The organism is Kitasatospora sp. NPDC089509 (assembly GCF_044749365.1).
GTDB lineage: Bacteria > Actinomycetota > Actinomycetes > Streptomycetales > Streptomycetaceae > Kitasatospora.
The window spans coordinates 1-57,671 of the sequence record NZ_JBIVHS010000038.1 but is presented as its reverse complement, the minus strand read 5'-3'; the positions used below and the strand labels follow the sequence as shown (position 1 = coordinate 57,671).

The 57,671-nt window shown below is 74.4% G+C and carries 37 protein-coding genes and 1 pseudogene (1 of these 38 running past the window's edge); 15 read left to right on the top strand and 23 right to left on the bottom strand.

Translation table 11 applies throughout. The annotated features are described in order from the left end of the window. A protein-coding gene (locus ACIP4P_RS42270; RefSeq protein ID WP_400928934.1) for a beta-ketoacyl synthase N-terminal-like domain-containing protein crosses the window boundary here: on the bottom strand, positions 1-2,450 show its beginning. 3,340 nt of this gene lie to the left of the window's left edge; the window shows 2,450 of its 5,790 coding nt (coding positions 1-2,450); it begins with the start codon at positions 2,448-2,450; its stop codon lies beyond the left edge, outside the window. A 650-nt stretch (positions 2,451-3,100) separates the two neighbouring features. Between ACIP4P_RS42270 and ACIP4P_RS42265 the strand changes: the two genes are divergently transcribed. Genes ACIP4P_RS42265 through ACIP4P_RS42255 form a run of 3 tightly spaced genes read left to right on the top strand, consistent with a single transcriptional unit; the run spans position 3,101 to position 6,098 of the window. Beyond that, entirely contained in the window at positions 3,101-4,039 is a 939-nt protein-coding gene (locus tag ACIP4P_RS42265; protein ID WP_400928932.1) for a 2-hydroxyacid dehydrogenase, read from the top strand. A 46-nt stretch (positions 4,040-4,085) separates the two neighbouring features. Next, the gene (locus ACIP4P_RS42260) at positions 4,086-5,273 is read left to right on the top strand and encodes an acyl-CoA dehydrogenase family protein (protein WP_400928929.1); all 1,188 of its coding nucleotides are present in this window, start codon (positions 4,086-4,088) and stop codon (positions 5,271-5,273) included. Positions 5,274-5,300: 27 nt separating this feature from the next. Further along, a complete protein-coding gene (locus ACIP4P_RS42255) occupies positions 5,301-6,098 on the top strand; it encodes an SDR family oxidoreductase (protein WP_400928926.1) in 798 nt (265 codons plus the stop codon). 30 nt (positions 6,099-6,128) lie between these two features. Here the strand turns inward: ACIP4P_RS42255 and ACIP4P_RS42250 are convergent, their stop codons facing one another. Both ACIP4P_RS42250 and ACIP4P_RS42245 read right to left on the bottom strand, forming a co-directional pair. Further along, positions 6,129-6,758 carry a hypothetical protein gene (locus ACIP4P_RS42250; RefSeq protein WP_400928923.1) on the bottom strand — a complete coding sequence of 210 codons (630 nt, stop codon included), beginning with the start codon at positions 6,756-6,758 and terminating at the stop codon, positions 6,129-6,131. 35 nt (positions 6,759-6,793) lie between these two features. Then, positions 6,794-7,711: an inorganic phosphate transporter gene (locus tag ACIP4P_RS42245; RefSeq protein WP_400928920.1), complete on the bottom strand. Its 918-nt coding sequence runs from the start codon at positions 7,709-7,711 to the stop codon at positions 6,794-6,796. Positions 7,712-7,897: 186 nt separating this feature from the next. Here ACIP4P_RS42245 and ACIP4P_RS42240 point away from each other — a divergent pair, with 186 nt between their 5' ends. The 5 genes from ACIP4P_RS42240 (at position 7,898) to ACIP4P_RS42220 (ending at position 12,822) form a co-directional block, all read left to right on the top strand. Further along, positions 7,898-8,737 carry a LytR/AlgR family response regulator transcription factor gene (locus tag ACIP4P_RS42240; RefSeq protein WP_400928917.1) on the top strand — a complete coding sequence of 280 codons (840 nt, stop codon included), beginning with the start codon at positions 7,898-7,900 and terminating at the stop codon, positions 8,735-8,737. Positions 8,738-8,929: 192 nt separating this feature from the next. Further along, a complete protein-coding gene (locus ACIP4P_RS42235; RefSeq protein ID WP_400928914.1) occupies positions 8,930-9,229 on the top strand; it encodes a hypothetical protein in 300 nt (99 codons plus the stop codon). Positions 9,230-9,415: 186 nt separating this feature from the next. Beyond that, positions 9,416-9,700, top strand: coding sequence for a hypothetical protein (locus ACIP4P_RS42230; protein ID WP_400928912.1), 285 nt, complete (start codon positions 9,416-9,418; stop codon positions 9,698-9,700). A gap of 150 nt (positions 9,701-9,850) precedes the next feature. After that, complete coding sequence (locus tag ACIP4P_RS42225) at positions 9,851-11,614, top strand: cation acetate symporter (protein WP_400928909.1); 1,764 nt, start codon at positions 9,851-9,853, stop codon at positions 11,612-11,614. After that, positions 11,611-12,822 carry a sensor histidine kinase gene (locus tag ACIP4P_RS42220; protein WP_400928906.1) on the top strand — a complete coding sequence of 404 codons (1,212 nt, stop codon included), beginning with the start codon at positions 11,611-11,613 and terminating at the stop codon, positions 12,820-12,822. Before ACIP4P_RS42225 ends, ACIP4P_RS42220 begins: the two co-directional genes overlap by 4 nt. A gap of 11 nt (positions 12,823-12,833) precedes the next feature. On the opposite strand, the gene ACIP4P_RS42215 is transcribed toward ACIP4P_RS42220, so the two are convergent. From ACIP4P_RS42215 to ACIP4P_RS42195, 5 genes are all read right to left on the bottom strand, one after another. Beyond that, entirely contained in the window at positions 12,834-13,586 is a 753-nt protein-coding gene (locus ACIP4P_RS42215; RefSeq protein WP_400928903.1) for an aldolase/citrate lyase family protein, read from the bottom strand. 55 nt (positions 13,587-13,641) lie between these two features. Further along, positions 13,642-14,829, bottom strand: a complete 1,188-nt coding sequence (locus tag ACIP4P_RS42210; RefSeq protein WP_400928900.1) for a cytochrome P450 — start codon at positions 14,827-14,829, stop codon at positions 13,642-13,644. Positions 14,830-14,966: 137 nt separating this feature from the next. Further along, positions 14,967-15,893 carry an adhesin gene (locus ACIP4P_RS42205; RefSeq protein ID WP_400928897.1) on the bottom strand — a complete coding sequence of 309 codons (927 nt, stop codon included), beginning with the start codon at positions 15,891-15,893 and terminating at the stop codon, positions 14,967-14,969. A gap of 10 nt (positions 15,894-15,903) precedes the next feature. After that, a complete protein-coding gene (locus tag ACIP4P_RS42200; protein WP_400928894.1) occupies positions 15,904-18,609 on the bottom strand; it encodes a right-handed parallel beta-helix repeat-containing protein in 2,706 nt (901 codons plus the stop codon). Then, positions 18,606-26,606: a putative T7SS-secreted protein gene (locus ACIP4P_RS42195; RefSeq protein WP_400928890.1), complete on the bottom strand. Its 8,001-nt coding sequence runs from the start codon at positions 26,604-26,606 to the stop codon at positions 18,606-18,608. Before ACIP4P_RS42195 ends, ACIP4P_RS42200 begins: the two co-directional genes overlap by 4 nt. A 132-nt stretch (positions 26,607-26,738) precedes the next feature. Here ACIP4P_RS42195 and ACIP4P_RS42190 point away from each other — a divergent pair, with 132 nt between their 5' ends. Together ACIP4P_RS42190 and ACIP4P_RS42185 are read left to right on the top strand one after the other, a co-directional pair. Then, on the top strand, positions 26,739-27,596 hold the full coding sequence (locus ACIP4P_RS42190; RefSeq protein ID WP_400928887.1) for a hypothetical protein: 858 nt from the start codon (positions 26,739-26,741) through the stop codon (positions 27,594-27,596). 49 nt (positions 27,597-27,645) lie between these two features. Beyond that, positions 27,646-27,954, top strand: coding sequence for a WXG100 family type VII secretion target (locus ACIP4P_RS42185; RefSeq protein ID WP_400928884.1), 309 nt, complete (start codon positions 27,646-27,648; stop codon positions 27,952-27,954). Between the two features lie 139 nt (positions 27,955-28,093). Here the strand turns inward: ACIP4P_RS42185 and ACIP4P_RS42180 are convergent, their stop codons facing one another. The 4 genes from ACIP4P_RS42180 to ACIP4P_RS42165 form a co-directional block, all read right to left on the bottom strand. Further along, the gene (locus ACIP4P_RS42180) at positions 28,094-32,647 is read right to left on the bottom strand and encodes an FtsK/SpoIIIE domain-containing protein (protein WP_400928881.1); all 4,554 of its coding nucleotides are present in this window, start codon (positions 32,645-32,647) and stop codon (positions 28,094-28,096) included. A gap of 17 nt (positions 32,648-32,664) precedes the next feature. Then, positions 32,665-33,831, bottom strand: coding sequence for a hypothetical protein (locus tag ACIP4P_RS42175; RefSeq protein WP_400928878.1), 1,167 nt, complete (start codon positions 33,829-33,831; stop codon positions 32,665-32,667). A 104-nt stretch (positions 33,832-33,935) separates the two neighbouring features. Further along, positions 33,936-34,163: a zf-HC2 domain-containing protein gene (locus ACIP4P_RS42170; RefSeq protein ID WP_400928875.1), complete on the bottom strand. Its 228-nt coding sequence runs from the start codon at positions 34,161-34,163 to the stop codon at positions 33,936-33,938. A gap of 65 nt (positions 34,164-34,228) precedes the next feature. After that, positions 34,229-36,763, bottom strand: coding sequence for an AAA family ATPase (locus ACIP4P_RS42165; RefSeq protein WP_400928872.1), 2,535 nt, complete (start codon positions 36,761-36,763; stop codon positions 34,229-34,231). Between the two features lie 358 nt (positions 36,764-37,121). Here ACIP4P_RS42165 and ACIP4P_RS42160 point away from each other — a divergent pair, with 358 nt between their 5' ends. Further along, positions 37,122-37,691, top strand: coding sequence for a sigma-70 family RNA polymerase sigma factor (locus ACIP4P_RS42160; protein ID WP_400928869.1), 570 nt, complete (start codon positions 37,122-37,124; stop codon positions 37,689-37,691). A 23-nt stretch (positions 37,692-37,714) separates the two neighbouring features. Here the strand turns inward: ACIP4P_RS42160 and ACIP4P_RS42155 are convergent, their stop codons facing one another. From ACIP4P_RS42155 to ACIP4P_RS42140, 4 genes are all read right to left on the bottom strand, one after another. Beyond that, complete coding sequence (locus ACIP4P_RS42155) at positions 37,715-40,399, bottom strand: LuxR C-terminal-related transcriptional regulator (RefSeq protein WP_400928866.1); 2,685 nt, start codon at positions 40,397-40,399, stop codon at positions 37,715-37,717. A gap of 25 nt (positions 40,400-40,424) precedes the next feature. Then, a complete protein-coding gene (locus tag ACIP4P_RS42150) occupies positions 40,425-41,036 on the bottom strand; it encodes a WhiB family transcriptional regulator (protein WP_400928863.1) in 612 nt (203 codons plus the stop codon). A 113-nt stretch (positions 41,037-41,149) separates the two neighbouring features. Then, positions 41,150-41,911 (bottom strand): class I SAM-dependent methyltransferase, encoded by a 762-nt coding sequence (locus ACIP4P_RS42145; RefSeq protein WP_400928860.1) that lies wholly within the window; start codon positions 41,909-41,911, stop codon positions 41,150-41,152. Positions 41,912-42,001: 90 nt separating this feature from the next. Next, complete coding sequence (locus tag ACIP4P_RS42140; protein ID WP_400928857.1) at positions 42,002-43,294, bottom strand: hypothetical protein; 1,293 nt, start codon at positions 43,292-43,294, stop codon at positions 42,002-42,004. A gap of 458 nt (positions 43,295-43,752) precedes the next feature. Here ACIP4P_RS42140 and ACIP4P_RS42135 point away from each other — a divergent pair, with 458 nt between their 5' ends. After that, positions 43,753-46,296: a collagenase gene (locus ACIP4P_RS42135; protein WP_400928854.1), complete on the top strand. Its 2,544-nt coding sequence runs from the start codon at positions 43,753-43,755 to the stop codon at positions 46,294-46,296. Positions 46,297-46,351: 55 nt separating this feature from the next. Here the strand turns inward: ACIP4P_RS42135 and ACIP4P_RS42130 are convergent, their stop codons facing one another. Further along, complete coding sequence (locus tag ACIP4P_RS42130) at positions 46,352-48,088, bottom strand: amidase (RefSeq protein WP_400928851.1); 1,737 nt, start codon at positions 48,086-48,088, stop codon at positions 46,352-46,354. A 170-nt stretch (positions 48,089-48,258) separates the two neighbouring features. Here ACIP4P_RS42130 and ACIP4P_RS42125 point away from each other — a divergent pair, with 170 nt between their 5' ends. Continuing rightward, the gene (locus ACIP4P_RS42125; RefSeq protein WP_400928848.1) at positions 48,259-49,260 is read left to right on the top strand and encodes a LacI family DNA-binding transcriptional regulator; all 1,002 of its coding nucleotides are present in this window, start codon (positions 48,259-48,261) and stop codon (positions 49,258-49,260) included. A 21-nt stretch (positions 49,261-49,281) separates the two neighbouring features. Here ACIP4P_RS42125 and tsaD read toward each other — a convergent pair whose 3' ends face one another. The 4 genes from tsaD to ACIP4P_RS42105 all read right to left on the bottom strand — a co-directional run bounded on the left by tsaD (position 49,282) and on the right by ACIP4P_RS42105 (position 53,689). Continuing rightward, complete coding sequence (tsaD, locus tag ACIP4P_RS42120; RefSeq protein WP_400928845.1) at positions 49,282-50,349, bottom strand: tRNA (adenosine(37)-N6)-threonylcarbamoyltransferase complex transferase subunit TsaD; 1,068 nt, start codon at positions 50,347-50,349, stop codon at positions 49,282-49,284. Positions 50,350-50,428: 79 nt separating this feature from the next. Then, complete coding sequence (locus ACIP4P_RS42115) at positions 50,429-51,916, bottom strand: CoA transferase (RefSeq protein ID WP_400928842.1); 1,488 nt, start codon at positions 51,914-51,916, stop codon at positions 50,429-50,431. A gap of 37 nt (positions 51,917-51,953) precedes the next feature. Beyond that, positions 51,954-52,937 (bottom strand): 3-hydroxyacyl-CoA dehydrogenase family protein, encoded by a 984-nt coding sequence (locus ACIP4P_RS42110; protein WP_400928839.1) that lies wholly within the window; start codon positions 52,935-52,937, stop codon positions 51,954-51,956. A gap of 14 nt (positions 52,938-52,951) precedes the next feature. Then, a complete protein-coding gene (locus ACIP4P_RS42105) occupies positions 52,952-53,689 on the bottom strand; it encodes an acetoacetate decarboxylase (RefSeq protein WP_400928836.1) in 738 nt (245 codons plus the stop codon). A gap of 117 nt (positions 53,690-53,806) precedes the next feature. On the opposite strand from ACIP4P_RS42105, the gene ACIP4P_RS42100 reads away from it, so the two are divergent. Next, the gene (locus tag ACIP4P_RS42100) at positions 53,807-54,724 is read left to right on the top strand and encodes a LysR family transcriptional regulator (protein ID WP_400928833.1); all 918 of its coding nucleotides are present in this window, start codon (positions 53,807-53,809) and stop codon (positions 54,722-54,724) included. 63 nt (positions 54,725-54,787) lie between these two features. Here the strand turns inward: ACIP4P_RS42100 and ACIP4P_RS42095 are convergent, their stop codons facing one another. Then, positions 54,788-55,951: a serine hydrolase domain-containing protein gene (locus tag ACIP4P_RS42095; RefSeq protein ID WP_400928830.1), complete on the bottom strand. Its 1,164-nt coding sequence runs from the start codon at positions 55,949-55,951 to the stop codon at positions 54,788-54,790. A gap of 86 nt (positions 55,952-56,037) precedes the next feature. Next, the gene (locus ACIP4P_RS42090) at positions 56,038-57,147 is read right to left on the bottom strand and encodes a serine hydrolase domain-containing protein (protein ID WP_400928959.1); all 1,110 of its coding nucleotides are present in this window, start codon (positions 57,145-57,147) and stop codon (positions 56,038-56,040) included. Between the two features lie 291 nt (positions 57,148-57,438). Here ACIP4P_RS42090 and ACIP4P_RS42085 point away from each other — a divergent pair. After that, positions 57,439-57,671, top strand: a pseudogene (locus ACIP4P_RS42085) (N-acetylglucosamine-6-phosphate deacetylase); the annotation flags it as partial.

The window sequence follows — 57,671 nt, the reverse complement described above, 5'->3', positions numbered from 1 at the left end:
AGGTGGATCGCCACCAGGGAGGAGGAGCAGGCGGTGTCGATGCTGAGCGCGGGCCCGGTCAGGCCGAGCTGGTAGGCCAGCCGGCCGGAGGCCACGCTCGACGCCGTCCCGGTCAGCAGCTGCCCGTCGTACAGCTCCGGGGCCTCGCCCACGCGCGGCGCGTAGTCACCGGCCATCACCCCGAGGTAGACGCCCGCGGCCGCGCCGTGCAGCGAGGTCGGGTCGATGCCCGCGCGCTCCAGGGCCTCCCAGCCGGTCTCCAGCAGCAGGCGCTGCTGGGGGTCCATCCGCAGGGCCTCGCGCGGCGGGATGCCGAAGAAGGCCGCGTCGAAGGCGGCGGCCTCGGCGAGGAAGCTGCCGGCCCGTACGTAGCTGCGCCCGGGGCGCCCCGGCTCGGGGTGGTACAGGTTGTCGAGGTCCCAACCCCGGTCCTGCGGAAGGTCGGTGAGGGTGTCGCGGCCCGTGTCGAGCAGCTGCCACAGGGCCTCGGGGGAGTCCACCCCGCCGGGGAAGCGGCAGCCGATGCCGGTGATCACCACGGGGTCGTCGTCGATCCGCGCGGACCGGGCGGCCACCGGCCTCGGGGTGGTCACCGGCCTGGGGGCGGACGGGCCGGTGAGGGCGCGGGCCAGTTCCCGGGGTGACGGATGGTCGAACGCGGCCGTGCCCGCCACCGGCCGGCCGAGCAGCTCGGCGAGGCGCACGGTCAGGCGCACGGCCCCGGCGGAGTCCAGCCCCAGGGCACGGAATCCGGTCCGGCCGTCCGTCGGCTCCTCGGCCGGCGGGCGGCCGAGGGCGGCCAGCTCGGTCTCGATCAGCGCGAGCACCTCGTCGAAGGTCCGGGCGGTGCCCGGGTCCGACGGTTCGGCCGCCGGAGCCGCGGCCGGAGCCGCCGCCGGAGCCGTGGCCGGGCCCGCCAGCAGGTCGGTCAGCCGCGCCCGGGCGACCTTCCCGCTGGGGGTCGACGGGATCCGGTCGACCACGACCAAATCCAGCGGCCACTTGTAGCGGGCCACGCCGCGCTCGGCCAGCAGGGCGTGCACCTGGTCCAGGCCGAGCGCCGTCCCGTCCCGCAGGGCGACCAGCAGCACGGGGTACTCGCCGAGCCGGGCGTCGGTCCGCGCGGCGACGGCCAGGGCCGACGGCTGCGGCAGGGCGGAGAGTTCCGTCTCGACCTCGGAGGCGGTGAACTTCAGGCCCCCGACGTTGATGAGTTCGGCGTCCCGGCCCCGGTAGACGAGGTTGCCGTCCGGCCGGCGCAGGGCGCGGTCCCCGGTGCGCAGCCAGCCGTCCGGGGTGAGGGCCGCCCCGGTCGCGGCCGGGTCGTCCAGATAGCCGCGGAACAGGTGCGGCCCGCGGAACTGCAGCTCGCCCGTGGTGCCGTCGGCGCACGGGGTGCCGTCCGCCGCGACGACCCGGGCCTGCGCGCCGGGCACCGGGCGGCCGATGGTCGCGGCCACCGCCTCGGCCGGATCCCCGGGCCGGGTGAAGGTCCCGGCCCCGAGTTCGGACATGCCCCACTGGATGACGGTCCGGGCGCCGAGCACCTCGCGCACCCGGGCGACGAGTTCGCCCGGGACGGCGGTGCCGCCGGTGCGGACCTCCCGCAGGGCGAGCGTGCCGGGCTCGGCCCGCCGGACCAGGTCGCGCAGGTGCGCGGGGACGGCGAACAGCACGGTGGCGCGGCTCGCCCGGGCGAGCCGCGTGCAGGCGTCGGGGTCCCAGTGCTCCAGCAGTGCCTGGCGGCCGCCGGTGAGCAGGCCCAGGTGGACGGCGAGCAGTCCGAACAGGTGGGTGAACGGGGCGGCGCTGACCAGTACGTCGTCCGCCGCCGCCCGGCCCTCCCCGGCCACCGCCGCGGCGTTGGCGAGCAGCCCGCCGTGGCTGTGCACGCAGATCTTGGGCCGCCGCGAGGTGGTGCCGGAGGAGGGCATCAGGACGAGCGGGTGCTCCGGGGTGACCTCGACCGGCTCGGGCACCCGTCCGGCGAAACGTTTCATCAGCTCGGCGAACGTCCCCGGCGCGGGGTCCGGTCCGACGGTGAGCACGCGCCGCGCGGCGGTCGGCCCGTGCTCGGGCGGGGCCAACAGCAGCCCCGCGTCCGTCCGTTCGAGGAGGGCGCCGACCTCCCCGGGGCCGAGGGCGGCGTGCAGCGGCAGCAGGACGGCGCCGATCTCGGCGAGGGCGGCGTGGGCGACCAGGAACTCCCAGCAGTTGGGCAGCCGTACCGCCACCACCTCGCCCGGGCTGACGCCGAGGTCCTGGAGCCCGGCGGCCAGGGCCGAGGCCTCCGCCCGCCAGGTCGCCCAACTGCGCTCCTGACGAGCGTCGGTCACCGCTACCGCGTCGCCGAGCTCGGCGGCCCGGCGCGCCAGCACGGCGGGCAGGGTGTGCGGGTGCGCCGCGTCCGTCCAGGGGCCGGCCAGGTAGCCGGCGGGGGTGACGGTCATGGCCGCACCGACCCTGCGCGGTGCACGGCGGGCGCCCAGGGCCCCGGGCCCGACTCGTTGGTCACGCTGTCCTCCATGGGATGACCGGGCGCGATGCGCGCCTGGTTCGACGGGGTGCTTCCTTCCCAGCGGCCGCGCCGGAACACGCCAAGATCAAGACAGCTGCGCCAGCCCGGGCCGGTCCCGGCCGCCAGGGGCTTCCTTCGTGTACGAGACGGAGCGGGCCCGGGGATGGAGGCCGTCGAAGGGCGGCAACTGTCGGTGCGCCGCCGGTCACGGACGGCCAGCGAGTGGCCTGAGTCGGTCTTGACCGGCACCGCTTTCCCGTGATCGACCGTCCCGGGGATGCGCCGGCGACTTCACGACGGCTCGTCCTGGCAGGAGTTCGGGACGCGAACCGATAGTGTGCGGGGAAGCGTCGTCCCGGGGCCATGGCGAAGACCTTCGGCAGATCTCAACGTCCTTGCACGGGAGGCGGGTTCGTCACTCCATGCAGGATCCGGACGCGTTGCGGCGGGTGGAATGCGGATGTCACTGGCAGAGAGCCTTTCCTCCGGTCGTGCAGGGCCGGCCGGTCGGCGGCCGCTGACCGGCGACCTCGGCGCCCTCCTGGCGGACCCGCGCCGGGCCCGGGAACGGCGTATTCCGACGTGACCCCGGCGCCCCGACAGGTGTGGCTGCCCGTCCAGTTCGCCGACCTGGCCGGACTGCCCGCGGGCCTGCGCTATGGCCGCTGGGACGGCGGGCCGGTCTACCCGTCGGACCCGGCAGAGGTGGAGTTCTACGTCCCGCCGCTGGTCCAGGACGTCGGCACGGTCACCAGGCCGTTGCGGCTGATGACCCGCCTCGACGTCGTCCAGGCGCTGAGCTCGGGGACCGACGGGCTGCGGGAGGCGCTGCGGCGGCTGCCGCGCCGGGTGGTCCTGTGCAACGCGAAGGGGGTGCACTCCCGCAGCACGGCGGAGCTCGCCCTCTCCCTGGTGCTCTGCTCGCTCCGGGGGATGCCGGATTTCACGCGCGCTCAGGACCTGCGGCTGTGGAAGCCCGAGATGCACCCCTCCCTGTACGGGCGGTCGGTGCTCATCGTGGGCTACGGCTCGGTGGGGTCCGCCGTGGAGGACCTCCTGGTGCCGTTCGGGTGCGCGGTGACCAGGGTCGCGCGCACCGACCGGGCCTCGCCGCGGGGGCCCGTGCACGGCGTGTCCCGGCTCCCGGAACTGGCCGCGGGTGCCGAGGTGGTGCTGCTGACGACCGAACTGAACCGGGGGACACGGCACTTGGTCGACGCGGACCTGCTGGCCCGGCTGCCGGACGGCGCATTGCTGGTGAACGTCTCCCGGGGACCGGTCGTCGACACCGCGGCCCTGGTGGAGGCGGTGCGCGGCGGCCGGATCCGGGCGGCGCTGGACGTGACCGATCCGGAGCCGCTGCCGGCCGGGCACCCGCTCTGGGAGACGCCCGGCGTGCTGATCACCCCGCACATCGGCGGGGTCACGACGACGCTGTGGCCCCGGCTGGAGGAGCTGATCCGCCGACAGCTCGAACGGTTCGCGGCCGGCCGGGAACTCGACAACGTGGTGGCCTACTGATGCGGGCGGGCGCCGCCGGCCCGTCCCCGAGAGAAGAGAGACCAGCGTGGCCGTGGAGATCCCCGTTCCTGACCCCGCCTCCGGGCCCGTGGCAGCGGCGCGGTCACTGATCCCGCTGCTCACGGAGGAGGCCCCGGGCACCGAGAACCTCCGCAGGCTCACGGAGGCGAGCGTGGGCGCGCTGCGGGAGTCCGGCCTGCTGCGCTTGGGCACGCCCCGGGCCTGTGGGGGCCTCGGCGCGGACGTCCGTACCGCGGTCGACGTGTGCGAGGAGCTGGCGCGCGGCTGCGCGGCCGCCTCGTGGACCGTCGGCATCGCCTACGGGGGCGCCCTGTTCACCTCCCAGCTGGCGGCGGAGGAGCGCGCCGCGGTCTGGGCGGAGAGTCCGGACGCCGTCGTCTGCGGTTCCTCCAACCCGTCCGGAACGGCGCGGCGGGTGGACGGCGGCTGGGTACTGAACGGCCGGTGGGCGTGGTTGTCCGGGATCCACCACGCCCGGTGGGTGCTGCTCGGCATCTCCTGGACCGACCACGAGGGCGGGACGGAGCGGGGTATGGCGCTGGTCCCGCTGTCCGCGCTGACCGTCGAGGACGTCTGGCACGTGGCGGGCATGCGGGGCACCGGGAGCAACACGGCGGTGGCGGAGGACGTGCACGTGCCGGACTCCCGGACGATCTCCCTCTCCGCGATGGCGGACGGCGACTACCGGCGCCGCCACCCCGGCGAGCCGCGGATCACCTTCCACCTCTCCATCAACCTGCCGCTGGTGGCGACGGCGGTGGGGATCGCCGCCGATGCCCTACAGCGGGTCGTGGCGGCGGTGGCCGGGGGGAGGCGGGCGGTTTCGCCGCTGCACCGGCTGGTCGCCGAATCCCCCGCCCACCAGCTGAACGTGGCGGAGGCCGCGACGCTGATCGACACCGCCCGGCTCCATCTCGGCCGCGCCGCAGACGAGGTGGACGCGGCGGCCCGCGCCGGGAACCGCCCCGAACTCCTCGACCGGGCCCGGTCGAGGATGGACGCGGCCCACGCCATGCGGTGCGCGCGCGAGGCCGTGGCCCTGCTGCTCGACACCGCCGGGGCCGGCAGCTTCGCGGACGGCTCGGCGCTGCAACGGGCCTGGCGCGACATCGAGACGGCCTCGCGGCACGCGGCCTTCAGCGTCCAGACCAACCAGGAGATCTACGGCCGCGCCCTGCTGGGCGCCGAGCTACCGGCGAACCCGGTCATCTGAACCCAACCGTTCGAGAGGGAGCCGATCATGTCCGACCCGGCAAGCGGCGGCGGTCCGGCCGCCGCCACCGACAGTCCCGTACCAGGAACTCCGAGGGTGGCCCTGGTCACCGGGGCCGGGCGCGGCCTCGGTGCCGCGATCGCCGCCCGGCTGCACGGGCTCGGGCTGCGGGTCGCCCTGCTCGACCGCGACGCGGACTCCGTGGCTGGGGTGGCCCGTGGGCTCGACCCCGGCCTGGACGCGGTCCTGCCGCTGACGGCGGACGTGGACGACGCCCCGGCGGTGGAGGCGGCTCTGGCGCAGGTCGCGGACCGCTGGCACGCGCCCGACGTCCTGGTCAACAACGCCGCCCGCACCGTGCCCGGGTCGGTCTGGGACATCGCACTGGAGGAGTGGGACTCCGTCATGACGACGAACCTGCGCAGCGTCCTGGTGCTGACCCGGCTGTGCGCCCCGGCGATGCGCGAACGCGGCTGGGGGCGGGTGGTGAACCTCTCCTCGCTGGCGGGCCAGCAGGGCGGCACACTCGCCGGAGCCCACTACTCCGCCGCCAAGGCCGGCGTCCTGGCGCTCACCAAGGTCTTCGCCCGGGAACTGGCCCCGTACGGGGTGACGGTCAACGCGGTCGCCCCGGCGGCCGTCCGCACCCCCGCCGTGGACGAGCTCGGCGCCGAGGCGGTGGCCGCGGCGGCGAAGAGCATCCCGGTCGGCCGCCTGGGCCGGCCGGCCGAGGTCGCCGCCCTCGTCGCGTACCTGGCGAGCGAGGACGCCGGCTACGTCACCGGCGCCACCTTCGACATCAACGGTGGCTCGCACATGCGCTGACCCCGCCGGCCCCCGGCCCCGCCGCCGCTGTCACAGGCCGCGCTTGACGACCCCGTCGGCGAGCGAGTCGCAGGCCTGGAGCAGGCGTTCGCGGACCAGGTCGAGGCGGCCCAGCAGGGCGAAGAGTTTGAGCGACTCGGTGGTGGTCCGGTCCTGGAAGAGGGCGGCCATCTGCTGGCGGTGCTCGCGGTCCAGGGTGACGATGGCGAGTTGGCAGTCCAGCAGGCGGTCGGTCGCCATCGGTTCGCCCGCCATGACGTCCGCGATGGTGCGGCAGAGCCGGTCGACCGCCCGGACGATGCCCTGGGCGAGCGGCACCAGCCGGTCCGGCGACTGCGGTCGGTACATCTCGGTCTCCCGGATGAACTCGTGCAGCGCGTGGATCCCGCCGACCACCGCCCGGGAGACCCGCAGCAGGTCCTCCCGGTCCACCGGGGTGACCAGGCAGCGGGAGACCCGCTGGTGGACCTGCGCGGCCCGGGCCCGGCCGGCCTCCCGGTTGAGCTTGGAGCGGGCGGTCGCCTCCGCCGGGATGGACTCCCCGGTGCTGACCAGCAGCACCTCGGTCGCCGCCCTGCGCAGCGACTCCAGCAGACCGGTCAGCGCCTCCGCCAGGGCCGGGTCGGGCCGGCCCGCGAGCACGGCGGAGAGCGCCCGCACCCGCGGCCACCGCGCGGCGCGGCGCCGCGGCGGGGTCAGAGCCAGCGGAGCGCCAGGGTGCCGATCGTCCCCAGCGCCATCGAGCTCGGCAGGGTGAGCGCCCAGGCCGACAGGATGCGAGTCACTGAATTCCATCGGATCTTCCTTCCTCCGAGGGCCAGTTCGGCCCCGACCAGTCCACCTGACAGGGATTGCGTCATGCTCACCGGAGCCCCCAGCGCGGCCGATCCCAGCACCGCGGCCGCCGCCGCCAGCTCCGCCGAGAGCGCGGTCGCCGGCTGCACCGGCACCAGGCTCTCGCCGAACGACCGGGACGCCTTGGGCAGGCCGACCAGCAGCCCGCCCGCGAACACCACGGCCACCACCGCGTTCGCCGCCGCCCCGTAACCGCACCCGCCCATCGCGAACGCGGCCAGCATCTTCTGGCCGTCGTTCAGCGCGTAGGCGACGCAGAGCAGCGCGAAGGCGTACGGGTGCCCGGAGCGGAGCCGGGCGGTCGCCCGCAGCCGGGTGCGCACCACGAAGGCCAGCGCCGCCCCGGCGAACGGCGCGGTCGCGGCCAGCGCCAGCAGTGGCAGCAGGCTCCCCGGGTGCACCGGTTCGCCCAGCCCGATCCGGGCGCCGGTCAGGGCGCCGACGACGGCCAGGGTCAGGCTGCTGGGCCGGCCCCGAGCGGTGAGGAACAGCGCCACGCCGATCGCCGCGGTCAGCCCGACCAGCGCGGCGGCGCCGCCGTGTGCGCCCTGGACCGCCAGCCGCTGGCCGAAGGTCCGGGCCACCGCGGTGCCCAGCAGCACCGGCACCACCGCCACCGCGCCCACCAGCAAGACCAGTTGGTACCTGAGCCGCAGCCCGGACAGCTTCAGGCCGGTGGCCAGCAGGGCGCCGCCGTCGTTCGCGCCGACCACGGCGGAGAGCAGCACGGCCACGGCGACGATCGCGGTACGGTCCATCGAGGGGGTCCTCCCGTCGGCTGTGCGTGGCGGTTGCCGCGGGCCGAAAGGCCCTGCGGTTCGATGCGCGCCCTGAGAGAACGTCAGTACGAGCCCGTCGGTTCAGTGTTCATCTCAATGACTTCAAACAGACGCCTCCGGTCCGGGGGCTCGTCGTGCTCCGATGGGTCGCCTAGACTCCGGGCCGTGCTGCGCGTACTCGCCGTCGACGACGAACCACCCGCCCTGGAGGAGCTGTTGCACCTGCTCCGGGCCGACCCACGCGTGGAGCGGGCCGAGGGCGCCGCCGACGCGACCGAGGCCCTGCGGCGGATCTCGCAGGCCCTGGAGGCCGGGACGGACAGCCCCGACGGGCTCGACGTGGTGTTCCTGGACATCCACATGCCGGGCCTCAGCGGCCTGGACACCGCCCGCCTGCTGGCCGGCTTCGCCAAGCCGCCCGCGATCGTCTTCGTCACCGCCCACGAGGGCTTCGCCGTCCAGGCCTTCGACCTCAACGCCGTCGACTACGTCCTCAAGCCGGTGCGCCGCGAGCGGCTGGCCGAGGCCGTCCGGCGGGCCGGCGAGCTGGTCGGCGCGGCCCGGCCGGCCGCCGACCGCGGCGGGCCGCCCGCGCCCGCCGAGGCGTCCGCGCCGCTGGACACCGGTACCGGCCCGGGCCGTGCCGCGGCGGACGACGAGGTCGTCCCGGTCGAACTCGGCGGCGTCACCCGCTTCATACCGGTCTCCGAGATCACCTACGCCGAGGCGCAGGGCGACTACGCCCGGCTGCACACCGAACGCGGCACCGGCCACCTGGTGCGGATCCCGCTCTCCGCGCTGGAGGAGCGCTGGCGCGAGCACGGCTTCGTCCGGATCCACCGCCGCTACCTGGTCGCCCTCCGGGCGGTGCGCCAACTGCGCACCGACGGGGGCACGGTGAGCGTCCAGGTCGGCGACGAACTGCTCGCGGTCAGCCGCCGCAGCGTGCGTGAGCTGCGGGATCTCCTGCTGCGCCCGGCGCGGGGCCTGCCGCCGCGCGGCTGACCGGGCGGCACGGCCCGGACGGGCCCGCGACCGTTCGTCGCGCCACACGGACCATCCGGCGCACCGTCCGGCCGTACGGCGACCGGCCGCCGCCAACCCGTCCGGGACGCAGCGGTGTTGGCCTACGGTGAAACCGGTTCGGACCGGAAGGTCCGGGGCACCACGAGCGCTGGGCCCGGAGCGGAGGCAGGGGTGTCCGAGGTCGACGAGTTGCTGATGGCGGTCCACCGCCTGTCCGGCGGCGCCCCCACCACCCCCGGGGAGCTCGCCGACCACCTCGCCCGGCTCAAGGGCGTGGCGGCCCAGTGGTCGGAGGTCCTGCTGGAGGTCTCCGAGATCTGCCGCACCCTCGGCGGTGCCCACACCGCCACTGCCGCGGAGATCGCCTACCGGCGGGCCGAGGAGTCGTTCGTGGAGCTGGAGATCGCCCACAGCTCCGCCACCGGCTCGTTCCGCCGCCGAGGCCCCGGCGCCGGGGTGGATGCGCTGTGAAGTTCCGCGCCCACCCCTGGTAATGAGTTCGTTCGTCTGACTAAAATCCCCAGAACTCTGACGGACCCCGTCTCTCCGGGGGCCGCGCAAAGGGGGGAGACTTTGTCAGCTGAGCGGTCCCGGCCCCGGCGGGAGCAGGTCACCGGCACACCGGGACCAGGGGCGCGGGCACGCAGCGCCGTCCCGGTGGGCGGGACGCGGGCCGCCCCCGACCCGCGGCTCAGATCGCTGATGCGGCGCCGGCTGCGCACCGCCCTGCTGGGCACCGGCTGGCTCGTCCTGCTGCTGGGCTCGCTCCCGCTGCTGCTCGAACTCTCCCCGGCTGCCGCCGACTTCCGGATCGCCGGGATCCGGCTGGCCTGGCTGCTGCTCGGCGTGCTGGCCTACCCGGTGCTGTGGCTGATGGGCCGCTGGTACGTCCGGCGGGTCGAGCGGGACGAGGCGGCCGAGCGCACCGGGGCACGGACATGAGCGAGCGGAGCGAGCGAGTCGTCGAGAGGTGCGCGTTCCGCGAAGAGGCCGCCGAGCGCAGCGAGGTGGGCGCATGAGCGAGCGGAGCGAGCGAGTCGTCGAGAGGTGCGCGTTCCGCGAAGAGGCCGCCGAGCGCAGCGAGGTGGGCGCATGAGCGGTTCCTACGCGATAGCCGCCGTCGCCCTGGTGGCCCTGGCCACCGTGCTGATCGGCGGCCTGGGACTGCGACTCTCTCGCACCACCTCGGACTTCTACGTCGCCTCCCGGGCCGTCAACCCCCGCGTCAACGGGGCGGCGATCAGCGGCGAGTACCTCTCCGCCGCCTCCTTCCTCGGCATCGCCGGGCTGGTGCTGACCGACGGCGCCCACGGGCTCTGGTACCCGGTCGGCTACACGGCCGGCTACCTGGTGCTGCTGTTCTTCGTCGCCGCGCCGCTGCGCCGCTCCGGCGCGTACACCGTGCCCGACTTCGCCGAGGCCCGGCTGGAGTCGGCCCGGGTCCGCCGGACCGCGAGCCTGCTGGTGATCGTGATCGGCTGGCTGTACCTGATGCCGCAGCTGTACGGGGCCGGTCTGACCCTGCGCACCGCCACCGGCGCCCCCGAGTGGCTGGGCGGCGTCCTGGTCGCCGTGGTGGTCACCGCCAACGTGCTGGCCGGCGGCATGCGCAGCGTCACCCTGGTGCAGGCCTTCCAGTACTGGCTCAAACTGACCGCGCTGCTGGTCCCGTTGGTCTTCCTGCTGCTCGCCTGGCGGGCCGACGGCGCGCCGAGGGCCTTCGACGCCGGGCGGCCGGTCTTCCACCGGGCGGCCGCGGTGCGGGTGGACCAGGCCGTGCGCATCGAGGTGACGGAGGGTGTCCGGGTGACCGTCCGGGGCACCGTGGACGGCCGGGCCCTGGACCACGAGGAGTTCCGGCTGACCGTCGGCCGGCACACGGTGGGGCCCCGGACGGTGCTGGACTTCCCCGCCGGGGCGGCCGTGCCGTTGCGCGCCGACGGCCCGCCGGTCGCCGACTGGGGGCGCCCGGCCGCCACCGGCAGCGAACCCCACCCGCTGTACGCCACCTACGGGCTGATCCTGGCCACCTTCCTCGGCGCGATGGGCCTGCCGCACGTGGTGGTCCGCTTCTACACCAGCCCGGACGGCCGGGCCGCCCGCCGCACCACCCTGGTGGTGCTCGGCCTGCTCGGGGTGTTCTATCTGCTGCCGCCCGTCTACGGCGCGCTGGCCCGGCTGTACGCCCCGGACCTCGCGCTGACCGGGAACACCGACGCCGCCGTGCTGCTGCTGCCCGAGCGGCTGATCGGCGGCACCGGCGGTGCGCTGCTCGGGGCCCTGCTCGCCGGGGGCGCCTTCGCCGCCTTCGTGGCCACCTCCTCCGGCCTGGCCGTCTCGCTGGCCGGGGTGCTGCACCAGGACTTCCTGCGCAGCCCGGGGGTGCGCGGCTTCCGGCGGGCGGCCGCACTGGCGATGGCGGCGCCGGCCGTGCTCACCCTGGTCGCCCCGCACCTGTCGATCGCCGACGCGGTCGGGCTGGCCTTCGCGGTCGCCGCCTCCTCGCTGTGCCCGCTGCTGGTGCTCGGCATCTGGTGGCCGCGGCTGACCCCGGCCGGCGCGGTCGTCGGGGCGCTGGCCGGGGGCGGGGCGGCGCTGGTCGCCACCGCCCTCACCATGACCGGACGGTTCCCGGACGGCTGGCCGCACACCCTGCTGGCCTGGCCCGCGGTGTGGACGGTGCCGCTCGGCTTCCTGGGCATGGTGGCGGTCTCGCTGGCCACCCCGGGCACCGTCCCGCCGGGGACGGCGGCGACGCTGGCCCGGCTGCACCTGCCGGAGCCGCTGACCGCCGAGGCGCCGAACCCCGAGCAAGCAGACCCTGGTCCGTCGAAGGGGAGGGAGACCGAGCGATGACCGGGACCGTCCTGCTCCTCCTGGCCGCGCTGCTCTGCGGCGCCGCCGTCGGCGCGCTCGCCCACCGGGCGCTGGCCCGCCGCCGCCCCCGGACCGACGACGGGGACACCGCGGTCGAGCGCGCCACCTTCCGCACCCTGCACACCGCCGCGCTCGCCGCCCCGCCGCTGCGGGCCGGCCTGACCGAGGACACCGCCCGCAAGGCCGCCCGCCGCCTGCGCTCGCTGCTCGGCACCCAGGCGCTCTGCCTCACCGACGAGCACGCCGCGCTGGCCTGGGACGGCACCGGCGACCACCACCGGGCCGGGGCGACGGCCACCGCCGCCGCCGTGCTGGCGGGCGGACGGCCGCACCTCGTCCCGGTCGCGTGCGAGGACCCGCGCTGCACCCTGCGCTGGGCGGCGGTCGCGCCGCTGCTGGTGGACGGCCGGGTGCTGGGCACGCTGATCGGCTACACCGCCGAGAGCAGCCCGGTGCTGGTGCGGGCCACCGACGAGGTCGCCCGCTGGGTCGCGGTCCAACTGGAGCTCGCCGAACTCGACCGCTCGCGCAGCCGGTTGATCGAGGCGGAGATCCGCACCCTGCGGGCCCAGATCTCGCCGCACTTCGTCTTCAACTCGCTCGCCGCGATCGCCTCGTTCGTCCGCACCGACCCGGACCGGGCCCGTGAACTGCTGCTGGAGTTCGCCGAGTTCACCCGCTACTCGTTCCGCCGGCACGGCGACTTCACCACCCTCGCCGACGAGTTGCGCTCGATCGACCAGTACCTCGCGCTGGTCCGCGCCCGGTTCGGGGAGCGGCTGCGGGTGACGCTGCGGATCGCCCCCGAGGTGCTGCCGGTCGCGCTGCCCTTCCTGTGTCTGCAGCCGCTGGTGGAGAACGCGGTCAAGCACGGCATCGAGGGCCGCCCGGACACCAGCCGGATCACCATCACCGCCGAGGACGCGGGGACGGAGGCCGAGGTGGTGATCGAGGACGACGGCATCGGTGTGGCCCCGGAGCGGCTGCGGGCGATCCTGCGCGGCGAGGGCGACCCGTCCACGGGCATCGGATTGAGCAACGTCGACCAGCGGCTGCGGCAGGTCTACGGCGACGCCCACGGCCTGGTGATCGAGACCGCCGAGGGCGCCGGGATGAAGATCACCGTACGGATCCCCAAGTACCACCCGGGCGTCCAGGTCGCCGCCCGGCCGGGACCGGTCGGCTGAGCGGACCGGTACTAGGCGGCGAACGGGCCCGGGAGGGCGCCGAACAGTCGTCGCAGGGCCGGGAGTTCGCCGGGAGAGCCGACGCACTGGCCGGTGAAGCCGAGCTCCGCGGCCGCGGCCGCGCCGGCCAGCAGCCCGGGGCCCGCCGGCAGGCCGCCCCGGACGTCGTGGACCGGTCCGGGCAGGCCTTCGGAGGCCGAGGCCAGGACGACGGCGAGCATCGCCCGACGGCGGGCGCCCGGCCCGCAGCCGAGCACCCGCCGCCCCGCCGCGTCCAGCAGGGCCAGCCGGGCGCCGGAGTGGCCGAGCCGGACCACGGACGGGTGGGAGACGATCCGGCCCAGGGCGGCGACCCCGGCCGCGCACTCGATCACCGGCATCAGGGGGGTGCCGTCGGAGGCCTCGGCCAGCGCGTCGAGTTCGGCGGCGGAGGAGGTCTCGGGCACGATCAGGCCGTCCACCAGCCCGGCGAGCGCCTCGGCGTCGCGGCGCGCCTCGGGCTCGTACCCCGGCCGGATGCGGGCCCAGACCTGGCTGCGGCAGCGGCGCGGCGGCAGCAGCGCCTCGACGGCGGCGGCCCGGGCGGCCCCCGGGCTCTGGGAGGCCCACCCCTCGTAGAGGTCCAGCACGATCGCGTCCGGGGCGAAGGCCGGGTCGAGCCGGTCCGCCGCGGAGCGGTACGGCGGGATCATCAGGAAGGAGCGGGCGGGCGTGGTGTCGGAGGGTGCCGTACGGCGGAGCTCGGAACGGACGGTGGCGTACATCGACGGCCTCCAGAGCCGGGTGGGGAGGGACGGGGTGGGGCGGGGTTCGCCCGGGTCACCAGGCGACCGGCAGGCTCTCCAGGCCCTGGACGATCGCGCGGTCGCGGTAGCGGAGCTCCTCGAACGGGACGGCGAGGCGCAGGCCGGGCAGCCGCTGCAGCAGGGTGGTGAGCATCAGCTGCAGTTCGGTGCGGGCGAGCGTGTGGCCGAGGCACAGGTGGACGCCGTGCCCGAAGGCGAGGTGGCGCCGGGAGTCGGCGGTCACGTCGAGCAGGTCCGGGGCGGGGAAGGCCTTGGGGTCGCGGTTGGCGACCGGCAGGAGGCAGAGCACGCCCTCGCCGGCCCGGACGGTGACGTCGCCGAGCGGGACGTCCTCGACGGCGACCCGGGCCGTGCCGGTGTGGCCGACCACACTGGTGTAGCGCAGCAGTTCGTCGACCGCGCCGCGGACCGCCTCGGGGCGGGCGCGCAGGTACGCGAGCTGCTCGGGCTCGCGCAGCAGGGCGAGGACGGAGAGCGCGGCCGCGTGGGCGGTGGTCTCGTGCCCGGCGAGCAGCAGCAGCCGGGCGGTGGTGGCGGCCTGGACCGGTGTCAGGTCCTCCTGGTTGACCAGGTGGCTGAGCACGCCCTCGTCGGGGGTGCGCAGCTTGGCCTCGGCGAGGTCCGTCAGGTAGCCGCCGAGCTCCTGCCAGGCCGCCCGGGTGGCCTCCAGCGGGGCGTCGTAGTCGACCACGGTGCGGCTGTGCCGCTGGAAGAACGCGTGGCCCTCGTACGGGACGCCGAGCATCAGGCAGATCACCAGCGAGGGCACGGGGAGGGTGAAGTCGGCTACCAGGTCGGCCGGTTGGCCGCCCTGGACCATTCGGTCCAGCACCACGTCGACGGTCTCCTGGACCCGGGGGCGCAGCGCCTCGGTGCGGCGGACGGTGAACCAGCCGGCCACCTTGCGGCGCTGCCGGGCGTGCTCCGGGTCGTCCATCCGGACGAAGCCGGGGTCGCCGCTGAGCAGGAAGGCCCGGCCGGGGTTGGGGAACGGGAAGCCGGGGCGGCGGACGTCGGCGCTGAACCGGTGGTCGGCGAGCACCTCGCGGACGTCCTCGTGGCGGGTGATGATCCACGGGCGGCTGCCGTCGGCGAGGGTGACCCGGGTGATCGGGGCGTGGTCCCGGGCGTACTCGTAGGCGGGCGCCGGGGCGAACGGGCAGCTGCCCCGGGTGGCGGGGAAGGCGAGGGGATCGGGCATGCGGTGCTCCTTCGGGTGTGGTGGCGGCCCCGTCCCGGGGGTAGGGACGGGGCCGCCGTGGCAACCGGCCCCGCCACGGGGGACGGCGGGGACCCGGTGCCGAACAGGAGCACGATTGAGACCACTGGTCGGTTCAATCAGCCTTTCTTGCAAGTGACTTGGATCTGCGCGGCGGCGTGGTGGGGCACCGAGCCGTCGGCCCACTTGTCGTCGCCGCGGTCGAGCAGCAGCACCGCGATCCGGCCGCCGCGGACCTCGAAGGTGCCGGCCGGCACGGTCTGGCCGGTGGTGTCGGCCTGCTGGACCCGGAAGTCGCCGTACTGGCTGGCCGGGTCGGCGGGGTCGGCGAGCACGGCGTAGCTGGTGGGGTGGCCGCCCACGTGGTTGTTGTCGTGGTCGTCCGGCACGTACACGGACACGTCGCAGCTCTTGGCATCGCCCACCGACCACCACCAGACGGCCCGCCCGGCGCCGTCGTGGTCCGGGTCGCCGGACATCGGGACGGCGGTGAAGCTGCCGTCGCAGCCGTGGTCGGTGAGGCCGCCGGTCCTGACGGTGGACCAGCCCTTGGTGTCGTCCCGGTTGTCCTCGCGGTAGCCGCCGCCGTCCGGTGTCGGGCAGCCGGGGCCGGCCCAGGCGGTGTAGCCGTCGGCGGCGGGCGCGTTGCTCGCGGGGGCGTCGCTCGTCGGGGCGTCGGACGGGGGCGCGTCCGAGGCCAGGGCGTCGGAGGCCGGGGCGTCGGTTGGCGGCGCGTCCGTGGCCGGGGCATCCGTCGGGTCCGGGGCGGCGGCCGCGGCGGCCACCGGCGCCGGAGCCGGGGTGAGCCGGTGGACCAGGCCGGGGGTGAACACCGCGACGGCGGCCAGCGAACCGGCCAGCAGGGTGGTCGACCAGACCCGGCGCCCGGGCAGCAGGTGGCGCACCGGTGGGCGGCTGTGCCGGGCGAAGGTGGGGGCGAAGCCCTCGGCGCCGGGGCGTCCGGCCGGGGGGCGCAGGGTGACGGCGGTGTCCGGCAGCGGCTCGGGCTCGGGGGGTACGGCTGCGGATTCGGGCGTGGCGGGCATGGCGGTCCTCCTACGGGGTGGGCAGGTCCTGGGCGGTGAGGGTGACGAGGTCGGCGTCGGCCGGGGCGTCGAGTTCGGCGACCCGGTAGGCCTGGCGCTCCGTCATGGCCTGGAAGATCTGCCGCGCGGTGCGGCCGTTGCCGAAGCGGCGGTCGCGCGGGGTGGCGTCGAAGAGCGTGTGCAGGGCGGTGCGGGCCGGGTCGGTGAGCCGGTACTGGTGCTCGGCGGCGTGCCGTTCGACGATGCCCACCAGCTCCGGGGTGCCGTAGTTCTCGAACAGCAGGGTGCGGTTGAAGCGGGAGGCCAGGCCGGGGTTGGAGTCGATGAAGGTCTCCATCTCCTCCGAGTAGCCGGCCACGATCACCACCACGGCGTCGCGGTGGTCCTCCATCAGCTTGACCAGGGTGGCGATCGCCTCCTGGCCGAAGTCGTTGCCGATCCCGGGCGGCACCAGGGAGTAGGCCTCGTCGATGAACAGCACGCCGCCCATGGCCTGTTGGAACACCCGTTGGGTTTTCGGCCCGGTGTGGCCGACGTACTCGCCGACCAGCGCGGAACGGTCCGCCTCGACCAGGTGGCCGCGCTCCAGCAGTCCGACGGCGGCCAGGATCCGGCCGTACAGCCGGGCCACGGTGGTCTTGCCGGTGCCCGGATTGCCCGCGAAGACCAGGTGGCGGCTGAGCGGCGGCGCGGGCAGCCCGGCGTCCTCCCGGCGCCGGACCATCTGCATCAGCTTCACCAGCGAGGAGACGTCGTGCTTGACCCGCTCCAGGCCGACCAGCTGCTCCAGCTCGGCCAGCAGCTCCTCCAGGCTCTCCTGGGGCGGCTCCTCGACCGGCGCGGGCCCGGGCGCGGCCTCGGCGGCGGGGCCGCCGCCCCCGGCGGGGTTGCCGACGGCGAGGGCGCCGCGGGTCCGGCCGCCGGGCTCGGGCCACTGCGCCGAGGCGACGTCCTGCGCGGTGCAGTCCTGGACGGTCGGCGCGGCGCCCTCCGCCAGGTCGAGGTCCTGCCCGGCGTCCCGCACCCGCAGCGCGCGCAGGACGGGGTCGGCGCCGGCGCCGACGTGCACGGCGGGGAAGGCGGTCGCGGCGAAGGCGCAGCGCTCGAAGGTGCCCCCGCCGCCCTCGCCGACGAACAGGCCGTTCTTGCCGCTGCCGGTGACGGTGGTGTCGGTGACGGTCGGGGCGGCGCCCTTGCCGACCACCAGCCCGCTGCCCGCGGTGTCCCGGACCGTGCAGCGCTCGACGGTGGGCCCGGAGCCGTCCTCGATCACCAGTCCGGCGGTGCCGGCCCCGCTCACCCGACAGTCGCGCAGCACGGCGGCGGAGACCGGGCCGAGGGTGATCCCGGCCCGCTCGACGGAGCGGACGTCGCAGTCGGTGAGCAGGAGCTCGCCGGAGGAGGCGACGGCGACCCCGGTACGGCCGCGCACGACGGTCAGGCCGTCCACGGTCGCGCTCGCCTCGGCGTCCAGCTGGAGGCCGGACAGCGCGCAGTCCACGGCCCGTCCGCCGGTCAGCGAGAGCTCGCCCCGGTCGGTCACCCGGACGCCGTGCTCGGGGGTGGGCCCGACCCGGACGCCCGTCAGCGCGGCCCTGGCCCGCACCCCGACGTGGACGGCGCTGAAGGCGCAGTCCACCAGGTCGCTCTCGGTCAGGGTGAGCTGCGCACTGTCGTACGCCAGCGCGCCGTTGGCGGCGGCCTCGCGCACCGAGGTGCCGCGGACCGTCAGCCGGGCGCGGACCCGCGCCACCAGACCGGTGCCGGTGGGCCGGGAGACCAGGCAGTCCACCACCTCCACCGCACAGTCCTCGGCGGCGGTGACGCCGGAGCCGGCCGTCTCCCGGACCCGGCAGTCCATCAGCAGCACGTCAGCGCGGTCGGACACGGCGACGCCGTCGCCCCCGGTGCGCAGCACCTCGCAGCCCACCAGCAGCACCCCGCCGTCGGCGCTCGGTACCCCGCCGTCGGCGCTGCCGGGCCGGCCCTCGACCGGGCCGGTCCGCGGGGAGCTGCCGGTGACCTGGACGCCGTCGCCGGCGGTGTCCCGCAGCCGGCAGTCCAGCAGCAGGACGCTGGCGTGCTCCTCCACCAGCAGACCGTTGCGCCCGGCGTCGACGGTCTCGCAGTCCCGGACGGCGGCGCGGGCCTCGCCGCGCACCCGCAGGCCCGAGCCGGTCACCCGGCGCACCTCGGTCTCGGACAGCACCGCCGCCGCCCGGCCGGCCACCACCACCCCGGTGCCGTCGATGTCCTCGACCGTGCAGCGGTCCAGCACCACCGGGCCGCTGGTGGTCAGGTGCACCCCGGCCAGCGCGGCCCGGTGGACCCGGCTGCCGCGCAGCACCGCCGAGGCGGAGCCGCCGACCTCGACCCGGCCGCCGCTGACCTGGCAGTCGGTGAGCTCGGCCGCGCCGGAGAACACCACCACGGCCGGCCTGGTCCGGTCCCCGCCCTCCAGCGCGAGCCCGCTGACGGACGCCTGCGGGGCGGCCAGCTCCAGGACGGGCAGGTCGGCCTGGGGCGCGACCACGCGCACCGTGCCGGCCCCCTGCTCCGGGACGAGCGAGACCGGACGGTGCAGCAGCAGCCGCTCCCGGTACTCGCCGGGGGCGATCCGGATCTCGTCACCGTCGTCGGCGGCGCCGATCGCGTCGGCGATGGTGCGGTGCGCGCCCCGGCCCTTGGGCGCCACGAGTCGGACCGTGGGGGTCATGATGCCTCCGAGTGGTTCAGGAAGGTGTCGGGGATGTCGTCGAGCGGGGTGACCAGCGCGCGGGCCGGCTCGTCCGTCGGGACCGGCGGAGGCGGCGGTGCCGGGATCGCCAGCGCGGGCTTGATGTTGGCGGCGTTCAGCAGCGCCTTGCTGGCCGTCTTCTCGGCCAGGCTCTCCGTGAAGAACATGCCCAACTCGCCCAGTCCGCCGCGGTGGTAGAGCCGGGAGCCCATGTACACGTTGGCGATGTTCTTGGTGAGTCCGATGGTGCTCGCGCTGGCCAGCGAGCCCAGGCCGCCCCAGGCGCCGGCCAGCAGCGCCGTGCCGCCGTAGAGGTGCTGGCCGTTGACGCCGAAGGCGGCGGCGTTGATGGTGTTGCCGAGGAAGCCGCTGACGAAGCTGGACAGGATGCCGGTCGAGATGTCGTAGCTGGCGGTGCGCCAGCGGACCGGGAACTCGTGGCTGGTCCACTCGGTCGCCCAGTCGTCCACCGAGGCGTAGTTGTGGCGGTTGAAGTTCTTGCCGAAGTCGACGTTCCAGACGCCGTAGCGGAACTTGCCGGCCGGCGTCAGGTCGTACAGCGCGGTGAGGCCGCCCTTGACCACCCCGCCCACCACGCCGCTGACGACCGCCTTGGCGAAGTCGAGCGGGCTCGGGTCGCGGTGGTTGATCCCGGCCTCGGCCAGGTTGACGACGGTGGAGGCCGCGAAGTCGAGTACGAAGCCGGTGCCGAAGTCGATCGCGGCCTTGCGCAGCACCTGGACGCCGTGCGGCATGAACCGGGATTCCCCGCCGCCGGCCACCGTGCCCGTCCACAGCTCGTGCCAGGCGTCCTTCATCTCCCGGTTGAAGCCGCGGAACTCGGAGACCCCGCCGCGGAAGTCCATGTCCCGGCCGGCGATCCGCCAGCCGGTGTGCCCGTTCTCGCCGACGAAGCGGGCCGGGTCGACCTTGGGGAACTGCTGGTGCTCGGCCCAGAACTTGGTGGCGTTCCACTGGCCGAAGGCGTCGGTCTGCCAGATCCGGCCGGAGATGGTCTTCTGGGCGACCAGGTTCTGGCCCGAGTACTCGCGCCACTGCCCCCACACGTGGTCCGTCTCCCGGTAGCGGGCCGGGACGCCGTCGGCGGCGGGCGCGAGTTCGGTCTTGGAGCGGACCGGCTTGCCCTGGTCGAACTCCCGCCAGACGTTGCGGTCGACGGCGGTGACGCCGTGCTGACCGGCCTGGTTGACCGGGTGGTCGGTGAGGGTGTGGCCGAACTCCCGGATCTTGCCGCCGTCCCGGGTCCGGATCACCAGGCCGTCGACGGTGTCGGTCCAGTGGTCGCCGCCGCCCGCGCCGTGGCCGCCGGTGTAGGCGCGGGTGCCGTCCACGACGTCGCCGCCGGGGCCGACGTGCTGGACGTGGTAGGTCGTGGTCCCGTTCGGGTTCCGGATCGCCGACACGTCGGTCCAGTGGTTCGGGGTGAGCTCGTTGTGCTCGCGGACCAGCGCGCCGCCCGCGTCGAAGTCCTTGAAGGAGTCGTCCCAGGTCCGGGAGTTGGCCGCACCGCGGTTGTTGAGCCGCTTCCCGGTGGCCAGTTGGTTGCCGTCGGCGTCGTAGGAGGTCCAGGTCCAGTCGGTGCGGCGCGGGTTGCCGTGCGCCTGGACGTACTGGTCGCCCCACTGGTCGCGCCGGCCGGTGATCTGGTTGAGGTCGTTCTTGTCCACCCACAGGCCGGAGTCGTCGGCGTTGTTCGCGAGCGGGTGCTCGCCCCGGTACTCCCGCCAGCCGCCGTTGACCTCGCGCTGGGCGACGTACAACTGGCCGTCATGGCCCTGGAAGACGTCCTGCCAGTGGCCGTTGCTGTCCACCAGCCGGGTGCCCGAGGTGCCGTTGCTGGAGCTCCAGTGCAGGGTGTACCCGGCGTAGCCGTCCGCGGTGGGGTGCGGCGGGACGGGCGACTGGGACCACTGGTTCGGGTTGGCGCGGTCCTTGCCGAACTGGACGGTGGTGCCGTCGGAGAGCTTTCGTTCACCGCGCACGGCCCGCCCGAACTGGTCGAGGTCGACCCAGCTGCCGTCCGGGGAGGTCTTGCGGATGCCGGTGATGATTGAGCCGTCCGCCCGGGTCTCGGTCCACTTGAAGACCTGGTTCAGCGAGTCGCCGGTGAAGGTGGAGTTGGCGAAGCCGCCGTGGAACTTGTCCAGCCCGGCCTGGGAGTGCCAGCGGGAGGCGGGCATCCGCTGCTCGGCCAGTCGGCGCACCTCGATCGAGCCGCCGCCGCTCAGCTCGTCCTTGAAGGCGGTGGGCTTGTTCTGGGCGCTGAACTCCAGGTACTTGTCGGGGTTCACGTGCGCGACGCCGTCGGCGTCCCGGGCGACGTCGAACACGCGGTACTTGTTGAGGCTGTCCAGGCCGGCCGCGGCCGAGTTCTTCGCCTGGGCGTAGATCTTCTCTCCGGTGGCGCCGTCGACGACGTAGTCGTAGAAGGCGCCCGTGCCGTAGTGCTGCCGGGTGCCCGAGAGCAGCAGGTTGCCGTCCCGGTCGAAGCGCTCCCAGTCCCAGCGCTTGTTCTGGAACGCGTCGTGCCAGGTCGGGTTGGGCCGGGCCTGGGCGCGGATGTGCCCACCGTCCGGGGCGAGGTGGTAGTCGCGGACCACCTTGGAGCCGTCGTAGTCCCGGATGGTGTGGCGGTCCGGGTCGAAGATCCGGTTGCCCGAGCGGTAGCTGTTGGGCGCGCCCACCCCGCCGACGTCCCGGGGGTCGTAGGAGTGCCAGCGCATCGCGCCGCCGGCCCGGTCGGCGTCCACCTGGAGGACGTGGCCGTTGAGCAGGATCTCGCGTTCGAACTGGGTCCGGCCGGAGCTGACGATCCGGAGCTTGCCCTCGCCCATCAGCTGCGCCTGGCCCTGCACGTAGTGGCCCCAGGCGCCGTTGCCGGCCGCGTCCACCTTGCGGGCCAGGCCGGTGGTGTGGTCGATCACCCAGGCCTCGCCGGTGGGCCGCCCGCCCGGGCCGCGGATGCCGATCTTCTCCTCCACCAGCAGGCCGGCCCGGTCGAAGGTCACGGTGTTGCCGGTGGTGTGGGGGCGCGCGTCGGTGAAGACGAAGCGGTCCCCGTCCTTGGTGACCGTGCCGTGCAGGACGCGGCCGTCGCCGTCCACGGCGCGCAGGACGGGATCGCCGCCGCCGACGCCCGGGGTCTCCCGGATTCCTGCCGGGTGGCCCATCGGGAGGTGCTCGTTCCCGGCCATCACCTTCTCGAAGGAGGCCATGCCGCCGTCGGCGTTGTAGTGCCACACGTCGCCGCGCCCGGTGCCGAGCGCGTCGTCGCCACGCAGCGAGAAGCCCCGGACGTCGCCGTTGGGGAACCGGTCCACGGTCAGGGCGTGGTCGCCGCCGGGCGCGTGGGCGGTCGGGTTGAGCGGGTCGCCGTGGTTGACGGTGATCGTGGTGTGGCCCTGGGGGTTGTCGCCGCCGTGGTACGGGCGCAGGGTGATCTCCTGGCTGGTCAGCGCCCCTTCGCCGTCGAAGTGCCAGCGGTTGCCGGTGGCGGTGTCCCGGATGGTGGGGCCGCCCAGCGGGGCCGAGCTCGGCCCGGGCCGGAACTCCACGTCGTGGCCGGGCACGGCGGTGCCGGTCCCGTCGATGACCGTGTACTCGTGCCCGTTGGGCCCGAAGGCGTCCCGCAGGTGGGTGGCGCCCTCGGGGCCGCGGCCGCCCAGCGAGAGGTCCTTGGCCTGGACGGTGCCGTCCGCGTCCAGGTGCCAGACGTGGCCGGAGGCGTCCGTGACGGTGTGGCCGCCGCCGACCCCGCCGGGGGCGAGGGTGTGGCCGAGGTCGGCGCCGGTCCCGTCCACCAGGGAGTGGGTGGGGGCGCCGGGGCCGTCGTAGCGGGTCGACAGGTGCCAGTCGGCGGGCGGGTTGAGCGTGCCGCCCGCGCCGGTGACCGGGGTGTCGTGGCGGACCAGCCCGCCGGTGCGGTCGTAGTGCCAGCTCTGTCCGGCGCCGTCGGTGACGGTGTGTCCGCCGGCCCCGCCGTGGCCGCCCGGGGTCAGCTGGTGCGAGCCGACGGTCGCGCCGGTGCCGTCCACCAGCGTCGCCTCGCCGCCGGGGGTGGTCCGGAGGTGCCAGTCCGCGCCGGGCGTCACCGGGCCGGTGAGCCGGTGGTCGGTGTGCAGCAGGGCGTTGTCGGCGCCGTAGTGCCAGCGGGTGGAGAGGTCGGCGTTGGTGATCGTGTGGCCGCCTCCCTCGGCGACCACGGTGTGGGTGCCGACCACCGCGCCGGTCCCGTCCACCGCCACCGGCGGTGCGCCGTCGGCGATCCGTACGTGCGAGACGCCGTCCGGCCCGGCTCCGGTGAGGGCCCGGTCGTGGAACCGTAGGGTGCCGTCCGCCCCGAAGCGCCAGCGGTCGGTGCCGTCGGAGACCAGGTGGCCGCCGCCGTCGGTGGTCACCGTGAAGCCGGGGTGCGGGTCGCCGGCCCGGTCGACGACGGCGAGCGAGCCGTCGGTGCCGTTGCGCACGAACAGGTCGGGGTGGCCCTGGAAGGCGGTCTCGGTGGCCAGGTGGGTGCCGTCGGCGCCGTGCACCCAGCGGCCGGCCGGGGTCTCGACGACCAGGTTCCCGGCCTGGTTGGTGGTCACCGTGCTGTTCGGGACGTGGTCGGGGCCGTTCATCAGGACCGAGGTGTGGTCCGCGTTCGTGGTGACGATGTGGCCGCCGGCCGTGTCGACGGGCGTCACGGTGAAGCCGGGGTGGGCGTCGCCGGCCCGGTCGACGACGGCGAAGGAACCGTCCAGGCCGTTGCGCACGTAGGCGTCCTGGCCCCCGAAGCGGGTGTCGGTCGCCAGGTGGGCGCCGTCCTCGGCGTGCACCCAGCGCGTCCCGTCGCCCAGGTCGACCACGAAGTGGTCCCCGTTGCGGAGCACCGTGCTGTTGAGCACCACGTCGTTGCCGCGCATCAGGCGCGGGGTGCCGTCGCCGGTGCCGGTCACGATCCTGGTCCCGTTGAGCTCCGCCGTGGTGAGCGGGACGCTCGGGGTCGGCTGCAGCATGCCGCCGCGCAGCCGGCCCCCCATGTCGCTGGGGACGGCCGTCGCCATCGCCGCCAGGTCGTGCCGGACGACGGCCGGGTCCATTCCCAGGGTGCCGAGGGCGTGTTCGGCGTTGGCGAGCTTGAGTTCGGCCTTGCTCACCTCCAGCCGGGCCAGCGCCTCGGCCGGGCTGACACCGGTGGAGCTCTCGCCGACGTGGTCGAGGCGCCCGAGGGCGTCCTGCGCGTGGCCGAGGTCGCTCAGCGACTGCTCGTAGTGGAGCCAGGCCCGGAACCGCTCGATGCCGGCCGGCCCGGCGTTGCCGCCGGTGATGACCTCGAAGTGGCCCTGGCGGTAGAGGTCCATGTTGGCGGCGACGGTGCTGCCGCCGCGGGTGTCGACCGAGGGGTCGTGGGTGGTCGGCTGGAACAGCTCCGGCTGCTTCCCCTTGGCCAGGGGCGGCGTGCTCTCCGGGAGGCCGTGGCCGCCGTCGTCCAGGAGGTGGAGGGCGCTGGGCTGCGGGCCGGGTTCGGGACGGACGGCCAGTGGCTCGGGTGCGGTGAGGACGGCCGACCCGCTGCCCTCGGTGCCGCCGAGTTCCAGGCCGGGGCCCTTGCTGCCGGCATGATCGAGGTGTCCGGTGGCGGTCGAGGTCTCGCCGAGGGGTGAACTCGCGCCGGTGGTCGCGGGCTTGGGACCGTGGCCGTCCCCGAGCAGGTCCATCGCCAGGTTCCGCGAGGCGACCGGGTCGTGGGTGGCACTCGGGGTCGCGCTGGTCCGGAAGTCACCGAGACCGGCCTTCGGGCCGGTGTCCAGCGCGGTCTTGGGGCCCACGTCGAGCGCGTGGTTCATCGGTCCGGGGTTGTCGGGCAGGTGGAGGGCCGGGGTGGGGCGGATGCCGACGGCGTGGTTCATGGCGCCGGGGTTGTCGAGGAGTTGGACGGACGGGTTGGGGTGGGCGCCGAGGCCGACGGCGTGGTTCATCGGGCCCGGGCTGTCCAGCAGGTGGTTCGCCGGGTTGCCGGGCAGGGCGCCGCCGGGGGAGTGGCTCATGGCCCCCGGGGTGTCGAGGCCGTGCGGCGACGGAGTGCCGTGCAGCGACGGGGCGTTCTGCAGTCCAGTGCTCAACGCCTGGGCGTGCTCGGGGACTTCGCCGATCTGCAGGGTGATCCCGTGGTGGCTGACGTTGGTGATGTGGACGTCGCCGTTGGCGATCGCCTTGAGCTCGGGGATGGCGAGCTCGAAGCCGAACTCCGCCTGCTTGACGGCGTTGTGGGCGAAGTTCAGGCCCTGGCCGGCGCCGGTGGTGCGGACCGCGGTGCTCTCCAGGTGGGTCGGGGTGAGCGAGCGGCCGGACAGGTCGAGGCCGTGGCCGCCGAGGGAGGAGCCCGAGCCGCCGAGCCCGTCCAGGTGGGTCTTCGGGACCAGCAGACCGCTGTCGGTGCGGGCGAGGCCGGTGTACTGGTCGATCGCCTTCAGGTTGTCGACTGCGCTCACCCCGTGGACCAGGTTGTTCCCGAGGTTGCCGCCCAGCCCGTGGCCGAGGTCGGTGCCGATCGTCGAGGTCAGGCCGTGACCGAGCTCGCCGCCGAGGCCGCTGCTCACCCCGCGCAGGGACGGCAGTGCGCTGGTGCCGAGGCCGAGCGGCCCGGTCTCCGCCAGGTGGCTGAAGCCGTTCGTCCCGAACCCGGCCGTCCCGAGGTGGAGTTCACCACCGAGCACACCGAGGTGGGCGTTCATCGGGTTCACCCCGGACATCCCCGGGTGGAGCAGCTCCATCCCGCCGCGCACCCCCTGGCCGACGGCGAGCTTCGCCAGGTCCGTCCCGGCCAGGCCGAAGCCCCGCTCCAGCACGGCGAGTTTGAACGCGCCCTGGTAGCCGGCCACCGCCAGCTCCCCGTAGTGCAGCGGCATGACGGCGCTGACCGCGAGGTCGAAGGCCCGGCCGCCGAGGGTGAGCACGTAGGCGCCGAGCTTGCCGCCGGTGCCGGACGCCGCCCAGGTGCTCAGGAAGAAGTCCCGCTTGGCCGCGAGGAGGAGGCTGTTCCAGGTGCCCTTGACGAACCCGGCCGCGCTGGCGAGCAGCGCCGGAACGGCCTTCAGCGCGCTGCCGAGCATGCCCGGGACGGCCTTCGTGGTGGCCAGGAAGGCCTGGCCCACCACCGAGGGGTTGGGCAGGACCTGGGCGAAGCCCTTGGCGGTGAGCACGAACCCCTTGGCCGCGCCGGTGACCAGGACCTTGGCGCCGGCGCCGATGCCCTTGAGGACGCCGACCAGGCTGATCGCCTTGGTCGTCGGCCCGAGCAGTCCGAGGGCGGCCAGGCCGAGTTCCAGCCCGGAGGCCTTGCCCTGGGCGAAGTCGACCGCGGTCTTGGCGAACAGGGCCCCGTTCAGCGCGAAGGCGAGCAGCCCCAGCGGGCCGCCGACGAAGATCGCCACCACCGAGACGGTCATCGCCAGGATGGAGAAGACCTCCCAGAAGATCTTCCAGCCGCTGACCGGGAGCTTCACCTTCTGCCCGGCCCGGCGCAGTTCGCCCTCCATCGTGCGGTTGGCGCCCTCCAGGTCGGTCTTGGCGTCCATCGCGTCCTGCTTGGGCTTGGCCAGCTGGGTCTGGTAGTCCTCGGCGTTCTTGTCCAGCGCCTGCGCGGCCTGGAACGCGGCGTCCGCCTTGGACTGGGCCTCCTCCATCTTGGTCCGGTAGGTCGACATCGCGGAGCCGGCGATGTCGAAGGACTCGTACAGGGCCCCGATGAAGGTCTTCAGCTCGCCGGAGATCTTCTCCCGCAGGGCGTCCGCGGTCTTGCCGACGAACTTGCCCTCGCCCTGGTTCAGCAGGGCCGTCAGGCCGTCGTTGACATTGCCCGACAGCTGTTTCAGGTCGTCCATCTTGGTCTGGATCTCCTGGATCACCGTGGGGTCGCCAGGGGTCGGGTCCTTGCCGAAGCCCAGTACGCTCCAGTCCCCGCCGCGTGCCATCACGCCTCCCTGTGCTCCGCCGGTCGTCCGACGGAGGCACGAACGGACCAGCCCCGCGGTTCAGTTGAACCCGGAGCGGGCGCCGGCCGTGCCGTGGGCATCGGGTCGACAGCGGTCGAGAGGAGGCAACCGATGCCCGATTTCCTGATCGACTACGAAACGCTCTACCAACTGGGCACCAAAGCAGGCGAGTTGAAGAAGTCGGTGGACGACGCCCAGGCCCACGAGACCGGCCTCAAGTACACCGAGGACCAACTCGGCTCGTGGACCACCCCGGACGTCCTCAGGGACTTCTACGACGCCTGGAAGTACGCCTTCCAGCAGGCCCGGGACGTCCTCGGCAGCGTGGAGGGCACCTTCACCAGCGTCGCCAAGGCACTGTACGACCAGGACGCCGCACTGGCCTCCGGGGCCGCCGCCCAGGCGGCCCAGTTCGACTACGGCAACTACCTGAGCAAGGTGCACGCCTACCAGGTCTGGGAGCGGATGTCCCAGACCTACGTGACCATGCACTACTGGGACGACCAGAAGAAGCAACTGGTCGAGACCAAGGTCGCGCTGGCGGACGCGAAGGACAAGCCGGCCCTTCCCGGGCCGCCGCCCAAGGACTTCGCGTACACCAACCCCGACGGCAGCACCCGCAACACCAGCTTCACGTACGGGGACGACAACCAGATCAAGGGCGTCAGCACGGACATCACCAGCAAGGACGGCCTGAAGTACCACGAGAACACCAGCTTCACCGGCGACGGCGGCTACAAGACCGACGTGGCCCACGCCGACGGCAAGTCCACCCACGTCGAGCTCACCGTCTCCCCGGACGGAAGCACCGGGACCAAGACCTTCACCGACGAGGACGGCAAGAAGATCGAGTACCAGGGCGACATGAAGACCGACCAGTCGCAGTGGACCAAGACCCTGGACCAGAAGCAGAAGGAGCAGAACGACCAGGCCAACGCCCAGAACATGAACAACAACATGTACGTCTGACGCGACAACCGACGCGACGACACCCGCGACCACGAAGAGGAGCCCCGTCATGCCGTTCAACATCCAACTCGACTACGAGCAGATCACCTCGGTCTCCGCCAAGCTGACCACGGCCTCGACCGAACTCGTGCCGATGCTCAACGGCCTGCGCTCGGACGTCGACAACCTGCTCCACAACGGCCTGGTCTTCCAGCAGAGCAGCGGCGCGATCATGGAGTCCTACCAGAAGTTCCACGACAACCTGATCCAGGCGGCGCAGAGCATCGACGGCTTCGCCAACCAGTTCCGCGACATCAAGAAGAACATGGAGGACATGGACACCAAGATGGCCAGCTCCGTCCGGGAGGGCACCAAGTGACGGCCTGACGCACCGCCGGCTGCGGCCCGTCGCGAACGATCGCGACGGGCCGCAGCGCTGTGTGCCGACCCGGCGATGCGGCGGAGCACGGCGAAGGCGCACGGGCCGGTTGCTCGCCCGTGCGCCTCTCCGGGGGCCGTCAGCCGGCGGTGGGCCGCAGCACGGTCTCGGGGACCAGGACGGTGATCAGCGCCCCGGTGCGCGGGTCGAGGGTGTGGCCCCGGCCGGCCGGGCGGGTGACCCGCAGCACGTTGTGCGGCAGTCGGGTGCCGATCAGCTCGCCCTCCATGACGGACTGCGGGGAGAGCAGGATGCCCTTGCGGCCCCGCTTCGCGTCGGAGAGCCAGCCGCCGAGGGCGTTGTTGAGGGTCTCGCCGGTGGCGGCGCAGGCCAGGCCGAGGCCGCGGTCGCGGCCGGCGGCGACGACGTCCTTCAGGACCTGGTCGGCGGCCGCGAAGCTGCTCAGCAGGTCGGCGTCGTCGACCAGGACCACGGCCGGGCCGCCGAGTTCCTCGATGGCGCCGCGCAGTTCGTCCGCCGAGGGGTTGGCGCCGGTCAGCACCCGGGCCTGCGGGTGCTGGTCCAGTCCTCGTAGCGGCGACTCGCGGGGCGTGACCGCCACCACCTTGGTGCCGCCGGCCAGCAGCGAGACCGCGAGGGTGGCGAGGACGGTGCTGCGGCCCGTTCCGGGCGGGCCGGCCACCACGAAGGTCGGGGACTTGTCGGTGAAGTCGACCCCGATCGGGGCGATCTCGTCGCCGCCGAGGCCGAGCAGGGCGTACAGCGGGCGGCGCTCGGCCTCCGGGACCTTCTCGTACGCCTCCTTGAAGTCCACCCGGGCGGGCAGCACGCCGATCCGGAACGGGCGGCGCCCGGCCGGCACTCCGGCGTCGCGGCCGGTGGCCTTGCGGCCGATGGCGCGCAGGGCCTCGGTCTGCTCCTGGCCGGTGGCACCGGGGGCGAGCAGCGCGACCTGGAGCTCGGCGGCGTTCTCGGTCCGCCAGCCCCGGCCGGGCGCGATGTACGGGGGCACCCGCCGGTGGTCGATCCCGGCGACGGTGTAGTCGGTGCGGTCGTTGAGGCGCAGCAGCAGCCGGTTGTCGTTGAGGGTGCTGAGCCGGCCGGCGGTGAGGGAGCGCTCCGAGGTGGCGATGACGTGCATCCCGGCCGCCGCGCCCTCGCGCAGCAGGGCGGTGAGCTCGTCCAGCAGCCGGCCGTTGTCGTGCTCGGTGAGCAGGCCGTTGAGCGCGTCGTAGCCGTCGATCATCAGGACCAGGTGCGGCGGCCGTTGGGCGGCGGGCAGGGTGGCCCGCAGCTCGGTCAGGTTGCCCGCGCTGTGGGCGGTCAGCAGCTCCTGGCGGCGGGCCAGTTCGGCGGTGAGCCGGGTGATCAGGCGGTCCAGCCGCTCCAGGTCGGTGCGGGGGACCACCGCGCCGCAGTGCGGCAGCACGGACAGCGCGGTGAGCGCGCCGCCGGCGGCGTCGATGCCGTAGAGGTGGACGTCCGCCGTGCCGAGGGTGCGGGCCAGCGATCCGGCGAGGGTGCGCAGCACCTGGGTGCGGCCGGAGCGGGGCATGCCGATCACGTAGAGGTGGCCGAAGCCGTCGAGGTCGAGGGTCACCGGGAGTTGGGCCTGGAGGGCGGGGACGTCCTCCACCGCCCAGACCACCGGGGCGAGCCGGCCGGGTTCGGCGGCCGGTGGTTCGGGCAGCTCGTCGAGCAGGACCTCGGTGCCGAGCGCGGGCAGCCAGGGGCTGGGCAGCGGGGTGTGGCCGACCTCCTCGGCGGCCGCGCCGACGGCCTCGACCAGGGCGGTGAGGTCGGTCGGGACGTCCGGCAGTTCCAGTTCGGCGGTCTCCTCGCCGCTGCCGGGCGCCTCGGCGGTGCGGCCCAGGCGCTGCCAGGGCAGTCCGGTGGACCAGAGCGCGGACGGCTTGGACTTCTCCTCCTCCGCATCCTCCCCGGCGAGCCGGGGCGCGCCGACGAAGGCGGTCTGGAAGGCCTGCACCGAGCGGTGGCCGGTGCGGGCCAGGGCGCGGCCGGGGGTGGCGGAGGAGATGGTGACGGCGTCGGAAGTGTCCAGCACGTCGTGGCTCTCGCTGACGTCGGTGACCCGCAGCGCGATCCGCAGGTTGGTGTTGGCGCGGATGTCGTTGCTGACCACGCCGGCCGGGCGCTGGGTGGCCAGCACCAGGTGGATGCCGAGCGAGCGGCCGCGCTGGGCGATGCCGACCAGGCCGGGGATGAAGCCCTCGACCTCGCGCACCAGGGTGGCGAACTCGTCGATGACCAGGACGAGTCGGGGCAGCGGCGGCAGGGCCGGGTCGCGGCGGCGCATGGCCCGGTACTCGGGGTGGTCCTTGGCCCCGGCGTTCGCCAACAGGTGCTCCCGGCGGACCAGTTCGGCGGTCAGCGACTCCAGCGCCCGCTGGACGAGGTGACTGTCCAGGTCGGTGACCATGCCGAGGGTGTGCGGGAGGCGGACGCAGTCCTTGAAGGCGCTGCCGCCCTTGTAGTCGACCAGGACGAAGGTCATCTCCTCCGGGTGGTTGGCGGCGGCCAGCGAGGCCACCAGGGTCTGCAGCAGCTCGGACTTGCCGGAGCCGGTGGTGCCCGCGATCAGCGCGTGCGGGCCGTCCTTGACCAGGTCGAAGGCGACCGGCCCGTCGTAGCCCGCGCCGATCACGGCGGAGGTCTGGGCGGGGCGCCGGCGCCAGCGCTCGGCGATCGGCCCGGCCTGCGGCGGTTCGAGGTCCAGCAGGTCGAGCAGGCCGACCCGCTCGGGCAGTCCGCCGTCCGCGTCGGGGGTGACGTCCCGGACCGGGGCGAGGGCGCGGGCGAGCCGCTCGCACCAGGCGGGTTCGACGAAGTCGGGGCGGATGCCGGTGTGGTCGGGCTGCCCGGTGCGCCGGGCGGTCAGTTCGGCGCGGCCGACGGTGACCACGTTGACGCACTCCTCGGGGAGCAGCCGCTCCTCCTGGTCCACGCAGAGCAGGAAGATCCGCACCGCGGGCCCCTCCTTGAGCACCTGGACCACGCCCGGGATGTCGCGCAGCCGCCGGGCGCCGTCCAGGACCACCAGGATGTCGGGCTCGCTGAGCAGCACCCGGCTCATCGCGGAGCGGTCGGCCTGGGTGCGCCGGCGGATCGCGGCGACGAGTTCGCCGACCCGGTTGGCGACCGTCTCCGGGTCGTTGCCCAGCAGGGTGACCGGGCTGTCGTCCCCCTCCACCGCGCGGGCGTGCGGCAGCCAGCGGATCCAGGACCAGGAGTCGGCCGAGTCGGTGTCGGTGAGCACGGTGATCCGCAGGTCCCGGGGGCTGTGCAGAACGGCCGCCTGGGCCACCGCCCAGCGGGCCAGTGCCCGCGCCTGCGGGCCCTCGCCGGCCAGGCCCACCACGCCGCTGCCCGCCAGGTCGACGGCGGCCGGGACGTCCGGGATCTGCCAGCGCACCGAGCGGTGGTTGTCCTCGCGGGCGGCGTCGTCGATCAGCAGCAGGGACGGCTGGCGCGAGGTGCCGATCCGCAGCATCAGGTGGTCGGGGTCGCTGCGCCGGCGCTCCCAGAGCCGGGCGCCGGGCCCGACCGCCAGCAGTCCGAGGGTCGCCGGGTCGGGGGCGGAGAGCACCCGCAGGCGGCGTTCCTCGTCCACCTTCGCGCGCACGTCCTGCTCCAGATCGGCGCGCCGGGCCCGGTAGTTGCGCACGGCCTCGGCGTGGTCCTTGCGGCCGGAGCGCCGTCCGCTGACGAAGTTGCCGACGAGCATCACCGGGCTCATCAGGGTGAACAGCAGGTAGTAGTACGAGTGGAAGAGGTAGACCATCCCGAAGCCCATGAACATCGGGAAGACCGCGACCAGGAACGGGAAGGGTTTGCGCCCGGGGGGCTGCGGCGGGCCGGGCAGCCGGAACTGCTCCGGGGCCAGCGGCGGGATGATCCGGGGCGGGCGGTTGAAGTCCAGCCCGGTGCCGTCCTCGGAGGGAGTGACGGCGGCGTCCGCTTCGGTGGGCTCCGCCAGCCGGAGCAGGAACCCGCCGAACACCAGCTCCCCGCCGACCGGCCACTCCGCCCAGCCCGCCGGGACCTCCGGCGCCGCCTCCGGCCCGGACTCCTCGTACACCGGCTCGGGCGGCAGGTCCGGTACGTCCACCCGGCGCCGCTCGGGCGGCGGTTCGGGCCGGGAGAGCCGCACCTCGCCCTCCGGCGGCAGCGTGACGATCGCCGTCCCGTCCGGGCGGACGGTCACCCGGACGCCGTCGGCGGGCACCTCCCGGCCGGCCAGCGGCACGGCGCTGCCGGGCGCCGGGCCGAGGTCGTGGGTGCCCTGGCCGAGCAGCAGCACCCGCCCGGCGTCCGGGCCGCCGATCACCTGCAGCTCGACCACCGGGCCGGTGCCGACGCCGTCGGCCGGCTCGACCGGCCGGGGCATCTCGGCGCGCTCGGGCCCGTACCCGCCGTCGGCGCGCGGCGCGGGGCGGCCGAGGCCGAGCACCGAGCCGTCGCGGATGCCGCTCTCGGAGAGCGGGGTGTCCGGGGGGAGGAGCTCGCCGTCCAGGTAGCAGTCGGGGGCGTCGGCGTCCTGAGGGGAGAGGTGTTCGGCGAGCTGCCGGACGGTGGTGGTGCCGGCGGCGCCGAGGACCACGTCCCGCGGTTCGGCGTCGTCGGGGGTGACGGTGGTGATGAGGAGTTTCACGGGGACTGCCTCTCGGTTCACGGCCGGCCGGTACGGGGGCCGGGGGACGTCGCGGACACGCCTGCGGGGGAGGCGGCGGACCGCTCGGGTTCGTGGAGGGTGGTCGAGGTCGGTTCGGGTGCCGCGGTGGCCGGGGTCGGTTCCCGGGTCGCTTCCGGCGGCGGGAGTTGAGCGGCGGGGCGCGGTGCGGCCGGGGAGGTCCGGCGCGGTGCCGGGCTCGTCGTGCGCCGGACGGCCCGCGCCACCGCCCGGGCGAGCGGCCCGCCCTCGGCGGTCAGCCCGAGCCCGTCCGCCGTGACCCGGCCCGCGGCGTCCACCCGCAGGCCGGTGCGGTGGCCGCGGGTCCGGCCCCGGACCAGGAAGGCGGCGCGGCCGGTGGCGGCCAGCGCCTGGACGCGCCGGGCCTGCTCCTCGTCGGGGTCGGCGCAGGCGACGGTCACGGGCGCCGCGCCGTCCTCCCCGACGGGACGCTCCAGGGCGTCCAGCACCACCTCCAGCTCGGGCCCCTCGTACCGGGGGTGGACACCGCGGGCGACCACCAGCCCGGCCGGGCCCGCCGACGGCTCCAGCTGCGCCGCCAGTGCCTGCACCAGCGTGCGGGCGGGGCCGCTGTCCCCCTCGACGGTGAGCACACCCGGCCCGCGCAGCAGGTCCACCACCACGACGCCGTCCGCCCGGGAGCCGAGGACGAGCGGCACCCTGGGCCGGCCGCCGTCAGGCGCGCCCAGGTCCTCCGCCGGCGCCTGCCAGGAGGTCGGGCCGACCGTCCGCCAGGGCGCGGGCGGCGGGGGGAGCCGGCGCCCCGCGACCCGGACGGTCACCGAGGCCGAGGCCGGGGTGATCACCACGGCGTACCCGTACGCGCCCGGCGCCCCGGCGAGCGCCGCGTCCACCGCGTCCAGCGCCCGCGCGGCCAGCCCGGCCGTCGCGGGGTCCGCGATCCGCTCGGCCAGCAGCCGCACGGCCCGCCGGTGCCGCCGGTGGGCGCGCACCGGATCGCCGAACGCCCGTGCCGTCAGCCGGACTTGCCACTTCGCCCAGCGCCAGGTGCGCCGCCACCCGCCCTTGCGGCGGAGCAGCCCGCGCAGCGGCAGCCACAGCACCACCAGGAGCAGCAGGGCGGCGAGGGCCCCGAGCATGATCCCCTGGTCGGGGATGGGCAGCTTCGGTTGACCTTGTGCCATGGAAGGAACCTCCGGGAGGCGAGCCGACTCCGCCGTATGCGGTCTCGGCCCTTCGGCACGTACGCCGAACGCCTCCGGTTCGATCCTCCTGCGGGGTCCTTCCGTCAGCCGTCCCGGCCGGGCGGTGGGTCCGGGTCGTCCTGGAGGTCGGCCTCGCCGACCATCGCCAACAGGGCCGTCATGTCGGACAGTTCGAAGTACTCGGCGGTGCACGTGGGACAGTCCGGCAGGTGGCGGGCCACCCGCTCGTCCTCCTGCGGCGTCAGCGCACCGAGGAGGTACGCGCCGAGCAGTAGCCGCACATGGGACCCGTCGGGTGCCTCGCCGCTCATCCGTCCCCCAAGGTTTCTCCGCGCCGTCCCCATGTCCCCGATCACGCCCGTCCGGCCGCCACGGTTCATTCCTCCCGGCCGCCCGCCGGCAGCTGGCGGACCGCCTCCTTGCCGATGGCGTTGCGCGAGCGCAGGCCCAACTTGGCCAGAATATGCGAGACATGGGTCTGGACCGTGCGGGGCGAGAGGAAAAGTTCCGCGGCGACCTCCGGATTGGACATCCCCCGGGCCACCCGTTCGGCCACCACCAGCTCGGTCGGGGTGAGCGACTGCCAGCCGGCCGCCACCCCGCGTTCGGCCGCCCCGGGCAGCCGGCGCACGCCCAGCGCGGCCAGCCGGTCGGTGGCCCGGGTGAGGTCCCAGCGGGCGGCGACCGTGCCGATCGCGGTGTAGACGTCGACGGCGTGGCCGAGACGGCGGCGGGCCTGTTCGAGGTCGCCGCGCTCGCCGAGCAGCACGGCCGCGTCCTCCAGGGCCCGGCCGAGCGGATGCGGCCGTCCGGAACGCCGGTAGTACCGGGCGGCGGCCAGCAGCGGCGCCGGATCGCCCGCCAGCAGCCCACTGCAGTGTTGCGCCGCCGCGGTGACGGCGGGCCGGTGCGGGCCGGCTCCGGTGGCGTCCTCGGTGGCTGCCCGCTCGGCCCGCCGGGCGGACCGGCGGTCGCCGATCCGCAGGGCCAGCCGGGTCAGTTCGGGCAGCAGCAGGTGCCGGTCGACGGGGTCCAGGGTGGTGCCGAGGGCGGGGGAGAGCGCGGCCGGCGCCCGCTGCCGGTCGTCGGCCTGCTCGGCGAGCGCGGCCCGGGCCAGCAGGGGGAAGGGCGAGTCCGCGGCGCCGGGCCGTTCCAGTCGTTCCAGCCGTTCCTCGGCGGCGGCCACGTCGCCCCGATGGGCCAGCAGCAGTGCGGCGAGGCCGTGCAGCCGGCCCGCCCCGCTCCCGTCCGTCGCCGCGAGGGCCGCCAGGGCGGCGTCCCACCGCCCGCCCGCCCAGTCGAGCCGGGCCGCCGTCAGCTCCAGCGCCCCGGTCTCCCGGCGCAGGCGGGCGAACACCGGCCGCGCCTCGTCGACCGATTCACGGGCCTCCTCCAGCCGGTCCGCGGGTTCGAGCAGCTCGGCCCGGCGGAGCAGCGCCGGCCCCAGCAGGTCGTCGGCGGCGGCCGTGCCGTGCGCCCTCCGGGCGGCCGCCAGCCGTCCCTCCACCGCGGCCAGTGCCCGGCTCGGGTCCCAGCCCGGTGTGCCTGCGCCGGCACGGCCGGTCCCGCTCGATGGGCCTGCGTTGCTGCACGGCGTCTCACCGGCCTCGCCCGCTGTGCCCGCAACGCCGAAGCGGTCGGCGCCCGGTGTCCGGATGTCCCCGTGCCGGCCGTACGGGGTTTCCGGTAACGCCCGGGTGGCTGTGGCCAGTTGCCGTTCGAGCAGTGCCCGGCCGCCCTCCTGCCCGGGCGGGAGCGACTCCAGGACCCGGGCGATCAGTCGCGCGGCGAGCAGCGGAGCGCGGTGCACCAACGCCTCGCCCACGTCGGCCGACCAGCCCGGCAGCCAGTCCTCCGTCTCGTCGCCGACGACCAACTCGGCCACCCGCTCGGGGAATTCGCCGGACCCGGCGAGCGCCCTGGTGACCTGCCGCCGCCGCGCGCCGGCGTCCGCCTCCGCGCGCAGGGCGTCCCGGACCAGGGGATGGCGGAACCGCAGCCGCTCGCCCGCCTCCTCGACCAGCCCGACCGTGACGGTCTCGATCACCGCCTCGGTGAGGGCGAGCGGGGTGCGGCCGAGGGCGAGCGCCGTCTCGTCGACGGCGAAGTCCCCGTCCAGCAGGGCCGCGACGCGCAGGAACTCGACGGCCCCGGCGGACAGCGCGGCGATCCGCTCCGCCACGGCCGTACCCGGTGCCGTCCCGGCGAGGAGCTCGTGCAGGAGACGCGGATTGCCGCCCGCCCGCCGGAGGCCGGCCGAGCCCGGGCCTCCCGTCGCGACGCCCGCGACCCGCGTCACCTCCTCGTCGGAGAGCGGACCGGGCCGCAGCACCACGCCCCCGTGCTCCGCCAGTGCGCGGCGCAGCCGGGCGAGGTCGGGCCGTCGGGGTGCGGGCCGCAGGGTGGCGAGCAGCAGCAGCCGGTCCGTGGCGGTGAGCCGGGCCAGGCGTCGCCACAGCAGCAGGGTCGCCGGGTCGGCCCACTGCAGGTCGTCCAGGACGAAGAGCACCGGAGCGGAGGCGGTCAGCCGGGGCATCCCCCAGACCAGCGGGTCGACGGCGGCCAGAGCCTCCGGGCGATCCGCCCGGCCCACCCGGCCGAGGACGGCCGCGGACTCGGCCCGGCAGGCGTCCAGCACCGGCCCGCCACCGGTCAGCCGGAACAGCACGGGGTGCAGGGGGAGGTGCCGCTCGTCCGGGTCGGCCGAGGCCGACGAGCGCAGCACCCGGCAGCCCAGCCGCTCGGCCTCCTCGGCGGCGACCGAGGCCAGGGCGGTCTTCCCGATGCCCGGTTCCCCCTCGATCAGGACCGAGCCGCCCCGGCCGCCGGCCACCTCCCGGACCGCCTCCCGCAGCAGTCCCTCCTCCCGCTGCCGCCCCGTCAGCACGCCCGCCCCGCCCTCAGGTCCCATCCCGTCCCACCCCGCCCCGGTCGGTTCCGATCCGCCCAGTGTGCACCTCGGCACGGGCTCGCCGGGCGGACGGTTCGACGCCCCGGACGAACGGCGGCGGTGGGAGGCTGGACGGGCGAACGGTCCGCCGCCGTCGGTGGGCGGCCCGCCGGTCGCCGGTCGCCGCAGTCGGCACCACCCCCGCGACCTGCGGATCTCCGCCAACTGGCGGATATCCACGGCCTCTTGGCGCCGAGCACCATGACGTACGTCACTCGAAGGCGGCGATGTGACTGACCAGCGACTCGGCTCAACAGCGCGGGACGTCCCGCGCGGCCGGGAACCACCGGGTCCCACCTCACGATCAAGGGTGATCAGGATGGAAAACCTCGCGGTACTGGACTCCGCTCCCGTCTCCGCACCCGCGCAGCGCGGCGCGACGGTCGACGAGGCCACCATGGCGCAACTCCAGCGGGAGCACGGCCAGGCGCTCCTCGGGCTCCTGCTGGGCCTGACCCACGGCGACCGGCAGCGCGCCGAGGACCTGGTCCAGGAGACCCTGCTGCGCGCCTGGCGCCACCCGGAGGCCCTGCACACCGACCACGCCTCGATGCGGCCCTGGCTGTTCACGGTCGCCCGTCGGCTGTGCATCGACGCCCGCCGGGCCCGGCTGGCCCGCCCGGTCGAGGAGGGCGGGCGCCCGCTGGAGAACCTCGCCACGGCGGACGACGAGATCGAGCGCTCGGTCGTGGTCCAGGACGTCCGCGACGCGCTCCGGCAGCTGAGCCCCGAGCACCGCGCGGTGCTGCTGGAGGTGTACTTCCGCGGCCGGTCCGTCGCCGAGGCCTCCGAGCGGCTCGGCGTCCCGGAGGGGACGGTCAAGTCCCGTACGTACTACGCCCTGCGGTCCATGCGGCGCAATCTGCGCGGCTACGGCGCGGACTGCTGAACACCCGGCGCGGACCGCGGGCCTCAGCCCACCCCGTGCCGCGCCGCCTCCCGGGCGACCTGGCCCCGGGAGCGGAGCCCCAGCTTGGCCAGGATGTGCGAGACGTGCGTCTGCACCGTCCGCGGGGACAGCAGCAGTTCGGCGGCGATCTGCGGGTTGGACCAGCCCTCGATCAGCAGCCGGGCGATCCGGTCCTCGGCCGGCGTGAGCGACTCCCACCCCCGGGTCGCACTCCGGGTCGCACCCCGGCCGGACCCCGGCGGTCGGCCCCGGCGGACGCCGAGCTCCCGCAGCCGGGCCTCCGCCCGGCTGATGTCCCACTGGGCGCCGAGCGAGCGGTAGCCCGCGAGCGCGGCGGTGAGCCGCCGACGCGCCTGGCCGCGCTCGCCGCGCAGGGCCAGGACTGCGGCCAGGTCCTCCAGGGCGGCCGCGTGCTCCAGGGGCCGGCCGACCCGCCGGTAGTGGTCGACGGCGGCCGCCAGCGGCTCCGGATCGCCGGTGAGCAGACCGCGGCAGCGCTCCGCCGCCGCGATCGGGCCCTCGGTCCCGGACGCCCGGCCGCACTCCTGCTCCGCGGCGGCCAGCGCCGCCCGCGCGGTGGCCCGGTCGTCGGCGAGCAGCGCCAGCCGGACCAGCTCCGGCAGCCACAGGAACCGCAGGTCCATGTCGTGCGCGAACTCCGGTTCCAGCAGCACGGCCAGCACCTCGACGGCGTCCCGGGGGCTGCCGGCGCGCTCCGCGAGCAGTGCGCCGGCCGTCACCAGGGCGCCGCTGCGGCCGCGCGGGCCGCCCTCGGGGACGGGCCGGTCGCCCCAGCGTTCGAGCTGCTCGACGGCCTCGCGCCGGCGGCCTCGGTGCAGTTCGATCAGCGCCGCGGTGCCGTACGCCTCGATCGGCGACCAGCCGCAGAAGCGGTGCTCCACGACGACGGCGGACCCGGTCAGCGCGCCGTCCCAGTCGCCGCGGGCGAAGCGGAGCACGACGGCGGCCGCCGGATGGAGCAGCAGCGCGCGCACCGCGCCGCGCTCCTCGGCGAGGCGGCGCCCGTGCGCCAGGGTGGCCCGCGCCTCGGCGTGCCGGTCGAGGCCGCTGAGCAGCAGCGCCCTGGTCTGGGTCAGCCGGTAGCGGGCCTCGGCGTCCAACGGTCCCTCGGCCGGGCCGAGGGGCGGTTCCTCGCTCGCCGCGGCGAGCCCGGCGGCGGGGTCACGACGGCTGGTCAGCACCCAGGCGAGGGACTGCCGGGCCATGCAGACGGTCTGCACGTCGACCTCCCGCCCGGCGGCCCCCAGCGCGGCCGCCGTCTCCGCGCTCCGGGCGGCCTCGACGTACCGCCCGCCGTAGAACAGCACCCGGGCGCGGAGCGCGAGCAGCCGTCCGGCCCACGGCGCCTGGCCGGTGTGCCGGGCCAGGGCCGCCTCGACCGCGCCCAGCCCGGCCGGTACGTCCCCCCGGCGCAGCAGCACCTCGCTGAGGAGCATCGCCGCGGTGGCCTGGTGCTCGGGCTCCACCGCCCTGGCCAGGGCGGCCCGGACGGTCGGCTCGGTGTCGGGGTGGCCCAGCCGGTAGCGGGTGACGGCCAGCCGGTGCCACAACTCCGGTACCAGCGGGTCGGACTCCGGCAGCCGGGCGAACAGGCGCTCCAGCAGGACGGACACCGCGTCGTGCCGCCGTTCGGCCAGCGCGTCGAAGTCCACGGACCGCGCCAGCCACTCGGCCGCCCACCGCTCGGGTTCCCCGGCCGCGTTCAACTGGGCGAGCACCCGCGCCGGGTCCGCGCCGCGGTCGGCGAGGGCCCGCGCGGCCTGCCGGTGCACCGCGGCGCAAAGGGAGTGCGGCAGTTCCCGCAGCAGCGCCTCGCGGACCAGCGGCCGTCGGAACCGGACGGCCGGCCCGGCGGAGTCCAGCACGCCGCCGCGGGCGGCCTCGTCGAGGCGACGCCGCACGGCCGCCAGGGAGATCCCCAGCACGGCCGCGAGCTCCTCCGGCTCCGCCGGGTCGCCGAGCACGGCCGCCGCTCGCAGGGCCTCGACGGCCGCCGGGCCGAGTGCCCCCGTCCCGTCCCGGCTGCCGTACGAACCGTCCAGCAGCCGGAGCAGCTCGCGCGGATTCCCGTCGGCGAGCCGCAGTCGCTCCCGCAGCTCCGCCCCGGGGGGACCGCCGGTGACCTGCTGGGCCAGCGTCCGGGTCTCCGTCGCGCTGAGCGGCCCGAGCCGGATCCCGACCGCCCGCGGGGTCTCCGGGGTCTCCGACTCGGCCGACGGCGGGTGTGCGGCCGCGAACAGCACCGGCAACTCGCCTCCTGCCCGCACCAGTTCGGGCCAGACGGCCAGGCTCGTCGGATCGGCCAGGTGCAGGTCGTCGACGGCCAGCAGGACCGGCGTCCGGTCGGCGAGCTGGCCGAGCAGCACCGTGAGGTAGCGACTGATCAGCTCCGCAGACCGCCCGTCGACCGGCCGCCCGGACGGCGGGACCAGCGGTAGGACGGCCCGGACGGTGGCATCGACGATCTCCGGGCGGCCGGTGCCCGGCAGGCCGGTGAGGATCGCGTCCAGCAGGGTCCGCAACGGGAGTTCGCCGCCCAGGCCACCGCCGTGCAGCACCCGGCAGCCGGCCTCCCCGGCCGCGGCCGCCAGCCGGCGCAGCAGTGCGGTCTTCCCGGTGCCGGACTCTCCCGACACGACGAGCGCGCTGCCCTGGCGTTGCGTCAAAGCGCTGATGAGGTCCTGTAGTTGCTCAAGCTGGGCGTCCCGACCGACCCACATCCGCGTCCTCCGCCCTGCCGATGCCGAGGGTACCGCCGGAGCCGCGCCCGCCGATACGCCCCGCCCCGGACCACTCCGGGCGGGCGTCGGCCCAGGACGGCAGCCGGCGGCCGACCACCCGGCAGTACCAGAGCACCAGCCGGGCGGTGTCGCGGGCCGCGCGCAGGCTCGCGTACTCGATCCCCAGGGCGTCGGCGACGTCCCGCTCGGACCAGCCCCGGGCGAGCAGCACCAGCACCGCCGCCGGCCGCTGGCGCCCGTGCAACGTCCCTCCGCTCAGCAGGAGTTCGTCGAGCACCCGGGCCGCGTTCTCGCCCAGCGCCAGCAGCGCGCGGCTCTGCTCGTGCAGTCGCCGCCGCTCCTCGGGGGTGAGCCCGCCCCAGATGCCGTACTCCTCCTCCTGGAGCACCGCCGCGCGCAGGCACGCCTCCCGGACCGGGCAGTCCTGGCACACCCGCTTCGCCGCCCGCACCCGCGGGCCCTCCCCGCCGCCCTGGCCGAGGGCGAAGAACAGTTCCGGATCGACTCCCCGGCAGGCCGGTACCCCTGGTGCGACCTCGTCGTCGACGGACGGTACGGACATCTCGTCCCCCCCTCGGATCACCACGGTCCGCACAACCGCGTGCCCTCTCGCACGGGTCGATCCGCCGGCCGGTTCAGTCCGCCGGCCCCCGGAACCGGGCGGCGAGGCGGACGTCAGGGGCGGAGCGCGACCAGGAGATCGACGACGTAGGCCTCCTCCACCGACCCGCCAGGGAAGAGCCCGCCCAGCCGCGCGCGCTCGTCGACGAAGAACGCACGGCGGTCGGCCTCCGCGAGGACCAGGAAGGCCGAGCGGCTGCCGATGTTGGCCAGGTGGGTGTCCAGCGGTACGGTGCGGCTCCAGCGCAGCTGCCGCCGGGCTACCCGCAGCCCGGTCAGCCCCGAGAGCCGCACCGCCTCGTCGTCCGAGGGCCGCATCGCGGACCTCGATTCCACCCCGCAGTGGCGCGCGATGCGCTCGTGCTGCTCGGCGATCCACGGCACGTCGAAGGCCGTGGTGTTCCACCAGATCGCCAGCGCGCCGTCCGCCCGCAGCACCCGCAGCGCCTCCGGGACGGACCGGCGCGGATCGGTCCACTGCCAGGACTGGGCGTACGTGATCAGGTCGCAGGACGCCGAGGCGAGCGGCAGGGCGTTGCCGTCACCCCGCACGATCGGCACCCCCGGGAGCGCCCGACGGAACTCAGCGGCCATGGCCGCGCCCGGCTCCACGGCGATCACCTGGGCACCCCGTTCCCGCAGCAGCGCGCTGGCGATCCCGGTGCCCGCGCCGACGTCGGCGACCCGGGCACCGGCCAGGGGACGGCCGGCGTACTCCTCGACGGAATCGAAGAGTGCGGCCGGATAGGAGGGTCGACTCGTCGCGTACTGGGCTGCGGCTGAATCGAAGGACTGGGCGCGGGGGTCGGCGGTCATCCCCCCATCATCGCCGCCCCGCACGCCGACGGCCCCGCACGGAACCGGGAGAGGGGTTCGCGTGCGGGGCCGTTCACGGAGTGTCGGAGGTCAGACTCCGGTCATGGCGAACGTACCTGTCCCGTCCTGCTTGCCGCTGCCGTACTGGCGGATCAAGTCCCCGTCCGCGTACCGGTCGTAGCCGATCATGGAGCCGGTGTACTTGTTCTGCAGGCCGACCTTCGGGCTGCCGGGTACGTCGCGGTAGACGTAGAACCGCTGAAGGTCGTCCTCCCCGCAGTTGGCCGTCGTCAGGTAGGCCTGCTCCTGGTTGGCGATGCCCGCAGGGATGGTCGCGCATCCGCCGTTGCCCCAGTTCCACAGGGACGCCTCGATGACCCCGTTGTTCTGCGTCACGTTGCACAGCCGCCAGTTGTCCAGGTGGGCGCTGAAGAACGTGGATTCACGCAGGCGGATGCCGTCGTTGGCGAGGAGCGGTGCGCTCCAGTTCAAAACCTTGCCGGGGACGTCGATCCGGTAGGCGCCGGGCTCGCAGTTGAGGGCGGCCAGCGTGCTGGCACCGGTGGCCTTGGGCTGTGCGGCGGACGTGTCGCCCGCGAGAGCCGGGGTCTGTGCGAGGCGGTCCTGCTCCTGCGCCTGTTCCTGCTGCGCCGTCGGCGCCACCGCACCCGCCGGGTGGGCGGCCTTCGCGGTGGGCGCGCCGCAGTCGAGGAGGAACTGCGCCCTGGCCATGATGCTGTTGGCAGGCACCTTGTCCTGGCAGCGCACCACGCCTTCCTCAAGGGTGGTGTAGGTGGTGAAGTTGCCGTTGCCGGGCCCCTGGATCCACTTCAACGCCCAGCTGCCGTCGCCCTGTTGGACCCGGTTGCAGTTGAGGCTCCCGTATGTGCCGGTGACCTTCTTGGTGCCCTTGTAAGCGCCGTAGTAGCCGGGCTGGGCGAAGTTCCAGGTGAGCGCGCTGGACTCGGTGCTGGTGGAGGTGAAGTCGACCTTGACGTTCAGGCCCAGGGTCGCGCCGACGCTGGTGAGGACGTCGAAGCCGAACTTGCCGTCGGCGCCGCCGTTCAGGCCGACGGAGACCGCGATGGTGGTCTGGGTGCTGGTGCTGACGGTCTGGGTGCCGGTGGTGCCCTCGGTGACGAACCAGCCCTTGAAGTGGGTGATCGTCGGGGTCACCTCGGTGGTCTTGATGTACGGGTGACGGGTGCCGAGGTCGGCCACCGTACAGCTGTCGCCGGGCTTGAGCGTCGTCGCGGCGGCGGGTGCCGCGGCGGCCGGTGCGGCGGTGAGGCCGGTGGCGGTGACCGCCCAGGCGGCGGCCGCGGCGGTCACCGCCACGGCCGACCTGCCGATGCGGCCGGCGGATCCGATGGGACGCGTCATGTCCGTTTCCCCCTTCGTCGTGTATATGTCAGGTCAAGAATGGCCATAGTGACCGTGAAGAACAGACCGTGAAGCGGGGATTGGCCACAACCCACCACGGAGGGGCTCATTCCGCCCCTGGCATCCACCGTGGTCGATCGGTCCGATTCCCGACGACTCATTCGTCGCCGAACTCACCGACCGAGGCGTCCCCCTGGGTGGGTCGAGCCGTATCCGGCCACACTCGGGCGAAACCGGTCATGCCTGGGCGAAACTGCTCCAACCGGTCCCGATCGCCGTGCGGCGGAGGTCGGAGGCCGCCGACCGCTCCGCATCCGAAGGGTCGACTGCGATCGAAAGTGATATGTCACACCCTATTGATTGTGGTGGGTTGTCCATGACACCGTGCCTGGCGACGCCCCCACGGCAACCACGTGAGGCTCACCCCCCACCCCCCACCCCCCACCCTAGGAGTGACGATGCGTCACCGCCTTCGGCTGCCCCGAGCACTGGCCGTGCTCGCCGCCGCGAGTACCGCCATCACCGGCTTCGCCGCCGCCCCGAGCTTCGCCGCCCCCACGGCGCAGACCGGGCCGCAGACGAGCCTGGCCGCGCAGCCCGCGCACCCCGGCGGCATAGCCCCCACCGGCAGTGCCTTCGGTCTCGACACCCATGCGCAGACCCAGGCCGGCCGGCTCGCCCCCGCCCAACTCCCGCCGCGCTCACCGCAGTCCGCCGCCCCGCAGGCCCCGGCGCCCAAGCTTGCCAAGGCCCCCTCCCGGTTCGCGGCGAACGCGGCCGGTGGAGCACACGCGGCCGCCGCCCAGACCTCCTGCACCCCGGCCGACTTCACCAGCCGCACCGGCGCCGACCTGGTGAGCTACATCGAGGGTTCGACCGTCGACTGCATCAGCTCACTGTTCCGGATCACCGGCGGCGACGCCCACGGGGTGTTCCAGCAGAGCCAGATGCTTGCGGTGGCCAACGGCCTGAAGAGCGCCGCGGCCTCGTACACCGGCGACAACTCGACCGGGATCTACCAGCTGGGCTACTTCCTCCAGGCCGGCTTCTACGTGCAGTACTACCACCAGAGCGACGTCGGCACCTATGACGCGACGCTGACCGCCGCCGTGCAGGACGCCCTGGACGCCCTCTTCGCCAGCCCGCACTTCCTGGACGTCAACGACGGCAACGGCCAGATCCAGGGCCAGGCGATGGTCCTCAGCGACAGCGCCAACCTCCAGGCCCACTACCTGAAGACCTACCAGCAGGTGCTGAACGCGTACAACAGCTCCTGGGACGCGTCCTGGTACATGGTGAACTTCGCGAACAGCGTGTACACCCCGATCTTCCGCGGCCACCAGAACGCCGACTACGTCGCGGCCGTCACCGCCGACCCGAGCCTGATCAACACGCTCGACGGCTTCGCCCTGAACCACAAGGGCATGCTCGGCGGCACCAACGGCTTCCTGGCCTCCAACGCCGGCCTGGAGACGGCCCGGTTCATCGAGCACCCGGCGCTGGTGAACACCGTCCGGCCCCTGATCAAGGGCCTGATGGACGCCTCGTCGATCACCGGCCCGACCGCGTCGCTCTGGGTCGGGGTGGCCGGCATGGCCGCCTTCTACGACAAGGCGAACTGCGCGGACTACGGCGTCTGCAACCTGCCGGACCAGCTCAAGGCCGCCGCCCTGCCGGTCAGCCACACCTGCGACGCTACCCACAGCATCCTGGCCCAGAGCCTGACCGCCGCCGACCTGGCCGCCGTCTGCGCCAGCCTGCAGAACCAGGACCCGTTCGTCCACAACCTGGTCAAGGACAACGGCCCGATCGCCGGCCAGTACGAGAACTCGCTGCAGATGGTGGTGTTCGCCTCCCCGCAGGACTACCAGACCTACGCGGGCGGCATCTACGGCGTCAGCACCAACAACGGCGGCATCACGCTGATCGGCGACCCGAGCTCGCCCACCAACCAGCCGATCTCGCTGACCTACCAGAACGGCAACGACGGCTTCACCGCGGGCATCTGGAACCTCAACCACGAGTACACCCACGCCCTCGACGGCCGCTACGACATGAAGGGCGACTTCACCCAGCAGATCTCCGTCCCGGACGTCTGGTGGATCGAGGGCGTCGCCGAGTACGTCTCCTACACCTACCGCAACGTCACCGACACCGGCGCGGTCGCCGAGGCGCCCAAGCACACCTACGCGCTCAGCACGCTGTTCCAGAACACCTACGACAACAGCGACACCACCCGCACCTACCCGTGGGGCTACCTGGCCGTCCGCTTCATGGTCGAGAAGCACCCGGACGTCATCCAGAACATGCTGGGCCACTTCCGCACCGGTGACTACCAGGGCGGCTACGCGACCTACAACTCGATCGGCACCGCGTACGACGCCGAGTTCAACACCTGGCTCGACTCCTGCGCCGCCGGCGCCTGCGTGGTGGGCGGCTCCCCGACCGCCGCCTTCACCGCCGCCCCGTCCGGCCTGAACGTGCAGTTCACCGACCAGTCCACCGAGTCCGGCGGCTCCATCGCCTCCTGGGCCTGGAACTTCGGTGACGGCGCCACCTCCACCGGCCAGAGCCCCGCGCACAGCTACGCCGCGGCCGGCAGCTACACCGTGAGCCTCACGGTGACCGACGGCAACGGCAAGACCAACACCGTCACCCAGTCCGTGACGGTCGGCAGCGTGGCCGGCTGCACCGCCGCCGACACCCGGGTGATGGACAAGAACTGCTCCCGCACCGACCAGTCCGCGACCGCCGGCAACCTGGACTACTACTACGTCTACCTGCCGGCCGGCACCACCACCCTGAAGGTCAGCAGCTCCGGCGGGACGGGCACCGCGTACCTGCTCTACAACCCGGACACCTGGGCCACCCCGAGCGCCTACACCACCGGCTCGACCACCAACCAGAGCCTGACCGTCACCAACACCACGGCCGGCTACCGCTACATCAGCCTCTACGCCCAGACCGACTTCAGCGGCGTCACCCTCACCACCCAGTACTGATCCGCGACTTCGAGCGTCGGCGGCCCGGAGCACCCGCTCCGGGCCGCCGCCCGCGTCACTCGGCCGGCAGGCGCGGGGTGCGCGGCGGCACGGTGCGGCGGCTGCCGGTGGCCTCGAAGGCCGCGGCGAGGGTGAGCAGGGCGTTGTCGTCGTAGGCGCGGCCCGCGAAGGTCAGGCCGACCGGCATGCCGATGTCCGCCATGGTGCCCATCGGCACGGTGACCGTCGGGATGCCGAGGTGGCGGGGCACCAGGTTGCCGTTGGCGACCCAGACGCCGTTGCGCCAGCCGAGGTCGGCGGACGCCTCGGAGACGTCCATGTCCGCGGGGCCCACGTCGGCGACGGTGGGGAACACCACGGCGTCCAGGCGCAGTTCGTCCATCCACTGCTCCAGGTCGACCCGGCGGGTCTCCTCCAGGGCGCGCAGCCCCTCCGCCAGGTGCGGCATGTCGGTGAAGGAGGCGTACGGGCGCTCGCGGACGAAGCGCGGGTAGTCGCCGACCGAGTCCTCGAACCCGGCGTAGCGGTCCGGGAGTTCACCGTCCTGCTTGGGGAAGATGCGTCCGCCGTCGACCCCGGCCAGGGTGTCGAGGGCCGGGTCGCCGTTGGCGCGCAGGAAGTCGTCCCAGGCCCAGGCGGAGAGGTCCTCGATCTCGACGGTGAGGAAGTCCCGGCCGACCAGGCCGCGGGTGAGCAGCGAGGGCGCGCCCGGGCGGTCGGCCTCGTAGTTGGTCACCACGGGGAAGTCGACCTCGACCACCTCGGCGCCGGCCGCCTCCAGGTCGCGGCGCGCGGCCTCCCAGAGCGCGATCACCGAGGCGCGGGTGTCGACCCGCTGACCGGTCTGGCCGCCGATGCCGCCCTCGGGGTTGGTGCCGGCCTCGGGATCGGCGTTGATGTACATCCGCGGGACACCGACGCGCCGGCCGGCGAGCGTGGCGCGAGCCGACGCCGGGTCGGCGGGGGCGAGGGCCGGGTAGGAGGCGGGGCGGACCCGGGACGCGAGGGGGAGCTCCACCCAGGGCTGGGCGCGCCACAGGTCGCCGCGGGTCTCCGGGTCGTCGGCCACGACGACGTCGAGCAGCTCGAACAGGTCGGCCATGGTGCGGGTGTGCGGGACGACCACGTCCATGGTCGGGACGAGCGGCCAGTTGCCGCGCACCGAGATCACGCCGCGGCTGGGCGTGTAGGCGCACAGCGCGTTGTTGGAGGCGGGCGCCCGGCCGGAGGACCAGGTCTCCTCGCCGAGGCCGAAGGCGCCGAAGGAGGCCGCCGTGGCGGTGCCCGAGCCGTTGGAGGAGCCGGAGCCGTAGGCGCTGGTGAGCCAGTCGGCGCTGTACGGGCTCTCGGCACGGCCGTACACGCCGCGCTGCATGCCGCCGTTGGCCATCGGCGGCATGTTGGTCAGCCCGATCAGGACGGCCCCGCCGGCCCGCAGGCGCTCGATGGCGAAAGCGTCGCGCTGGGCGACGAGGTGCTCGAACGCGGGGGAGCCGGCCGCGGCGGTCAGGCCCTTCGCGAGGTAGCTGTCCTTCGCGGTGTACGGGATGCCGTCCAGCGGGCCGAGCGTCTCGCCGCGCGCGCGGCGGGCGTCGGAGGCCTCGGCGTCGGCGCGGGCCTCCGGGTTCAGCACGACCAGCGCGTTGAGCGCGGTGGCGGTGCCGGGCCGGTCGTAGGCCTCGATCCGCGCCAGGTAGGCGTCGAGCAGGGCGACCGAGGTGGTCTCGCCCTTCTCCAGCGCGGCGCGCAGGTCGGCGATGCTGGTCTCCACGACGTCGAATGCCCGCGTCATGCGGATGCCTCCTGGATCGTTCGGGTCGGAGCGTGGTGCTCGGGTGGGGGTGTGCGGACCGGTCCGCAGTCGTTGCTGGAACGATCCAGCATGCGCAGTTCTAGCATTGCTGGATCGTTCCAGCAAGGGAGTGGCGAACGGGGGCGGGGCTGCGTCTAGACTTCCGGCTCATGACCAGCCGCTCCGTGACCCTGATCGACGTGGCCCGGGCGGCCGGGGTGTCCAAGAGCACGGCCTCCAACGCGCTCGGCGGCTCCGGCCGGGTCTCCGAAGCGACCCGGGAGCACATCCAGGGCGTCGCCCGGGAGCTCGGCTACCGGCCCAACAGCGCCGCCCGCAGCCTGCGCCGCGCCAGCACCGGGGCGATCGGCCTGCACCTGCCGCGCACCGCCACCCGCCTGGACTACTACATGAACCTGGCCTTCGGCGCGGTCGAACGGGCCCGGGAGGACGGGCTGGACCTCGTCCTGCTGGCCCCCGGCACGGCGTCCGGCGGCGGACTGGCCGCCCGGGTCGACGGCCTGCTGGTGATCGACCCCGAGGTCGACGACCCGTCCGTGCCGGACCTGCTGGACGCGGGCGTGCCGGTGGTCACCGGCGAGCGCTACCTCGGCGGCGACGTCGCGCCCAGTGGTGCGGTGGTGTGCGACAACGCCGCCTCGCTGGCCGCCCTGCTGGACCACCTCGCCGAACGCGGCGCCCGGCGCCCCGCCCTGCTGGCCCCCGACCCCGGCTCAGACTGGGCGGCGGCACTGCGGGCCGCCGCCGGCGCCTGGAGCCGGCGCAAGGGTGTGCAGGTGGTCGTCCGTACGGTGCCGTTCGCGGCCACGCCGGCCGAGGCCGAGGCCGCCACCGCGGAGCTGATCGCCGACGTCCCCGGGCTGGACGCGGTGGTCTGCGCCCCCGACGGGGCGGTGCCCGGGGTGCTCGCGGCCGCGGCCCGGGCCGGCCTGCGGGTGGGGACGGACCTGCTGGTGGCCGGCTGCGTCGACGGCGCGGCGGCGCGCGGCTCGATCCCGCCGGTCACGGCCGTCGACCTGCGGCCGGCCGAGTACGGGCGCGCCTGCGCGGCCGTACTGAGCGACCTGCTGACCGGAGCGGCCGAGCCCGGCGTCGTCCGGCACCACGACTGGACGCTGAACGTCCGGGAGTCCACCAGGGGACGGGCCTGACCCCTGCCGGACTCCCGGCCGTCAGGCGGCGCGGGCGGCCGCGAGCGGGGTGAGTGCGGCGTACTCCAGCGGCGCGGAGGGGTCGATGGAGAGGTTCATCGGCGCGGGCTCGGCACCGGAACGGACCAGCAGGTCGCCGATGGCGGCGATCATCGCGCCGTTGTCGGTGCACAGCCGCAGCGCCGGGACCCGCAGGGTGATCCCGGCGGCCGCGCAGCGCTGCTCGGTGAGGGCCCGGATGCGGGAGTTGGCCGCGACGCCGCCGACCACCACCAGGGTGTCGATGCCGTGGTCGGTGCAGGCCCGGACGGCCTTGCGGGTCAGGGTGTCGGCGATCGCCTCCTGGAGCGCGGCCGCCGCGTCGGGCACGTGCGGTTCGCCGCCGGCCGCGCGCTGCGCCTCCACCCAGCGGGCGGCGGCGGTCTTGAGGCCGGAGAAGGAGAAGGCGTACGGCGGGTCGTTCGGCCCGCTCAGCGGGCGCGGCAGCCGCACCGCGGTCGGGTTCCCGTCGCGGGCGGCGCGGTCGATCGCGGGCCCGCCCGGGTAGGGCAGGTGGAGGATCCGGGCGACCTTGTCGAAGCACTCGCCGGCCGCGTCGTCCAGGGTGTCGCCGAGGTGGACGATCGGGTCGCGGGCGAGGTCGCGGACCAGCAGCAGCGAGGTGTGCCCGCCGGAGACGATCAGCACGATGCACGGGTCGGGCAGCGGCCCGCCGTCCAGGGTGGCCGCGGCGACGTGCCCGGCGAGGTGGTGGACGCCGTACAGCGGGACCCCGAGCGAGTAGGCGTACCCCTTGGCGGCGGCCACGCCGACCTGGAGGGCGCCGGACAGTCCGGGGCCCGCGGTGACGGCGACGGCCCCGATGTCGCCGAGGCCGAGCCCGGCCCGGTCCAGGGCCTCCTGCACCACCGGCGCCACCGCGTGGACGTGGGCGCGGGCGGCGATCTCGGGGACCACCCCGCCGAACCGCGCGTGCTCGTCCATGGACGAGGCGACGGCGTGCCCCAGCAGCACGCCGTCCCGCACCAGGCCCGCCCCGGTCTCGTCGCAGGAGGATTCGATCCCCAGCACCACCGGCGATGCCACCATCGGCCACAGCTCCTTATTGCTCTAGTTCTGCAACTGCATCCTATGGGCAATAAGGAGCCGCCCGTCCGGCGGGCCGGGCTCAGCCGGTCGCCAGCCACTCCGGGCGCTGGGAGCCGCGCGGCACCAGGATCTGGCGGTATGCGCCGGGGGTGTCGGACATCCGCACCTGGTCGGTGATGCCCTGGTAGCGGCCGAGCGGGGTCTCGGCGGTGAAGACCTCCGGGTCCGGGTAGGCGTGCAGCTCGCCGGTGCCGGCGGTCCGCCGGGCGTACTCCTGGTCGAAGATGCCCATCGAGAGGATCCACAGGGCGACCCGGGAGAGCGAGACGTGCACCCGGTAGCTGCCGCCGTGCACGGCCCGGCGGCGCAGGGCCTCGGTGATGCCGGCGGTCAGGAACCAGGAGACCAGGTAGTCGTTGACCACGGTGATCGGCGGCAGGGCGGGCTTGTCGCCGTCGCCCTCCAGGTGCAGCAGCCCGGTGAGCGCGCCCGCGCTCTGGTCGAAGCCGAGGTAGTCCTTCCAGGGGCCGGTCCGGCCGTTGAGCGACACCGTGGCGTGGATCAGTCCGGGGCGGCGGGCGATCGCCTCCTCCTCGGAGAGGCCGATCCGGTCCAGGAAGCCGGGGCGCCGGTTGGCGTAGAAGACGTCGGCCCCGGCCTGGAGGCCGTGGATCAGCGCCAGGCCCTCGGGGGTGTACGGGCTGACCGTCGCCGAGCGGACGCCGACGCCGGTGGTGAAGTAGGTGACGTCGTGCTCCAGCTCGTTCGGGCGCCAGAGGTTGAGGACGTCCGCGCCGTGCAGCGCCATCGCGCGTCCGGCGCCGGCCCCGGCGATGATGTGGCCCATGCCGAGGGCGCGCACGCCGTCCAGCGGGGCGGTGGGGTTCGCGGGCAGCGGCTCGGGTGCGCTGTCGCCGATCCGGGTGATCTCCACCAGCGGCAGGTCGGCCAGCACGTCGGTGTACTGACGTTCCGTCAGGATCTCGGCCGGGGTGCGCACCATCGGCATCACACAGCCGGCCTCGGCGCCGGCCGCCTCCAGCTCACGGGCGTCCCACTTCGCGATGGCCGCCTCGACGTGCTCGGGGACCTCCCCGACGCCGAGCAGCCGTTGGGCGGCGACCTTGATGTTGGGGTAGATGTTGAGCGGCATCATCCAGCGGCCGTCGGCGGTGCGGTAGAAGTTGGTCGCCAGCGCCATGTTGATGACGGACGGGGTGCCGCCGGGGTAGCCGTTGAGCAGCTCCCACTTCTGCTCGTAGAAGGGGCAGAGCCGGTGCGGGCCCTTGCGCAGGTCCATGTGGATGGACTGGCCGCGGCCGGTGCGGTCCCGCCACAGGGCGGCGATCGCGGCGGACTTGGCGACCAGGGCGATGCCGGAGGCGGCGCCCAGGCGCAGGGTGCTGGGCACCACCGGGTCGGCGCCCTCGAAGGTGATCGTGCCGCCGGTGTCCTGAGGCTTCAGCCCGAGGCCGGCGAGGACGTCGGCGGTCTCGGCGTGGACGTCGAACGCGTCGTCGGTGGCCGGGGCGGCGATGGACCTGGTGATCTTCTCGGTGAGGGACATGGCTCCTTCGTCTCTGTAGCGGTGGGCGGTGAGCGGATCAGGCGGCGTGCGGCGTCTCGCCGAGCGCACGCATCAGGGCGATCTGGGCGCGGTCGCGTACGGCGGCGAGCCGCTCGACGTCGTCCTCGCCCTCGCCGAAGGCCTCGCGCGCCTCCTCGGTGAGCAGGGCGACGGTGGCGTCATCGAAGCTCGGGTTCCCGAGGGCCGGCCACAGTCCGGCCTCCATGCCGCGCCCGAGGTGCTCGATGAACTGGGGCAGGCCGCCGGGGCCGCCGCCGAGGTGGAAGGTGCGGAACGGTCCGGCCACCGCCCAGCGCAGGCCGATGGAGGAGGTGACCACCTCGTCCAACTCCTGTTCGGTGACCACGCCTTGGGAGACCAGGTGGACGCACTCGCGGAACAGCGCGGCCTGCAGCCGGTTGGCGACGAAGCCCGGGATCTCCTTGCGCAGCACCTGCGGCTGCTTGCCCAGCGCGGCGTAGAACGCCTTGGCCTGCTCGACCACCGCCGGCGCGGTCCGCTCGCCGGGCACCACCTCCACCAGCGGCACCAGGTGCGGCGGGTTGAACGGATGGCCGACGATCAGCCGCTCGGGCTGGTCCATCGCCTCGGCGATCGCGCTCGCCGGGATGCTGGAGGTGGAGGTGGCGAGCAACGCGTGGGCCGGGGCGGCCTGTTCGACGGTCCGCCAGATCCCTTGCTTGAGGTCGAGCCGCTCGGGGCCGTTCTCCTGGACGACGTCGACACCGGCGACGGCGGTCGCCAGGTCGGGCTCGAAGCTCAGCCCGTCGGTCAGCCGGTCCGTGAGGCGGTCGGTGGGCAGGCCGAGTTCGGCGAGGGCGGGGGCGATCCCGTCCAGGCCGGTCCGGACGAGCTCCTCGATGTCGGGACGGGGGTCGCTGATGACGACGTCCAGGCCGCGGGCGAGGAAGAGGGCGGCCCAGGAGACCCCGATCACGCCGCCGCCGATGACGGCGGCGCGGCGGTAGGGCGCAAGGCCGGGAGCGGGTGTGCTGCTCATGATGCGGGGCTCCTTCAGGCGGCGAGGTAGTCGAAGACCGGCTCGACCGGGGCGAGGGTCAGGTCGGTGAGGAGGTGGCTGGCGCCGACGACCTCCAGCACGGGCAGGTCCGCGAGCGGCGCGATCGCGTGGGCGAACAGCTCCAGCCGGGCCGGGCCGGTGTACGCGCTCTTCACGGTGACGTCGGTGATCCGGGTGCGGACCAGCTCGCAGATCCGCGGGGTGCCGTCGTAGTTCGGCACGGTCTTGACCATGAAGGCGGGGGAGCGGAGCTGGGCCAGGGCCTCGTCCGGGTCCAGCGGGTGGTGCTTGTAGCCCATGGTGGCGGTGGCCACCCGCAGCGTGCCGTAGTCCAGCGTGCCGACCAGCGTGTCGGAGTCGACGTAGAGGGCGGGGGAGCCGCCCTTCTTCGGGTAGGCGCTGAACTCGCGCCCGCTGGAGATCGCCGGGACGCTGTCCACGTACATGGCGAGGTTGAACTCACCTTCCTCGCCGTCGAGTTCGACGGCGATGAGCTGACCGGCCTCGGTGTAGGAGCCCAGGCCGGTGGTGTCGGGCATCCGCATGACCTCGAAGCGCACGATCGGGTCGGTGACGGTCAGCGGCTCGGGCACGATCCGGCGCAGCGCCGCGGGATCGGTGCGGTAGAAGACGTTGAGGTACTCGCGGTCGGTGAACCGGTACCGGGTCGGGGCGTAGGCCGGGGAGTCCAGCGGGGTGGTGACCAGCCGCGCGACGTCCTGCTTCTGCATGGTGGCCTCCTGGGGCGGCCTAGAGAAGATCGGGGGGCGGGCGCCTCACGTCCGGTGGAGCGCCCACTGGCCATTGGACGCCCGCAGAGGCCAGTCCGTCCAATATATGATCGAGTCATGGTCCATAGGTCTTCTGATATCAACCTCACCCGGCGCCTCCTCGAACAGTTCCTGGTGGTCGCCGACGAGAAACACTTCGGTCGGGCCGCCGAACGCCTCGGGATGAGCCAGCCGCCGCTCAGCCAGTCCATCCAGCGCCTCGAACGGGCCCTCGCCGTACGGCTGTTGGAACGCGGACCGGGCGGCGTCGCGCTGACGCCCGCGGGCGAGGCCTTCGCCGTGGACGCCCGGCGGCTGCTCGACGCCCAGTCCGCCGCCGTCGAACGGGTCCGGCGGGTGGCCGGCGGCCTGGAGGGCGACGTCCGGGTCGGGTACGTCAGCATCCTCAGCCACCACTACCTGCCCGGACTCCTCCGGGCGGCGGCCGAGGAGCTGCCCGGGCTGCGCATCCACCTGCACCAGGACTCCTCGGCCAACGTCGCCGAACTCGTCCGCTCCGGCGAACTCGACCTGGGCTTCCTGCGCGACCCGTCACCCCTGGCGGGGGACCTGGTCAGCTGGGAGTTCGCCGTCGAACGAATCGCCGTGGCCGTCCCCGACGACCACCGGCTGGTCGGGTCCGGCCCGATCGGCCTCGCCGAGCTGCGCGACGAGGACTTCGTCCTGCCCGACGACACCGCCCTGCCCACCCTCGCCCAGGGGGTCCGGCTGGCCTGCCAGGAAGCGGGGTTCACCCCGCGCAGTCGGGCGGTGGCCGACGACCTCACCGGCCTCTTCAGCTACGTCGCCTCGGGCCTGTGCGTCGCCCTGCTCTCCGAGCGCCTGGCCGACTTCCCCATCCCCGGCATCGCCTACATCCCGCTGCTCGGCGACTCGCCCCACCTGGAGACCAGCGTGGTCGCCCTGCACCGCCCCGACGCGGACGAGGCGGTACGCCGCCTGCTGGAGCTGATCGCCCGCCGCACCGCCGCCTGACCGTACGGCCGGCCCGGGCCAGGAGCGCGGTGAACGGGTTCCGCGCTCCCCGGCCGGGCGGGGTCAGCGGCAGAGGGCCGCGTCGACGGCGTCGATCATGTGCTGGGTGGTGGCCGCGTCCGGGACGGTGGTGACGGCGATGTCGACGGCCCGGCCGTCCTCCGTGACGCCGCCCCGGGTCCGGTGGGCCACCGAGGTGCCGCCGTGGCCCCAGACCAGGCCGCCGCAGCTCAGCGGCCTGCTCTGGATCCCCAGGCCGTAGCGGACGCCGTGGCCGAGCATCTCGGCCGGGACGGTGGTGCGCATCTCGGCGAGCTGGGCGGCGGGCAGCAGGCGACCTGCCAGGAGGGCGCCGTAGAAGGTGTTGAGGTCGGTGTTGGTGGACACGACCGCCCCGGCCGCCCAGGCCATCGACGAGTCCATGTCGGTGTAGTCGATCGGCGCTGCGTCCGGGCCGGTGCGCAGGTAGCTGCGCGGGTGGGCCTCGCGGAGGGCGGTCTCCCCGGTGGCCGGGACGTAGGTGTGGCGCAGGCCGATCCGGTCGATGACCCGCTTGGTGACCTCCTCGCCGTAGGGGCGGCCGGTGACCTTCTGGATCAGCAGGCCGGCCACCAGGTAGTTGGTGTTGCTGTACGCGAAGTCCGTCCCGGGGGCGAACAGCGCCTTCTGGGCCAGTGCCCCGTCGAGGAGTTCGCGCGGTTCGAAGTAGCGGTACTGGATGGTGGTGAAGTCGGACAGCGCGGGGGCCTCCATGTACTCGGGCAGGCCGCTGGTGTGCTGGAGCACCTGGCGGACCGTGATGTTCCGGCCGTCGATGCCGTCGCCGCGCAGCAGACCGGGCAGGTAGGTGTCCACGTTCGCGTCGAGCTTCACCTTGCCCTCGGCGACCAGCTGGAGGACGACGACGGCGGTGAACGACTTGGTGTTGCTGCCGATCCGGACCTGCCCGTCGACCGGGACCTTGGCCTTGGTGGCCAGGTCGCCGACGCCGGCGGTGTAGGTGCGGCTGCGGCCGTCGCGGCCCTTGACGGTGGCGAGGGCGGCGGGCATCCCGTCCTTCTGGACCAGGGCGTCGAGGCGCTGCTGCACGAGGTCCGGGCGCGGTGCGGCGGAGGCCGCGGTCGGGGCGAAAGCGGTCAGCGCGAGCCCGGCGGCGGCTGTGGCCGCCGTGGCGTACCGCACCATGCGGATGCGGTGCGCCGTGCGCTGCGGGGTGTTGTCGGTCATCGGGACTCCACTGCTGGGAAGAGGAAGGACGGAGGTGCGGCCGGGTGGCCGGCGCCGGTCCTCGGCGCCGGCCACCCGGGGGACGGTCAGCGGCAGAGCGCTTCGTCCACGGTCTGGTCCACGTGCTTGCCGGTGTCCTCGTCGCCCGGGATCGTGGTCACGGCGACGTTCACGGAACGGCCGTCGTCGGTGGTGCCGCCGAAGGTCGCGAAGCCCGGGATCCCCCCGCCGTGCCCCCAGGAGAGCCCGCCGCACGGGAGCGGACGGCTGATCAGGCCGAGGCCGTAGCGGTGGCCGGCGCCCAGGGAGTCGGCCGGGACGGTGGTGCGCATCTGGGCGAGCTGGGCCGCGGGCAGCAGTCGGCCGCCGAGCAGCGCCTCGTAGAACCGGGTGAGGTCGGTGTTGGTCGAGACCATCGCGCCGGCCGCCCAGCCCCAGGACGGGTCCAGCTCCGTGTAGTCGCGCAGCGACCCGTCCGCGGTGCGCTGGTAGCCCTTGGGGTGGGCCTCGTGGATCGTCATGTCCCCGGGGACGGGGAAGTAGGTGTGGCGCAGGCCGATCTTGTTGATGACGCGCTTGGTGATCTCCTCGCCGAGCGGGCGTCCGGTGACCTTCTGGATGATCATGCCCGCCAGCAGGTAGTTGGTGTTGCTGTACGCCCACTGGGTACCGGGCGCGAACTGGGCCTTGTGGGTCAGCGCGGCGTCGAGGAGTTCGCGCGGCTCGGCGTACCGCTGGGGGTCCTTGAGCACGGCCTGCTGGTCCACGTAGTCGGGCAGGCCGCTGGTGTGCTGGAGCAGCTGGTGGACCGTGATGTTCCGGCCGTCGATGCCGTCGCCGCGCACCAGGCCGGGCAGGTAGGTGTCCACGTTCGCCTCCAGGCCGACCTTGCCCTCGGCGACCAGCTGGAGGACGACGACGGCGGTGAACGACTTGGTGTTGCTGCCGATCCGGACCTGCCCGTCGACCGGGACCTTGGCCTTGGTGGTCACGTCGCCGACCCCGGCGGTGTAGGTGCGGGTACGGCCGTCGCGGCCCTTGACGGTGGCGAGGGCGGCGGGCACCCCGTCCTTCTGGACCAGGGCGTCGATGCGCTGCTGCACGGAGTCCTGCCGTGGTCCGGCGGAGGCCGTGGCGGCCGGCGCCAGGACGCCGGCCACCACGGCGGCGGCCACGGCGGTCACGGTCGCCGCCACCCCGCACCGACGACTGCGGAGGAGGGTCGGACGGTGCTGCTGAGCTGCGTTTTCGTTCACGGGAAAGCCCCTCTGGGTAGGGCGCCGGAGCTCTTCTCGGCGCCCTCCAAGAGGACCATCCGACGGACCGTCAATCCGTCCGCGCGGAGGACGAAACCCCACCCGGGAACAGGCTCCGGGTCGGGGCCGGCCCCAGGACCGTACTCCCGGGGCCGGACGGCAGGGGGAGACATCAGCCCGTCCTGCGCGATAATGCTCAAGGTTACGATCTTCGAGCAGAAGTGAGCAGGTATGCGCATGATCTCTTCCCGCATCGTGCTGTCCGGCGCCCGACTGGTGCTGCCCGGCGGCGTCGTCGAGGGCGGCCGGATCGCCGTCGAGGGCGAGCGCATCGCCGGCCTCGGCGGGGACCCCGAGCCCGGTGACCTGGACCTGACCGGCCACACCGTCGTGCCCGGCTTCGTCGACCTGCACGTCCACGGCGGCGGCGGCGCCTCCTACGCCTCCGGCATCGCCGAGGAGGC

Coding starts and splice junctions, on each gene's coding strand:
- ACIP4P_RS42255 (WP_400928926.1), top strand. CDS start 5,301: ATGTCCGACCCGGCAAGCGGCGGCGGTCCGGCCGCCGCCACCGACAGT.
- ACIP4P_RS42245 (WP_400928920.1), bottom strand. CDS start 7,711: ATGGACCGTACCGCGATCGTCGCCGTGGCCGTGCTGCTCTCCGCCGTG.
- ACIP4P_RS42225 (WP_400928909.1), top strand. CDS start 9,851: ATGAGCGGTTCCTACGCGATAGCCGCCGTCGCCCTGGTGGCCCTGGCC.
- ACIP4P_RS42220 (WP_400928906.1), top strand. CDS start 11,611: ATGACCGGGACCGTCCTGCTCCTCCTGGCCGCGCTGCTCTGCGGCGCC.
- ACIP4P_RS42215 (WP_400928903.1), bottom strand. CDS start 13,586: ATGTACGCCACCGTCCGTTCCGAGCTCCGCCGTACGGCACCCTCCGAC.
- ACIP4P_RS42210 (WP_400928900.1), bottom strand. CDS start 14,829: ATGCCCGATCCCCTCGCCTTCCCCGCCACCCGGGGCAGCTGCCCGTTC.
- ACIP4P_RS42205 (WP_400928897.1), bottom strand. CDS start 15,893: ATGCCCGCCACGCCCGAATCCGCAGCCGTACCCCCCGAGCCCGAGCCG.
- ACIP4P_RS42200 (WP_400928894.1), bottom strand. CDS start 18,609: ATGACCCCCACGGTCCGACTCGTGGCGCCCAAGGGCCGGGGCGCGCAC.
- ACIP4P_RS42195 (WP_400928890.1), bottom strand. CDS start 26,606: ATGGCACGCGGCGGGGACTGGAGCGTACTGGGCTTCGGCAAGGACCCG.
- ACIP4P_RS42190 (WP_400928887.1), top strand. CDS start 26,739: ATGCCCGATTTCCTGATCGACTACGAAACGCTCTACCAACTGGGCACC.
- ACIP4P_RS42185 (WP_400928884.1), top strand. CDS start 27,646: ATGCCGTTCAACATCCAACTCGACTACGAGCAGATCACCTCGGTCTCC.
- ACIP4P_RS42175 (WP_400928878.1), bottom strand. CDS start 33,831: ATGGCACAAGGTCAACCGAAGCTGCCCATCCCCGACCAGGGGATCATG.
- ACIP4P_RS42170 (WP_400928875.1), bottom strand. CDS start 34,163: ATGAGCGGCGAGGCACCCGACGGGTCCCATGTGCGGCTACTGCTCGGC.
- ACIP4P_RS42165 (WP_400928872.1), bottom strand. CDS start 36,763: ATGGGACCTGAGGGCGGGGCGGGCGTGCTGACGGGGCGGCAGCGGGAG.
- ACIP4P_RS42160 (WP_400928869.1), top strand. CDS start 37,122: ATGGAAAACCTCGCGGTACTGGACTCCGCTCCCGTCTCCGCACCCGCG.
- ACIP4P_RS42150 (WP_400928863.1), bottom strand. CDS start 41,036: ATGTCCGTACCGTCCGTCGACGACGAGGTCGCACCAGGGGTACCGGCC.
- ACIP4P_RS42145 (WP_400928860.1), bottom strand. CDS start 41,911: ATGACCGCCGACCCCCGCGCCCAGTCCTTCGATTCAGCCGCAGCCCAG.
- ACIP4P_RS42140 (WP_400928857.1), bottom strand. CDS start 43,294: ATGACGCGTCCCATCGGATCCGCCGGCCGCATCGGCAGGTCGGCCGTG.
- ACIP4P_RS42135 (WP_400928854.1), top strand. CDS start 43,753: ATGCGTCACCGCCTTCGGCTGCCCCGAGCACTGGCCGTGCTCGCCGCC.
- ACIP4P_RS42130 (WP_400928851.1), bottom strand. CDS start 48,088: ATGACGCGGGCATTCGACGTCGTGGAGACCAGCATCGCCGACCTGCGC.
- ACIP4P_RS42125 (WP_400928848.1), top strand. CDS start 48,259: ATGACCAGCCGCTCCGTGACCCTGATCGACGTGGCCCGGGCGGCCGGG.
- tsaD (WP_400928845.1), bottom strand. CDS start 50,349: ATGGTGGCATCGCCGGTGGTGCTGGGGATCGAATCCTCCTGCGACGAG.
- ACIP4P_RS42115 (WP_400928842.1), bottom strand. CDS start 51,916: ATGTCCCTCACCGAGAAGATCACCAGGTCCATCGCCGCCCCGGCCACC.
- ACIP4P_RS42110 (WP_400928839.1), bottom strand. CDS start 52,937: ATGAGCAGCACACCCGCTCCCGGCCTTGCGCCCTACCGCCGCGCCGCC.
- ACIP4P_RS42105 (WP_400928836.1), bottom strand. CDS start 53,689: ATGCAGAAGCAGGACGTCGCGCGGCTGGTCACCACCCCGCTGGACTCC.
- ACIP4P_RS42100 (WP_400928833.1), top strand. CDS start 53,807: ATGGTCCATAGGTCTTCTGATATCAACCTCACCCGGCGCCTCCTCGAA.
- ACIP4P_RS42095 (WP_400928830.1), bottom strand. CDS start 55,951: ATGACCGACAACACCCCGCAGCGCACGGCGCACCGCATCCGCATGGTG.